At 70.1% G+C, this 54,972-nt stretch carries 59 protein-coding genes (1 of these 59 only partly in view); 22 read left to right on the forward strand and 37 right to left on the reverse strand.

The genetic code is table 11. The annotated features are described in order from the left end of the window. The first annotated feature begins 576 nt into the window (after nt 1-576). Nucleotides 577-1,521 carry a 2-dehydropantoate 2-reductase gene (gene panE, locus MKK67_RS03885; RefSeq protein WP_243962332.1) on the forward strand — a complete coding sequence of 315 codons (945 nt, stop codon included), beginning with the start codon at nt 577-579 and terminating at the stop codon, nt 1,519-1,521. Between the two features lie 202 nt (nt 1,522-1,723). Here panE and MKK67_RS03890 read toward each other — a convergent pair whose 3' ends face one another. Next, nucleotides 1,724-1,909 carry a hypothetical protein gene (locus tag MKK67_RS03890; RefSeq protein ID WP_243962337.1) on the reverse strand — a complete coding sequence of 62 codons (186 nt, stop codon included), beginning with the start codon at nt 1,907-1,909 and terminating at the stop codon, nt 1,724-1,726. A gap of 156 nt (nt 1,910-2,065) precedes the next feature. Here MKK67_RS03890 and MKK67_RS03895 point away from each other — a divergent pair, with 156 nt between their 5' ends. After that, entirely contained in the window at nt 2,066-3,424 is a 1,359-nt protein-coding gene (locus MKK67_RS03895) for an RsmB/NOP family class I SAM-dependent RNA methyltransferase (RefSeq protein ID WP_243962443.1), read from the forward strand. A 130-nt stretch (nt 3,425-3,554) separates the two neighbouring features. After that, nucleotides 3,555-4,559, forward strand: a complete 1,005-nt coding sequence (locus MKK67_RS03900; protein ID WP_243962338.1) for an alpha/beta hydrolase — start codon at nt 3,555-3,557, stop codon at nt 4,557-4,559. A gap of 8 nt (nt 4,560-4,567) precedes the next feature. On the opposite strand, the gene MKK67_RS03905 is transcribed toward MKK67_RS03900, so the two are convergent. The 4 genes from MKK67_RS03905 to MKK67_RS03920 all read right to left on the reverse strand — a co-directional run bounded on the left by MKK67_RS03905 (nt 4,568) and on the right by MKK67_RS03920 (nt 8,182). Continuing rightward, nucleotides 4,568-5,800, reverse strand: coding sequence for a peptide ABC transporter permease (locus MKK67_RS03905; RefSeq protein ID WP_243962340.1), 1,233 nt, complete (start codon nt 5,798-5,800; stop codon nt 4,568-4,570). 106 nt (nt 5,801-5,906) lie between these two features. Next, a complete protein-coding gene (locus MKK67_RS03910) occupies nt 5,907-6,431 on the reverse strand; it encodes a DUF2937 family protein (protein WP_243962342.1) in 525 nt (174 codons plus the stop codon). A gap of 66 nt (nt 6,432-6,497) precedes the next feature. Next, on the reverse strand, nt 6,498-7,511 hold the full coding sequence (locus MKK67_RS03915; protein WP_243962344.1) for a WD40 repeat domain-containing protein: 1,014 nt from the start codon (nt 7,509-7,511) through the stop codon (nt 6,498-6,500). Then, nucleotides 7,508-8,182 carry a YoaK family protein gene (locus MKK67_RS03920; RefSeq protein WP_243962350.1) on the reverse strand — a complete coding sequence of 225 codons (675 nt, stop codon included), beginning with the start codon at nt 8,180-8,182 and terminating at the stop codon, nt 7,508-7,510. Before MKK67_RS03920 ends, MKK67_RS03915 begins: the two co-directional genes overlap by 4 nt. A 207-nt stretch (nt 8,183-8,389) precedes the next feature. Between MKK67_RS03920 and MKK67_RS03925 the strand changes: the two genes are divergently transcribed. After that, a complete protein-coding gene (locus tag MKK67_RS03925; RefSeq protein WP_243962352.1) occupies nt 8,390-8,824 on the forward strand; it encodes a response regulator in 435 nt (144 codons plus the stop codon). Between the two features lie 25 nt (nt 8,825-8,849). Next, entirely contained in the window at nt 8,850-9,248 is a 399-nt protein-coding gene (locus MKK67_RS03930) for a photosystem reaction center subunit H (protein WP_243962354.1), read from the forward strand. A gap of 252 nt (nt 9,249-9,500) precedes the next feature. Here the strand turns inward: MKK67_RS03930 and MKK67_RS03935 are convergent, their stop codons facing one another. From MKK67_RS03935 to MKK67_RS04020, 18 genes are all read right to left on the reverse strand, one after another. After that, complete coding sequence (locus MKK67_RS03935) at nt 9,501-10,130, reverse strand: DUF2939 domain-containing protein (protein ID WP_243962444.1); 630 nt, start codon at nt 10,128-10,130, stop codon at nt 9,501-9,503. 24 nt (nt 10,131-10,154) lie between these two features. Next, nucleotides 10,155-10,697 carry an RNA pyrophosphohydrolase gene (locus tag MKK67_RS03940; RefSeq protein ID WP_243962356.1) on the reverse strand — a complete coding sequence of 181 codons (543 nt, stop codon included), beginning with the start codon at nt 10,695-10,697 and terminating at the stop codon, nt 10,155-10,157. A gap of 64 nt (nt 10,698-10,761) precedes the next feature. Continuing rightward, entirely contained in the window at nt 10,762-11,997 is a 1,236-nt protein-coding gene (locus tag MKK67_RS03945) for a divergent polysaccharide deacetylase family protein (RefSeq protein WP_243962358.1), read from the reverse strand. 175 nt (nt 11,998-12,172) lie between these two features. Then, a complete protein-coding gene (locus MKK67_RS03950; protein ID WP_243962360.1) occupies nt 12,173-13,507 on the reverse strand; it encodes a S41 family peptidase in 1,335 nt (444 codons plus the stop codon). Further along, nucleotides 13,507-14,871: a murein hydrolase activator EnvC family protein gene (locus MKK67_RS03955; protein WP_243962362.1), complete on the reverse strand. Its 1,365-nt coding sequence runs from the start codon at nt 14,869-14,871 to the stop codon at nt 13,507-13,509. The genes MKK67_RS03950 and MKK67_RS03955 overlap by 1 nt, the downstream gene beginning before the upstream one ends. 6 nt (nt 14,872-14,877) lie before the next feature. Then, nucleotides 14,878-15,372 carry a 23S rRNA (pseudouridine(1915)-N(3))-methyltransferase RlmH gene (gene rlmH, locus MKK67_RS03960; protein WP_243962363.1) on the reverse strand — a complete coding sequence of 165 codons (495 nt, stop codon included), beginning with the start codon at nt 15,370-15,372 and terminating at the stop codon, nt 14,878-14,880. 301 nt (nt 15,373-15,673) lie between these two features. Continuing rightward, entirely contained in the window at nt 15,674-16,024 is a 351-nt protein-coding gene (gene rsfS, locus MKK67_RS03965) for a ribosome silencing factor (RefSeq protein WP_243962369.1), read from the reverse strand. 168 nt (nt 16,025-16,192) lie between these two features. Then, nucleotides 16,193-16,795, reverse strand: coding sequence for a nicotinate-nucleotide adenylyltransferase (locus tag MKK67_RS03970; RefSeq protein ID WP_313898998.1), 603 nt, complete (start codon nt 16,793-16,795; stop codon nt 16,193-16,195). 19 nt (nt 16,796-16,814) lie between these two features. Next, nucleotides 16,815-18,113 (reverse strand): glutamate-5-semialdehyde dehydrogenase, encoded by a 1,299-nt coding sequence (locus MKK67_RS03975; RefSeq protein WP_243962371.1) that lies wholly within the window; start codon nt 18,111-18,113, stop codon nt 16,815-16,817. 161 nt (nt 18,114-18,274) lie between these two features. Then, entirely contained in the window at nt 18,275-19,390 is a 1,116-nt protein-coding gene (proB, locus tag MKK67_RS03980) for a glutamate 5-kinase (protein WP_243962373.1), read from the reverse strand. Between the two features lie 102 nt (nt 19,391-19,492). Further along, nucleotides 19,493-19,897 (reverse strand): type II toxin-antitoxin system VapC family toxin, encoded by a 405-nt coding sequence (locus tag MKK67_RS03985; protein ID WP_243962375.1) that lies wholly within the window; start codon nt 19,895-19,897, stop codon nt 19,493-19,495. Next, nucleotides 19,894-20,160: a type II toxin-antitoxin system VapB family antitoxin gene (locus tag MKK67_RS03990; protein WP_243962377.1), complete on the reverse strand. Its 267-nt coding sequence runs from the start codon at nt 20,158-20,160 to the stop codon at nt 19,894-19,896. The genes MKK67_RS03985 and MKK67_RS03990 overlap by 4 nt, the downstream gene beginning before the upstream one ends. A gap of 47 nt (nt 20,161-20,207) precedes the next feature. Next, on the reverse strand, nt 20,208-21,242 hold the full coding sequence (obgE, locus tag MKK67_RS03995) for a GTPase ObgE (protein ID WP_243962379.1): 1,035 nt from the start codon (nt 21,240-21,242) through the stop codon (nt 20,208-20,210). 121 nt (nt 21,243-21,363) lie between these two features. Then, entirely contained in the window at nt 21,364-21,969 is a 606-nt protein-coding gene (locus MKK67_RS04000; RefSeq protein WP_243962380.1) for a GNAT family N-acetyltransferase, read from the reverse strand. A 185-nt stretch (nt 21,970-22,154) separates the two neighbouring features. After that, the gene (gene rpmA / locus MKK67_RS04005) at nt 22,155-22,421 is read right to left on the reverse strand and encodes a 50S ribosomal protein L27 (RefSeq protein ID WP_007568208.1); all 267 of its coding nucleotides are present in this window, start codon (nt 22,419-22,421) and stop codon (nt 22,155-22,157) included. 64 nt (nt 22,422-22,485) lie between these two features. Continuing rightward, complete coding sequence (gene rplU, locus MKK67_RS04010) at nt 22,486-22,800, reverse strand: 50S ribosomal protein L21 (protein WP_007568206.1); 315 nt, start codon at nt 22,798-22,800, stop codon at nt 22,486-22,488. 177 nt (nt 22,801-22,977) lie between these two features. Continuing rightward, a complete protein-coding gene (locus MKK67_RS04015; RefSeq protein ID WP_243962381.1) occupies nt 22,978-23,346 on the reverse strand; it encodes a hypothetical protein in 369 nt (122 codons plus the stop codon). Nucleotides 23,347-23,525: 179 nt separating this feature from the next. Then, nucleotides 23,526-24,146 carry a YceI family protein gene (locus MKK67_RS04020; RefSeq protein ID WP_243962382.1) on the reverse strand — a complete coding sequence of 207 codons (621 nt, stop codon included), beginning with the start codon at nt 24,144-24,146 and terminating at the stop codon, nt 23,526-23,528. Nucleotides 24,147-24,300: 154 nt separating this feature from the next. Here MKK67_RS04020 and ruvA point away from each other — a divergent pair, with 154 nt between their 5' ends. The 7 genes from ruvA to MKK67_RS04055 all read left to right on the forward strand — a co-directional run bounded on the left by ruvA (nt 24,301) and on the right by MKK67_RS04055 (nt 29,324). Beyond that, complete coding sequence (ruvA, locus tag MKK67_RS04025) at nt 24,301-24,918, forward strand: Holliday junction branch migration protein RuvA (protein WP_243962383.1); 618 nt, start codon at nt 24,301-24,303, stop codon at nt 24,916-24,918. Nucleotides 24,919-25,145: 227 nt separating this feature from the next. After that, the gene (locus tag MKK67_RS04030; protein ID WP_243962446.1) at nt 25,146-25,418 is read left to right on the forward strand and encodes a bacterioferritin-associated ferredoxin; all 273 of its coding nucleotides are present in this window, start codon (nt 25,146-25,148) and stop codon (nt 25,416-25,418) included. Nucleotides 25,419-25,463: 45 nt separating this feature from the next. Next, nucleotides 25,464-25,961, forward strand: coding sequence for a bacterioferritin (gene bfr / locus MKK67_RS04035; RefSeq protein ID WP_243962384.1), 498 nt, complete (start codon nt 25,464-25,466; stop codon nt 25,959-25,961). Nucleotides 25,962-26,109: 148 nt separating this feature from the next. Beyond that, nucleotides 26,110-26,907, forward strand: a complete 798-nt coding sequence (dapB, locus tag MKK67_RS04040; RefSeq protein WP_243962385.1) for a 4-hydroxy-tetrahydrodipicolinate reductase — start codon at nt 26,110-26,112, stop codon at nt 26,905-26,907. Between the two features lie 41 nt (nt 26,908-26,948). Continuing rightward, complete coding sequence (locus MKK67_RS04045; RefSeq protein WP_243962386.1) at nt 26,949-27,587, forward strand: 2,3-bisphosphoglycerate-dependent phosphoglycerate mutase; 639 nt, start codon at nt 26,949-26,951, stop codon at nt 27,585-27,587. Next, on the forward strand, nt 27,588-28,232 hold the full coding sequence (locus tag MKK67_RS04050; RefSeq protein ID WP_243962387.1) for an alpha-ketoglutarate-dependent dioxygenase AlkB: 645 nt from the start codon (nt 27,588-27,590) through the stop codon (nt 28,230-28,232). Nucleotides 28,233-28,355: 123 nt separating this feature from the next. Continuing rightward, nucleotides 28,356-29,324 (forward strand): hypothetical protein, encoded by a 969-nt coding sequence (locus MKK67_RS04055; protein WP_243962388.1) that lies wholly within the window; start codon nt 28,356-28,358, stop codon nt 29,322-29,324. Nucleotides 29,325-29,817: 493 nt separating this feature from the next. Here MKK67_RS04055 and MKK67_RS04060 read toward each other — a convergent pair whose 3' ends face one another. Continuing rightward, nucleotides 29,818-30,240, reverse strand: a complete 423-nt coding sequence (locus MKK67_RS04060) for a hypothetical protein (protein ID WP_243962389.1) — start codon at nt 30,238-30,240, stop codon at nt 29,818-29,820. Nucleotides 30,241-30,376: 136 nt separating this feature from the next. After that, the gene (locus MKK67_RS04065; RefSeq protein ID WP_243962390.1) at nt 30,377-31,192 is read right to left on the reverse strand and encodes a hypothetical protein; all 816 of its coding nucleotides are present in this window, start codon (nt 31,190-31,192) and stop codon (nt 30,377-30,379) included. 316 nt (nt 31,193-31,508) lie between these two features. Between MKK67_RS04065 and MKK67_RS04070 the strand changes: the two genes are divergently transcribed. Both MKK67_RS04070 and MKK67_RS04075 read left to right on the forward strand, forming a co-directional pair. Then, the gene (locus MKK67_RS04070) at nt 31,509-32,549 is read left to right on the forward strand and encodes an aspartate-semialdehyde dehydrogenase (RefSeq protein WP_243962391.1); all 1,041 of its coding nucleotides are present in this window, start codon (nt 31,509-31,511) and stop codon (nt 32,547-32,549) included. Between the two features lie 652 nt (nt 32,550-33,201). Further along, nucleotides 33,202-35,028, forward strand: a complete 1,827-nt coding sequence (locus MKK67_RS04075; protein WP_243962392.1) for an alkaline phosphatase family protein — start codon at nt 33,202-33,204, stop codon at nt 35,026-35,028. 371 nt (nt 35,029-35,399) lie between these two features. On the opposite strand, the gene MKK67_RS04080 is transcribed toward MKK67_RS04075, so the two are convergent. The 3 genes from MKK67_RS04080 to MKK67_RS04090 all read right to left on the reverse strand — a co-directional run bounded on the left by MKK67_RS04080 (nt 35,400) and on the right by MKK67_RS04090 (nt 36,933). Further along, nucleotides 35,400-35,681 (reverse strand): DUF2312 domain-containing protein, encoded by a 282-nt coding sequence (locus tag MKK67_RS04080; RefSeq protein ID WP_243962447.1) that lies wholly within the window; start codon nt 35,679-35,681, stop codon nt 35,400-35,402. Between the two features lie 116 nt (nt 35,682-35,797). Continuing rightward, nucleotides 35,798-36,106, reverse strand: a complete 309-nt coding sequence (locus MKK67_RS04085; protein ID WP_243962393.1) for a DUF1244 domain-containing protein — start codon at nt 36,104-36,106, stop codon at nt 35,798-35,800. 62 nt (nt 36,107-36,168) lie between these two features. Further along, nucleotides 36,169-36,933, reverse strand: a complete 765-nt coding sequence (locus MKK67_RS04090; RefSeq protein WP_243962394.1) for an N-formylglutamate amidohydrolase — start codon at nt 36,931-36,933, stop codon at nt 36,169-36,171. Nucleotides 36,934-37,126: 193 nt separating this feature from the next. On the opposite strand from MKK67_RS04090, the gene MKK67_RS04095 reads away from it, so the two are divergent. The 3 genes from MKK67_RS04095 to pyk all read left to right on the forward strand — a co-directional run bounded on the left by MKK67_RS04095 (nt 37,127) and on the right by pyk (nt 40,463). Further along, on the forward strand, nt 37,127-38,446 hold the full coding sequence (locus MKK67_RS04095; RefSeq protein WP_243962395.1) for a glycerate kinase: 1,320 nt from the start codon (nt 37,127-37,129) through the stop codon (nt 38,444-38,446). A gap of 46 nt (nt 38,447-38,492) precedes the next feature. Continuing rightward, nucleotides 38,493-38,903 (forward strand): DUF1036 domain-containing protein, encoded by a 411-nt coding sequence (locus tag MKK67_RS04100; RefSeq protein WP_243962448.1) that lies wholly within the window; start codon nt 38,493-38,495, stop codon nt 38,901-38,903. 123 nt (nt 38,904-39,026) lie between these two features. Beyond that, a complete protein-coding gene (pyk, locus tag MKK67_RS04105) occupies nt 39,027-40,463 on the forward strand; it encodes a pyruvate kinase (protein WP_243949423.1) in 1,437 nt (478 codons plus the stop codon). A 3-nt stretch (nt 40,464-40,466) separates the two neighbouring features. Here the strand turns inward: pyk and MKK67_RS04110 are convergent, their stop codons facing one another. From MKK67_RS04110 to ubiG, 6 genes are all read right to left on the reverse strand, one after another. After that, nucleotides 40,467-41,477: an alpha/beta fold hydrolase gene (locus MKK67_RS04110; RefSeq protein ID WP_243962396.1), complete on the reverse strand. Its 1,011-nt coding sequence runs from the start codon at nt 41,475-41,477 to the stop codon at nt 40,467-40,469. Continuing rightward, nucleotides 41,474-42,076 carry a tetratricopeptide repeat protein gene (locus MKK67_RS04115; protein WP_243962397.1) on the reverse strand — a complete coding sequence of 201 codons (603 nt, stop codon included), beginning with the start codon at nt 42,074-42,076 and terminating at the stop codon, nt 41,474-41,476. Before MKK67_RS04115 ends, MKK67_RS04110 begins: the two co-directional genes overlap by 4 nt. Nucleotides 42,077-42,206: 130 nt before the next feature. Beyond that, on the reverse strand, nt 42,207-42,332 hold the full coding sequence (gene ykgO / locus MKK67_RS04120; RefSeq protein ID WP_003601867.1) for a type B 50S ribosomal protein L36: 126 nt from the start codon (nt 42,330-42,332) through the stop codon (nt 42,207-42,209). Nucleotides 42,333-42,498: 166 nt separating this feature from the next. After that, nucleotides 42,499-43,116 (reverse strand): PAS domain-containing protein, encoded by a 618-nt coding sequence (locus MKK67_RS04125; RefSeq protein WP_243962398.1) that lies wholly within the window; start codon nt 43,114-43,116, stop codon nt 42,499-42,501. Nucleotides 43,117-43,251: 135 nt separating this feature from the next. After that, entirely contained in the window at nt 43,252-43,827 is a 576-nt protein-coding gene (locus MKK67_RS04130; RefSeq protein WP_243962399.1) for a YbhB/YbcL family Raf kinase inhibitor-like protein, read from the reverse strand. A gap of 46 nt (nt 43,828-43,873) precedes the next feature. Beyond that, nucleotides 43,874-44,635, reverse strand: coding sequence for a bifunctional 2-polyprenyl-6-hydroxyphenol methylase/3-demethylubiquinol 3-O-methyltransferase UbiG (gene ubiG / locus MKK67_RS04135; RefSeq protein ID WP_243962400.1), 762 nt, complete (start codon nt 44,633-44,635; stop codon nt 43,874-43,876). 263 nt (nt 44,636-44,898) lie between these two features. On the opposite strand from ubiG, the gene MKK67_RS04140 reads away from it, so the two are divergent. From MKK67_RS04140 to MKK67_RS04160, 5 genes are all read left to right on the forward strand, one after another. After that, complete coding sequence (locus tag MKK67_RS04140; protein ID WP_243962401.1) at nt 44,899-46,134, forward strand: aspartate kinase; 1,236 nt, start codon at nt 44,899-44,901, stop codon at nt 46,132-46,134. 294 nt (nt 46,135-46,428) lie between these two features. Next, nucleotides 46,429-48,690: a phosphoenolpyruvate--protein phosphotransferase gene (gene ptsP / locus MKK67_RS04145; RefSeq protein ID WP_243962402.1), complete on the forward strand. Its 2,262-nt coding sequence runs from the start codon at nt 46,429-46,431 to the stop codon at nt 48,688-48,690. Between the two features lie 157 nt (nt 48,691-48,847). Continuing rightward, on the forward strand, nt 48,848-49,933 hold the full coding sequence (gene prfA, locus MKK67_RS04150) for a peptide chain release factor 1 (RefSeq protein WP_243962403.1): 1,086 nt from the start codon (nt 48,848-48,850) through the stop codon (nt 49,931-49,933). A gap of 11 nt (nt 49,934-49,944) precedes the next feature. Further along, nucleotides 49,945-50,847: a peptide chain release factor N(5)-glutamine methyltransferase gene (gene prmC, locus MKK67_RS04155; RefSeq protein ID WP_243962404.1), complete on the forward strand. Its 903-nt coding sequence runs from the start codon at nt 49,945-49,947 to the stop codon at nt 50,845-50,847. 420 nt (nt 50,848-51,267) lie between these two features. After that, entirely contained in the window at nt 51,268-52,428 is a 1,161-nt protein-coding gene (locus MKK67_RS04160) for a DUF4167 domain-containing protein (protein ID WP_243962405.1), read from the forward strand. Nucleotides 52,429-52,571: 143 nt separating this feature from the next. Here MKK67_RS04160 and MKK67_RS04165 read toward each other — a convergent pair whose 3' ends face one another. The 3 genes in view from MKK67_RS04165 to MKK67_RS04175 are tightly spaced (at most 11 nt apart) and all read right to left on the reverse strand, a layout consistent with a single transcriptional unit that may run on beyond the window. Continuing rightward, nucleotides 52,572-53,327, reverse strand: coding sequence for a hypothetical protein (locus MKK67_RS04165; RefSeq protein ID WP_243962406.1), 756 nt, complete (start codon nt 53,325-53,327; stop codon nt 52,572-52,574). Nucleotides 53,328-53,338: 11 nt separating this feature from the next. After that, nucleotides 53,339-54,064: an RlmE family RNA methyltransferase gene (locus MKK67_RS04170; protein ID WP_243962407.1), complete on the reverse strand. Its 726-nt coding sequence runs from the start codon at nt 54,062-54,064 to the stop codon at nt 53,339-53,341. Beyond that, nucleotides 54,061-54,972, reverse strand: partial view of a Ppx/GppA phosphatase family protein gene (locus MKK67_RS04175; RefSeq protein ID WP_243962408.1) — the 3' portion only. It continues 171 nt past the right edge of the window; 912 of the gene's 1,083 nt are visible here — the last part of the coding sequence; its start codon lies beyond the right edge, outside the window; it ends in the stop codon at nt 54,061-54,063. Before MKK67_RS04175 ends, MKK67_RS04170 begins: the two co-directional genes overlap by 4 nt.

A 54,972-nucleotide genomic window follows, 5' to 3' on the forward strand; every position in this document is an offset into this window, starting at 1 on the left:
AGGAGCGCGCGCAGTTCATCCGCATCACCAATGCCGGCCTGCGCGAGAGCCACGTCCACGACGTGACCATCACCCGCGAGAGCCCGAACTACCCGTCGCGGACCTGAGGCGGGGGTTTTTGCCGGCGTGACGCGCGCTCGGGCGGGTTGGCGGATTCACAGAACGCGGCCCGGACGGTTCTCGGCTGCAACAGAAGTCTCATCGCAGCAGACACGCGCCCTCCCTCCCCCCTCTGCGGGGGAGGGTGGCCCCTGCGTCAGCAGGGGTCGGGAGAGGGGAACCCGGCTTCCAGATTTGGCGGAGCAGGCGTGCGAGCCGGAGCTTCGATCTGCACCGGCGCACCCCTCTCCCGACCCCCTTCGGGGGCCACCCTCCCCCGCAGAGGGGGGAGGGAGACGCGCTTGGGTCCAGCCTTGGCCCTCATCCGGCAGCGATGCGTAAAGATCCTAGCCCAACCCACACCTTCAACGAGCGCCGTAAGGTTCCATCCCCGCCTTGACTCGGTCTTCCCGGCGACCTTCGATGGTCGAGCCCGCATGAACCGATGCGGCCGACGCCTCGTCCCGGAGACACCCAATGCGCACACTGATCGTCGGAGCCGGGGCGACCGGCGGGTATTACGGAGCGCGGCTCGCAGAATCGGGGGCCGATGTGACCTTCCTGGTCCGGCCGGCCCGGGCGGAGAAGCTCGCCGCGAACGGGCTCGTGCTTTACTCGCCGTTGGGCGACCTGCATCTGGCCGCCCCGCCCACCGTCACGGCCGACACGCTGGCGCAGGCCGGGACCTTCGATCTCGTTCTGCTGTCGTGCAAGGCCTACGACCTCGACAGCGCCATCGCCGACCTGGCGCCCGCGGTCGGGCCGCAGACCGCGATCCTGCCGGTGCTCAACGGCTTGTCCCATCTCGACGCGCTGGACGCCAGGTTCGGCGCGGAGCGGGTGCTCGGCGGCTGCTGCGCCATCGCGGCGACCCTCGCGCCGGACGGGGCGATCCGGCACATGAGCGAGCTGTGCAGCATCACCTACGGTGAGCGGGACGGGTCGCGCTCGGCCCGGATCGAGGCGATCGACGACCTGATGCGCGGCCTGAAGTTCCAGGCCCGGCTCAGCGACGTGATCCTGCTGGAGATGTGGGAGAAGTGGGTGTTCCTCGCGAGCCTCGCGGGCGCGACCACGCTGATGCGTGCCGCCGTCGGCGACATCGTATCGGCGCCCGGCGGCGCGGCCTTGATCGCCGCCCTCCACACCGAATGCACCGCGGTCGCGGCGGCGAGCGGGTTCGCGCCGCGCGGCGTCGTCGCCGAGCGGGCGCGGGCGCAGCTCACGGCCGAGGGCTCGACCTTCACCGCCTCGATGCTGCGCGACATCGAGAATGGCGGACGGATCGAGGCTGACCACGTGATCGGCGACCTGATCGCCCGTGCTGGCCAGCTCGCCCCGGAGGCAACGTTCCCGGTGCTGGAGCAGGTCTATGCCGGGCTCAAGGCCTACGAGGCTCGGCGGGCGCGGGAAGCGGCCTGAGGCGCGTCACGCACAGGTCCGGTTCTTAGCGACGACAATCCCAATAGATCCCCTCATCCTGAGGCGCGAGCGCAGCGAGCCTCGAAGGAGCCCTCCAGGGATCGCGTGGCTGGCTGGAGGCCTCCTTCGAGGGCGACGCTGCGCGCCGCCACCTCAGGATGAGGGCTTTGGGGGGATCAGCGTGTGTCCGGCGCCTCGATGCTCAATAACGACCGGGCGGCGGCGGGGGCGGGTTGCCGTATTCGAGCTGCGTCTTGGCATCCACCGGCCGGCGCGGCGGCGGGGTGAGATCGGGGGCGGCGGCCGGGGCGCTCGCGCAGGCGGCGAGGGTGGCGGCGACGAGGCCGGCAAGGATGCCGGAAAGCGTGACGCGGACGACAGAAGACATGAGCTGAGGCACTCCCGGCCATGCCCCCTTGGCGGAACGCACTGGTCCGCGACGGGAGGATGCCATACGACACGGGCCAGCCCCTGTCGCGGGACCGCCCACGATCCGGTCTGAACCGGGATCGTGCTGGAAGCTCGGCCGTACCGTGGCGGCATCGTGGGGCAAGCGTGGCCGTTTCGCGTCGGCCTCGACCCATTCAAAAGGATCCGGACCCTGACCCCCGCCGCCCGTTGCTCCGCCGCCATCGAAGTCCTGACCGATATCACGGAGCGCCGCCGCCCAGCCGCCGACGCGCTCAAGGATTGGGGCCTCGCCCACCGCTTCGCCGGCTCCGGCGACCGGGCCGGGATCGCCAGCCTGGTCTACGACGCCCTGCGTCGGCGGGCATCAGCCGCCTGGATCATGGGCTCCGAGGCGCCGCGCGCCGTGCTGATCGGCTCTCTGCGGCTGCAGCAGGGGCTCGCTGCAGCTTCCGTGGCGTCGCTGTTCTCGGGCGAGCGCTTCGCCCCCGAGCCGCTGAACGACGACGAGCGCGCGCGTCTCGAATCCGGGACGCTGGAGGAGGCCCCGCCCGAGGTGGCGGGCGATGCCCCGGCCTTCGTGCTGCCCGAGCTTCAGGCCGCTCTCGGCGACGACCTGATTCCCGAACTGAAGGCGCTCGCCCGGCGCGCGCCCCTCGACATCCGGGTCAACGCCCTGCGCGGCAGCCGCGACGACCTGATGCCGGCGCTGGAAGCCCACGGGGCCGCCCCGACACCCCATGCCCCCCTGGGCGTCCGGATCCCGATCGGCGCAGACGGCCGCGGCCCGGCGCTCCATGTCGAGGCCGAGTTCCTGGACGGCTGGTACGAGATCCAGGACGAGGGCTCGCAGCTCGCCGCCCTGCTGGCCGACCCGCAGCCGGGTGAGACCATCGTCGATCTCTGCGCCGGCGGCGGCGGCAAGGCCCTGGCACTGGCCTCCCAGACCAAGAACGGCGCCCGCCTGATCGCCACCGACGGCGATCCGCGCCGGCTCGCGCCGATCCACGAGCGCCTGCGCCGGTCTGGTGCCGAGGTCGAGGTGCGTACCCCGCGCAGCGGCAAGGCCCGGGCCGACGTGCTGGAGGATCTCGACGGCACGATCGACCGGGTGCTGGTCGATGCGCCCTGCACCGGCTCGGGGACCTGGCGGCGCAACCCGGACGCCAAGTGGCGCCTGCGCCCCGGCAGCCTCGCGCTCCGCATCGCCGAGCAGAGCCAGGTGCTCGACCGGGCGGCCAAGCTGGTCCGGCCGGGCGGGCGGATCGTCTACATCACCTGCTCGCTGCTGCCCGCGGAAAACGATGCTGCCGTGGCCGGCCTGCTGTCGCGCTGGCGCGGGCGCTTCGACGCCGTCCCGGCCGAGACCGTGCTGGCGGCCGGACCGCCGAGCCTGGCAGCCGCCGTGCGCCAGACCGCCCACGGCCTGCAGATGACCCCGCTGCGGACCGGGACCGACGGATTCTACGTCTCCGTGATCACCCGGCGCAGCTGAGACGGCGCCGCTCCGGAACCACGCCCCCGTCCCGCGACGTTGGGCGAGGGATGTGTCAGGAGATCGTCATGCCCGAACCCGTCCCCTGCGCCGTCCGGACCCGGTCCTGAGCGACGCCCGGGGTCGGTTCATGCACCTCGACCGTCGTCTCCTGCTCGCAGGCTTGAGCACCGTTCTCGGCCTGCGCGCGGCCAAGTCCCAAGACAAACCCCCGGAGCCGGCGCCGCATGAGGCGATCCGTGCCCTGCCGCGTTCCCTGCCCGGGGCCGATCTCCAGGTGATCGACCTGTGGCCCGGCGAGCCGCCGGGGGGCGGCACCGGGCCCGATTCGGACGGCTACCGCTACGTCGAGGGTGTTTCCGGCGACATCACCCGGGTGGCAAAACCCTGTCTGCTGGCGATGCGGCCGGCCAATCCCAACGGCGCGGCGATCATCGTGGCGGCCGGCGGCGGCTACCAGTTCATCGCGCTGGGCAACGAGGGCGTGCCGGTCGGGCGCGTCCTGAACGCGGCGGGCATCACGGTCTTCCTGCTGGTCTACCGCCTGCCTGCGGAGGGCTGGGGGGCGGGGCCGGATGCACCGCGCCAGGACGCGCAGCGGGCGCTGCGGCTGGTTCGGGCGCGGGGCGCGGAATACGGTATCGATCCGGCCCGGGTCGGCGTGCTCGGCTTCTCCGCGGGCGGTCACCTGATGGGCGAGACCGCGGTCGGCACCGCCAACGATCTCTACGCTCCGGTGGACGAGGCCGACGCACAGCCGGTACGGCCGATCCTGGCCGGGCTGATCTACCCGGTGATCACCATGCGCAAGCCGTTCGACCGGACCGCCACGCGGCGGATCCTGGTGGGCGACGAGGTCACCCCGTTCGAGATGAAGACCTACTCGGTGGACCTCCAGGTCGGGCCGGAGACGCCCCCGACCTTCCTGGTCCAGGCGCTCGACGATCCGGTGGCGGTAGCCGACCATCCGCTGCTGATGTTCTCGGCGCTCCGCAAGGCGCGGGTCCCGGCGGAGTTGCACCTGTTCGAGCGCGGCGGCCATGGATTCGGGCTGGGTGCCCCCGGAACGCCGGCCGCCGCCTGGCCGGGCCTGTTCCTGGCTTGGATCCGGCTGCACGGGTTCCTGCGGCCGTAGCCGCGCGATCAGTCCTCGCGCAGCCGGTGGAGCTTCGCGACCTTCGGGCGGCTGGTGCGGAACTGGCCGCGCTCCACCGCCACGAACACCACGATGGCGATGGCGATGATGCTCAGCCACCAGATCGCCGTAAGACCGACGCCGAGGCAGGCCACCGTGAAGGCGGCGGCGAAGCAGCCCATCGCCCCCGGGATCAGGGCCGGGATGTCCCGGCCGCCCCGGCGGATCGAGGCGTAGAGCGCGAAGGCGGCGGCCAGCGCGCCGACGATGCCGAGCTCGTACCAGAACTCGAACAGGGCCGTGGTCGGCGCGTTCAGCGGCAGCATTCCGACGAGGCGCCCGCGGAGCGCCGTCTCAAAGCCGTGGCCGGTGATGAGTCGCACCGGATCGGTGGTCACGACCTTCTGCCAGCTCTTCAAAGATAGCACGGCCGGCGACAGCGGCCCGAGCAGGGCGGCGCCGATCGGACGGGCCAGGAACGGCAGCAGCGGTGCTATCGCCAGGAGCGCCGCCGAGATCGTCGCGGTCAGCATCACGCCGAGCTTGGGCCGATAGCTCGTCACCGCGAAGGCTAGCGCGCCCACCGCCAGCGCGGCGATCTGCGTGGCGTCCGGCTGGACCGTCAACGCCAGGGCGACCAGCAGGGCGAGCCCCAAAGCCTCGCGGTCGCGCCGCCGGGACCGCAGCCAGGCGAGCGCCGGCCAGACCAGCAGGATCAGCAGGATCAGGCCGCGGTCGAGCGCCCCGTCATCGTCGATGCCGGGGGGCGCCAAGTGGGCGCCGAACAGCCCGAGCACGATCGCCACGATGGAACCGGCCACGACCCCGAGCGGCAGCAGGTAGAGGTTGGCCGAGCGCATCCGGTCGGGGAGGGCGAAGTAGCCGAGCAAAGCCAGCCCGATCGTCGCCGCGAGGTTGGCCAGCCGCTCCACGGCGGGCCCGAGGAACGGCGTCCAGGTCAGCGACAGCACCGACCACAGCACCACCAGCATGCCGGCCAGGAACGCCGGCGCGGTGAGCAGCCGGGACACGGCCGGGCGCACCGGGCGCTGGCGCCGGTCGATGGCGCTGGCGATGATCAGCAGCACGACGGCGATCGGTGCCAGGATCACGGTGGCCCGGCGGGCGACCTGCGCCAGCACCGGCAGGATCACGAACAGGCCGAAGAAGCCGACGCGCCGCAGCAAGGCGGCGGCATCGAGCGCCGGGTCGATCGTGGTGGGGTTCGACGCGCGCGGCATCTAGCGCCTTCTCCCGGACCGAGGCGGCCGGATCACGTTCGATACGCAAGCCCCGCGCAAGCCGCTGTAGACCCGGGGCAACACTGCGCGCCGATGCGCCGCGGGTTCAGGCGGCCCGCGTGGCCGCCCGGGGGCGTCTGCGGACCAGCCGCAGACCGACATCCGAGAGCACGCGCCAGCCGCCCCAGGCGGCCAGGAACCCGATCAGCCCCGCCGCCAGGCCATCGGCGTTGGTCGGCACCGCCGGGCTGAAATCCTGATAGGCCGCCTGCGCCACCGGCACGTCCGGGTCGCGCAGCATCGCGACGACGCGACCGAGCGGACTCGTGGCCGAGGCCAGGGCCTGTTGCTGGGAACTCAGCCGGGCGAGCCGGGCGATATCGGCCTGGGCGGCCTCGCCGCGCCGGGCCACGAGCTGGTCGGGGTTGGTGCGCAACCGGTCGACCGCGCCGTCGCGGGTGGTGCCGGTGGCCTGCGCGTCGGATTCGAGCACCGCCACCTGCCGGCGCAGCTCGTCGACCGCGCCGCCGAGGCGCTGCGCGTATTGCTGCGCGAATTCGGGAGCCTGGGCGGCGATCACGCCGCCGAGCAGGCCGAGGGCGAGGCCGAAAGTGCGGAACACGCGGAACACGTCAGACCCTCCGATTCGGATACAGGGCGCAACAGAAGAAGCATGGCTGCGGCCAAGGACCAAAAATCAGGCCGGCAGGGTCAGCAGGCCGGCCTGGCCGTCGGCGCAGCCGAACAGCATCCGGTTGCCGCGCGCGTCCCAGGCCAGCGCCGTGATGCCGCTGCCCTGCACGGCGCGCCGCACCAGCAGCTCGGAGGCGTCGGTGAAGCGGACCAGCAGGATGCAGCCATCCTCATAGCCGACCGCCAGGACCGGCGCCTTGGGGTGGAACGCCACCCGCGAGACCCGCGCCGGCCGGACGCCGCATTCCCGCGGCGCCTTGCCGGTGGGGCCTTCCTTGGAGTCGAACGGCCAGACGATCGCCGCCTCGGCGCCGCCGGTGGCGAGCCAATGCCCGTCCGACGACCACGACACCGACCGGACCTTGCCGGGATAGCCCGACATCCGCATGTGGCCGCGGTCCGGCTGGAGGCGCCAGCCGTGCAGGGCGTTCTCCTGCATGGTCGAGACCACGAACCGGCCGTCGGGTGACCATGTGACGTCGATATGCGAGCCCTTCCAGCTCACGACCTCGGCGGGGGTCTCCAGATTCGGAAACCACAGGCTGACGCCGTTGTAGTGGGCGACGCCGAGCCGGTAGCCCTTCGGGGCGAAGACCAGGCCGCGGGCGGTGGACGGGGCCGTGAAGCTCTTCTCCCGGCCCTTGGCGTCCCGGGCCACGACCGCGCGCCCCGCCGACCAGGCGACGGCGCCGTCCGGGTGCAGCGCCAGGGCGTCGATCCAGGCGCCGCCCTTGGCGACGCCGAGTTCCTGGGTCGCGCCCCCGGCCCGGATCTCGACGACGCGGCCGTCGTCACCGCCGGTGACGAGGCGGTCGGGGCTGCCGGCCGCCACCAGGATCCCGCTCTCGGGATGGGCGGCGATGCGCGTGAGATCGTCACCCTGCACCAGGGCGACGGTGCCGTCGCCGAGCGCCAGGGCCGGCGAATCCTTCAGGAACTGCGCCGCGACCACGTGGGCGCCCGCTTCCAGCGCGGCGACGTGGTCGGTGAGGGAGGGATGGCTGACGGACTCGCTCATGGTGACTCGACCTTCTTGATCCGCGGGCCGGCGCGCAGGACCAGCACCGCGGTGATGAGCGCGAGCACCCCCGAGATCGCCGCCGGCGCGACCAGGGCGTAGAGGGCGAACGCTTCGTAGGCCAGCGCCCCCAGGAGGGCGCCCAGCAGCAGGGACAACCAGACCAGCCCGTCGCCGATCCACCCGAACGGGTCACCGGTGCGGGTGAGCGCCCTGGCGATCTTCTGTCCCAGGCTGAACAAGGCCCCGGTGACGAAGGTGGTGCCGGCGCGGAACCCCTGCACCTGCGCCAGCACGGCGTTCTGCGCCCCCATGGCGACGGCCACGAAGAACGCGGCGAGCCCCAGCTCGGGCGAGGCCAGTCCCAAAGCCAGGCCGCCGAGGATCAGCAGCGATTCGTAGGCCAGCACCACCGGGGTGGTCCAGCGGGACGGCACCAGGATCGCCAGGCCGCTGCCCAGCACCGAGCCGGTGAGGAAAGCCGCGATCAGGATCGCCGGCAGCACCATGCGGGAGAACTGGGCTTCGGCGCCGAACACCGCGAGCTGGGTGGTGTTGCCGCTCATGAACGAGGTGTAGAGCCCGCCCAGCCGCACGAAGCCGAGCGCATCGACGTAGCCGGCGAGCCCCGTGAGAAGCAGGCCGGTGCCCAGCTGCCAGGACCGGTTCACGAATCCGCCCTCCGGCCGCATTCCGGTAACGCACCGTTAACCATTCCGGACGCTCCGTTCACCGGCAGCGGGGTGGGGTTAACGGCCCGTGCACCAAGTCGGAGCAATTCGATGCAATCACCGCGAACGCCGGAGCGCAGGGGCCCGTTGCTCCTTCGATCCGGCGCGGGGCTACCGCGCCCCCGCCGGGTGAGTGGGAGTTGCGTCATGATGCCGTTCGCCGCCGCCTTCGCCTGCCCGTCCATGCCCGCCCTGGACTCGGCCGCCCCGACCATCCTCGTGGTCGAGGACGAGCCGACCGTCTGCGAGCTGGCCGCCGAGGCGCTTCTCGAAGAGGGTTATCGGGTGCTCACCGCCGCGGATGCCTGGGAGGCCGAGGCGATCCTGGCGCGGGAGAGCGTGGACATGCTCTTCACCGATATCGACCTCGCCCGCAACACGAACGGCCTGGCGCTGGCGCGCCGCGCCCGGAGCGTCTGCCCGGACCTGCCCGTCATCTACACGTCCGGCGGCCGTGCTTGCCTGTCGCCCGCCGACGCCGTCTCCGAATCGGTGTTCGTCCCGAAGCCGTATCGGCCGAGCCAGCTCGTGGCCCTGACCAACGACATGCTGCGCGCCGTGCACCACCACCACCACGCCTGACCCCGGATCTCCAAGGAACCCCGCCATGCGGCGCCCGCTGATCGCCACCGGCCTCGTCCTCGCCCTCACCACCTCCGCCCTGGCGGCCCCGGCCACCTGCGACGTGAAGGGCGCCCAGATCGAGGAGGGGATCGCCGCCAAGACGGAACTGCGCAAGGACGCCAACGAACAGACGGTGCGCGACCTGCGCACGCTGCGCGACGCGGCGATCGTGCTGGAGACCTACAAGTTCCCCGGCGAGTGCGAGGTGCTGCTCGGCATCGCCAAATCGCTGCTCGCCAACCCCGACAAGACGATCGTGCAGGGCGGCAACACCGACGAGGACGAGGCGGAGAGCCTGGTCGAGGCGCGCGAGCCGAAGGCGAAGACGCCGGCAGACGAGAAGGCACCGGCCGGGAAGACGCCGGCGCCCAAGGCGAATTGAGGCGTGGGGGCAAGCTCGCGCAGCCAGGATCGACGTTTTTCCCGACATCCCACCTCATCCTGAGGTGCGCGCGCAGCAAGCCTCGAAGGAGCCCTCCAGCCAGGCGCGCGATCCCTGGAGGGCTCCTTCGAGGCCCAGCGATCTGCGATCGCCGGGCACCTCAGGATGAGGTCGCGGGTCGGAGTTCTTTAATTGGATGAATTCGTGGCGGCAGGTCGTCCTGCCGCGACCGTCACCCGCCCGAACGCAGCCCTACCGCTCCTCTCCCGCGCTCGCCCCGAGCTTCGCCCGCGCCAGCGCCCGCCCTAGCTTGGCGGCGATCCGTTCGCGCAGGATGTCGGCCATCTCGATATCGACCAGCCGCCAGCTCAGGCCCCTAAGACGCAGGCGGATTCGGGTGCGCTCGGACCGGGGAGCCTCGGGCGGGATCGGGATCACGACGGCCCGGAAGCCGCGCATTTCCAGCGCGGCGTAATAGGGCAGGAGCCGACCGACGCTGCGGATCGCCAGGCCCTCGGCCTTGAGGTCGGCGGGGCGCTCGATGTCGAGCTTGTCGGGCCAGCCGTTGTCGAGGAGGTCCATCACCGTCTCGGGCGTGACCAGGGTCTCGGCCAGCGCCAGAGCCAGTCCGTAGGCCACATCGTTGAGGCGCTGCCGGTCGCGGGGTTCGAGGTCCAGGTCGGTGTCGGAGGCGGAGCGCACCGCTCCGGTGATCTGGCGGACCAGGGACAACCGCAGCGTCCGGAAATTCACGTGGCTCTCGATATAGGCCACGTCGTGCCGGCGCACCGCCTGCGCCAGATCGTAGAGCGACCAGAGCGGGCTCACCGTAAAGGCGAGCCATGCCAGAGCGAGCGCGAGCGGGATCGCGAGCCAGCGCACCACCCTACGATCCCGTCCGAGCCATCACGGCCGCGAAGCCCAGGTTTCGAGCCCCGCGAAGGCTGCCACAACGCCTTCGTAGACCGGGCGTTTGAACGGCACGATCAAGTCCGGAAGCTCGGCGAAGCGCGCCCAGCGCCAGGCGTCGAACTCGGCCTTGTGGGCGCCGCCGCCGGGGCTCAGCACGTCGATCAGATCCTCGCTGCCGAGGAAGCCGTAGGCGAACCATTTCTGGGTCTGGCCGCGATAGCGTCCCTTCCAGGCCTGCTTCGCCACCGCCGGGGGCAGGTTGTAGGTCAGCCACTCCGGAATTTCGCCGAGCGGGCGGACCGCGTCCGGCGGCACGTTGGTCTCCTCGTAGAGTTCGCGCAGCGCCGCTACCGACGGATCCTCTCCGGGATCGATGCCGCCCTGCGGCATCTGCCACATATACGGTCCGGCGACGTGCTCCGGGCCGGCATCCTTGGTCCGGCGCCCGACGAAGACGCCCCCCGAGGGCGCGATCAGCGCGACGCCCACGCAGGGGCGGTAGGGCAGCGCGGCGCCCGAGTCGGAATCTGTGGTCATCGCGGGCGACCATAGGTCAGGGGCAAGTCGCGCGGCAACGGCGCCGGCCTCGGAAAGCGCGCGCTCAATTGGCCGTGCTAACCCGCTTCTCCACGGACCCGCGCAGGGCGACGCTCGCCGGGACCAGGCGGATGCCGCGGGTGTCGAGATCCTTGGCCCAGCGGGCGATCCGGTCGACGCTGAGCGCCGCGCCGCCGGCCGAGACCAGGGCGAAGCCGGTGGCGCGGGCCTTCGCCTCCGCTTGAGCCAGCGCGGAGTCGATGGCGTCGGCGCGGGGCACGGCGTCGAGGACGATCTCAGCCCGGGCGACCGGGGTGCGGGTCTTGTTGGTCAACGCCGGTTTCGGGCCGGTGCCGTCGTCAAGGTAGCCGAGGCCGCGGGCGCCGATCTCGCGCAGGACCGGCTCGAAGGCCGGGTCAGCCATCATCTTGGCGCCCATGAAGTTCGCCACGCCGACATAGCCCGGGAAGCGGGCGAGCGACCAGGCGAGGCGGTCGGCATTCTCCAGGCCCTTCAGGGCGGTGAGCAGGGTCTGCGGGCCGGGATCGCTGTCGGGATAATCGAAGGGCTCCATCGGCAGCTGGAGGAAGACCTCGTGGCCGGCGTCGCGGGCGCGGGCGGCCGAGCGCTCGGCCTCGGCGCCATAGGGCAGGAAGGCGAGGCTCACGGCCTGGGGAAGGCGCACGGTCGCGCCGGCGGTAGCGGCCTGGCCGACGCCGAGGCCGGTGACCAGGATCGCGATCCGGGGGCCGGTGCCGGGCTCCTCGGCCCGGGCGTAGACGTCGAGGGGGCGGACCCGGCCTTCGCCGAGCTTCGGCATCGTGCCGTGGCGGCCCTGCTCGCTGATGCGCGGGTCCGGCGCGGGGCTGAGCCGGGGCATGTTGGCCGGCGGCACGCGGATCACGACGGCCTCGCTCGGGCCCGAACCCGGCGGCCGCACCACCGTCACGCCGGAGGCGGTCTCGATCTCCTCGGCGCTGCGCTGCTGCGCCCCGCCCGCGTTGACCACCACCGTGCCCTGCGGTTCCGGGATGGCCGCCACCGGGGCGGGAGCGGGCCGCGACGGGGGCTCGCGCATCGTGATCGCGACTTCCACGCGCGGCTCGCCGCCCTGGGGGTCGCCCAGCGCCAGCACGAGCCCGCAGGCCGCCAGCAACCCGCCGGCGATCACGCCCGCGGCCACCTTCGGCTGGCGCAGCGGCGCGACGAGGCGCCCGAACCGGCCCAGGGGCTGCTCCGGCGCCTGCGCCTCCGGCACCCCGAGGGGGCGCGTGAGGATATCGTCGGTGGGTTCGGTCAAGCGGCACTCGATGCGGAGTCGCGTCCCACGCCCGATAGCAGCGGCGCGAATCCTGGCGATCATTGCCGGCCGGTATGGTTAATCTTCCGCTAACGTCTCGCACCGGCACAAAAAAGCCCCGCCCGGCAGCCTTGCCGGACGGGGTTCTTCGGGGACTTGGATCGTCGATAAAAAATTAGTTCGGCACGCTCGGCTTCTGCGGCGCCTGGGTGCCGTTGGCGGCGCCCTTCTGGATGCCGTGCAGGAAATCGATGGCCGAGAGAAGCTGCTTGTCCTTGGCCGGGTCCGGCGGGATGTAGGCGGAGGACCCGCCGCGCTCGTCGGTATCCTTCTGCTTCAGGTGGCCCTTCAGGCCGGCCTCGCCCTTGGTCTCGTCCTTGCCCTTCAGCTCGTCGGGCACGTCCTGCAGCACCTCGATATCCGGCTCGATGCCCTTCGCCTGGATCGAGCGGCCCGAGGGCGTGTAGTAGCGCGCCGTGGTCAGCCGCAGGGCGCCGGAGCCGCCGAGCGGGATGATCGACTGCACGGAGCCCTTGCCGAAGGAGCGGGTGCCCATGATGGTCGCGCGCTTGTGATCCTGCAGGGCGCCGGCCACGATCTCGGAAGCCGAGGCCGAGCCGCCGTTGACTAGCACCACCACCGGCTTGCCCTTGGTCAGGTCGCCGGCCTTGGCCGAGAACCGCTGGGTCTCGTCCGGGTTGCGGCCGCGGGTGGAGACGATCTCGCCCCGGTCGAGGAAGCCGTCGGAGACCATCACGGCCTGGTCGAGCAGGCCGCCCGGGTTGTTGCGCAGATCGACCACGTAGCCCTTCAGCTTGTCGGCGCCGATCTCGCCCGACAGCTTGTCGATGGCGGCGCGCATGCCGTCGAAGGTCTGCTCGTTGAACTGGGTCAGGCGGATATAGGCGACGTCGCCGCCCTCGACCTTCGAGCGCACCGGCTTGATCTTGATCACGTCGCGGGTGAGCGTGACGTCCAGCGGCTCCTTGGCCTCCTTGCGGGAGATCTTGAGCTTCACGGCCGAGTTCACCGGGCCGCGCATCTTGTCGACCGCCTGGTTCAGGGTCAGGCCCTGGACCTGGTCGTCGTCGATCTGCGTGATGATGTCGTTGGCGAGCAGACCCGCCTTGGCGGCCGGCGTGTCGTCGATCGGGGTGACGACCTTGATCAGGCCGTCCTCCATGGTGACCTCGATGCCCAGCCCGCCGAACTCGCCGCGGGTGGTGGTCTGCATGTCACGGAACGCCTTGGCGTCCATGTAGCTCGAATGCGGGTCGAGCGAGGTCAGCATGCCGTTGACGGCGGCCTCGATCATCTTCGACTCGTCCGGCTTCTCGACGTAGTCGGTGCGGACCTTCTCGAACACGTCGCCGAACAGGCTGAGCTGGCGATAGGTCTCGGCCGAGGCGGCCACCGCCCGCGGTCCCGACAGGAAGTCGGTCTGGGTCGCCACCATGGAGGTGCCGGCACCCAGGAAGGCGCCGAGCATGATCAGGGATGTCTTGCGCATCAGCCGCGAACCTTCTCGCCAAGTATCTTGTCACTGGGGCTCTTCGCCCACCACGGCTCCGGATCGACGGAGCCGCCATCCTTCTTGAACTCGACGTAGAGGGTCGGCTCGCCGTCGGACCCGGGCGGGCCCGCGCTACCCTCGCCCATGCTGCCCACGGGTTCCCCCGCGAGAACGAACTGGCCGACCTCTACGCTAATCTGATCCATCCCCGCCAGCAGAAGATAGTAGCCATCGCCGGCGTTGATGATCAAGAGACGCCCGTAGGACCGGAACGGCCCCGCGAACTGGACCCAACCATCGGCCGGGGAGGAGACCAGCGCCTTCGGCCGCGTCGTGAAGGAGACGCCGCGGGTGGTCCCGCCATTGCCGTCGGGCTGGTTGAAGCCCCGCGCCAGCCGTCCGCTGACCGGCCGCGGCACTTCGCCCCGCGCCTCCGCGAAATGCACTTTCGGGGCCAGACGGGCCGGATCGCGGAAGCCCGCCGCGGCGAAACGCTCCTGCGTCACCCGCGCCTCGCGCTCGGCGGCGGCCTTGGCCTCCTCGGCTGAGCGCTTCGACGCCGCGACTTCGGCCTCGGTGCGGTCGAGCAGATCCTTGAGGGATTTCGCCTGGGCGCCGAGCTCGGCCGCGCGCTTGCGCTCCGCCGTCAGGCCGCTCTCCACATCCGCCTGCCGAGCCCGCCGGGCCGTGACCAGGGCCTGGAGCCGCTGCTGCTCGCGCGCCCAACCGGCGAGGTCGTTGGACAGCCCCTCCTTGTCCTGGGCGATCAGGCCGCGCAGGCGGATCATCTCGGCGAGGTCGGCGGCCAGGGTGTCGACCTCGCCGCGCAGCTCGGGCACCACGGCGCCGAGCAGCATCGATGTGCGGATCACCGCCAGAACGTCCTCCGGGCTCACCAGCACGGCAGGCGGCGGCCGGCGGCCCATCCGCTGCAGCGCCGCCAGGATCTCGGCGACGATGCCGCGGCGGGCGTGCAGCGAGCGCCGGATCGCGGCCTCGCTCTCGGTCATCGCCTTCAGGCGCTCTTCCAGGCGGCTCAACCGATCCTCGGTGGCCTGCGCCTGCCGCCCGGCGTCGAGGAGCGCGCTGTCGAGCTTGGCCCGGTCCGAGCCGATCGCCGCGATCTCGCCCTCGAACTGCGCCCGCTGGCCGGCGCTGGCGGCGAGCGCGTCCTGGACCCGCTTCAGATTCTCGGCCCGCCGCTCGCGCTCCTCGGTGGCGCGCTGGATTTTTTCGGCCTCGGCATTGGGGGCCGGGTCCTCGGCGCGCGACGGCCCGGCCGCGCAGGCCAGCGCGATCAGCACGAGCGCGCGGAGGGTTGAACGCTGGAGGGCAACACGGGCGAGGCTACCGAACCGCACGACGCCTCAGCCCGGCTCGCCGCGGTGATACGGGTGGCCGGCCAGGATGGTCAGGCTGCGATAGATCTGTTCGAGGGCGAGCACGCGCACGAGTCCGTGGGGCAGGGTGGCGGCCCCGAAGGACAGGATCAGCTCCGCCTTCGTCCGAATTGAGGCGTCGAGGCCGTCCGGGCCGCCGATCGCCACCATCAGCGCCGGCCGACCGGCGTCGCGCCAGCCGGCGACCCGCTCGGCCAGAGCCTCGCTGGCGATGTCCGAGCGCCCGCGCTCGTCATAGGCCACCAGCACCCCACCGGGCGGCAGATGCGCGAGCAGAGCGGAGGCCTCCTCGGCGCAGCGGTCCGGCGCCCGGCGGGCTCGGGACTCCACGATCTCGACGCTGTCGCAAGCGGGAAAGCCGAGGCCACGGCCGAGCTGCGCCGCCCGGTCGCGGTATCGTGACGCGAGCTCACGCTCCGGGCCGGCCTTCAACCGGCCGATGGCTGCCAGGACGAGGCGCACGGGGGAGGGGTCTCTTGCTGTGCCGGGAATGGGCGCTTGTGCCTGTCCCACCCATCCCCCTCATCCTGAGGTGCCCGCGTCAGCGGGCCTCGAAGGAGCCCTCCAGGGACCGCTGTGGCTTCTGGAGCCCTCCTTCGAGGCTGCTGCGCAGCACCTCAGGATGAGGGGGATGGGTGGGACAGATGTTGCCTCACCGTCATTGCGAGCGCAGCGAAGCAACCCAGGGCAGCGCGCGATCGCCGAAGGTGGCGAGCTGGGTGGTTTCGCTGCGCTCGCAATGAGGGCGTGGGTCGGCGGACCGCTAATCCGCCGCCAGGCCGACCGGGCGGTCCGCGCCCCACATCTTCTCGAGATTGTAGAAGCCGCGCACTTCCGGGCGGAAGATGTGGACGAGCACGTCGCCGGCGTCGATCAACACCCAGTCGCAGGCCGGCATGCCCTCGACCCGGGCGTTGCCGTAGCCACGACTCTTCATCTCCTGGATGAACTTGTCGGCGATCGAACCGACATGGCGCTGCGATCGGCCGGACGCGATGATCATCGTGTCGGCGAGCGAGGTCTTGCCCGCGAGGTCGATCGCGATCGTCTCCTCGGCCTTCATCTCGTCGAGGCAGAACAGGGCGAGCGCCTTCAGGTCGTCCGAGCGCGCCATCCCAGGCTCTTCCGGGACGGGGGCATGGGTGCGGATGGTCTCCGTGCGAATGGTCTCGGGCAGCGTCCTGATTCCTCGTGTTGTCGCGCCGCCCTCTCGGGGCGCGCCGACCGGTATGAAATTGGCTGTATCGTGCGGCGATTGCAACTGCGTCGCGTGCGAAGGGGCTCAGGCACCCCGCTGTCCGTTGCGGATCTCGGTGGAGGACAGGGGCGATCGGGGGCCGTGGAGGAACACCCAGGCCGGCGGCGGACGGGTCGGCAGGGTATGGGCCGCGTCCTCCGGGACCCGGGCTCCCGCGAGCCGATGGGCGGCCCGGGCGCTGAGCGGCGTCATGGTGAAGCCCGGCCGGTCCATGATCGCGATCGGCACCAATTGGGCGATCTCGGCGAATCCCTTCCAGCGGTGGAAATTGCCCAGCGAATCCGCCCCCATGATCCAGACGAACTGCACCCCGGGGCAGCGGCGGGTCAGGTAGTGCAGGGTCTGGATCGTGAAGCGCACGCCCAACGCCGCCTCGATCCCGGTCACCGCGATGCGCGGGTGCCGGGCGATCTCCCGGGCCTGGGCGCAACGCGCCTCCACGGAAGGCAGGGCGATCCGGCTCTTGAGCGGGTTGCCGGGGCTCACCAGCCACCACACCCGGTCGAGCCCGAGCCGCCGCAGGGCGGTCACGGTGACGTGGCGGTGGCCGTGATGGGCGGGGTTGAAGGACCCGCCGTAGAGGCCGATCCGCATGCCGGGGGCGCTCGGCGGCAGGGTCAGCCGCACGCCGAGACTTCGCGTGGGATCACGGACGGATCTGGCCGCTGCCGTGGACGCGGTACTTGAACGTGGTCAGCTGCTCGACGCCCACCGGGCCGCGGGCATGCATGCGCCCGGTGGCGATGCCGATCTCGGCGCCGAAGCCGAACTCGCCGCCATCGGCGAACTGGGTCGAGGCGTTGTGAGTGACGATCGCCGAATCGACTTCCGCGAGGAAGCGGGTCGCCTCGGCGCGGTCCCCCGTGATGATCGCGTCGGTGTGGTGCGAGCCGTAGGTCTCGATATGCTCGATCGCCGCCTCGATCCCGTCGACCACGCGCACCGCGATGATCGCGTCGAGATATTCGGTGTGCCAGTCGTCCTCGGAGACCGGCGTCACCCGGGGATCGACCGCCTGGGTCTCGGCATCGCCGCGCACGGCGCAGCCGACATCGAGCAGGGTGCGGACCAGGGGCGCCAGATGGGTCGCCGCGCAGGCACGGTCGACCAGCAGGGTCTCGGCGGCGCCGCAGACGCTGGTCCGGCGCATCTTGCTGTTGAGCAGCACGGCGAGCGCCATGTCGAGATCGGCGGCAGCCGCCACGTAGACGTGGTTGACGCCGTCGAGATGGGCGAAGACCGGGACCCGCGCCTCGGCCTGGACACGCTCGACCAAGCCGCGCCCGCCCCGGGGCACGATCACGTCGATGCAGCCCTCGAGTCCGCCGAGCATCAGCCCGACCGCGGCGCGGTCCCGGGTCGGCACCAGCTGGATCGCGTCGGCGGGCAGGCCGGCCTCAGCCAGGCCCTCGCTCATCGCCTTGGCGATGGCCAGGGCGCTGCGGTGGCTGTCCGAGCCGGCGCGCAGGATCGCGGCGTTGCCGGCCTTGAGGCAGAGCGCGCCGGCATCGGCGGTGACGTTCGGACGGCTCTCGAAGATGACGCCGATGACGCCGAGCGGCACGGCGATGCGCTCGATCAGCAGGCCGTTCGGCCGCTCGATCGCGGCGAGCTGGCGCCCGACCGGATCGGCCAGCGCGCCGACCTTCTCGACGGAGTCGGCGATTCCCGCGAGGCGGCCGGCATCGAGAGCGAGCCGATCGATCAGCGCGGCGCTCTGGCCGGCCTGGCGGGCGGCGGCGACGTCCCGGGCGTTCTCCCGCAGGATCTCTTCCGCATTGGCCCGCAGGCGCTCGGCGATCAGGCGGAGCGCCCGGTCCTTGGTCTGGGCCGAGGCGAGCGCCATGCGCCGGCCGGCGACGCGCGCCCGCCGGCCGATCGCCGCCATCATTTCCGGCAGGGCATCGGCCTCGGCGAGATCGGATCTCAGGTTCAGGACGGGCACGGTGGCGTCCTCGGTGTTCGAGGGCCGCTGGAACCGGCCCGACAGGGGGTGAGGCCGTATTTGCACATCGGGCGACGGGCCTACAAGTGTGCTGTACCGCCGAACGTGACAGAGATCGTCCGATTCACGATTGGACAATAATCGATCAGAATCAGTCTAGTCTAAAACAATGCCAGATCATCCCGATGCACCATCCAGGCGCGGCCCGGATAGTTGAGCAGTTCGGGGATGCGGGCGCTCGGATGGCCGATGATCAGCGCGGCCTCGGCATTGTCATAGGCGACGAGGCCCCGGCCGAGCACGCGCCCGTCGGGATCGCGGATCATCACGGCGTCGCCCCGGGAGAAGCTGCCCTCGATCGCCCGGACGCCCACGGGCAGCAGGCTGGCGCCGCCGAGCAGGGCCTTGGCGGCGCCGGCATCGATGGTCAGCGTCCCGCGCGGCTCCAGGGAACCGGCGATCCAGGTCTTGCGCGCCGCGGTGGGCGTCGAGCCTGACAGGAACCAGGTGCAGCGTGCGCCCTCGCGCACCGCCTTCAGGGGGTTCTTGCCCCGCCCGTCGGCGATGACGAGATGCGTGCCCCCGGAGGCCGCGATCTTGGCCGCCTCGACCTTGGTGCGCATGCCGCCCCGGGACAGTTCCGAGGCCGGCCCGCCGGCCATCGCCTCGATCTCCGGGGTGATGCGCTCCACCACCGGCAGGTGGCGCGCCTCCGGGTCCGACTGGGGCGGTGCGGTATAGAGCCCGTCGATATCCGAGAACAGCACCAGCACGTCGGCATCGATCATGGTGGCGACCCGGGCGGCCAGCCGGTCGTTGTCGCCGTAGCGGATCTCGGAGGTCGCCACCGTGTCGTTCTCGTTGACCACCGGGACGGCGCGCATCTCCAGGAGCTTCAGCACGGTGGCCCGGGCGTTGAGGTAGCGGCGGCGCTCCTCGGTGTCTTGCGGGGTCACCAGGATCTGGCCCGCCACGATGCCGTGATGCCCGAGCGCCTCGGCCCAGTGCCGGGCCAGGGTGATCTGGCCGACCGAGGCCGCGCCCTGGCTCTCCTCCAGCCGCAGGATCCCGGGCGGCAGGCCCAGCACCGTCCGCCCCAGCGCGATGCTGCCCGAGGACACGACCAGCACGTCGACGCCCCGGCTATGCAACTCAGCGATGTCCTCGGCCAGGGCCGCCAACCAGGCATGGCGCAGGCGGCCGGCATTGCGATCGACCAGCAGGGCCGATCCGACCTTGATGACGACGCGGCGGAATTCTTCGAGGGCCGGGATCATACTTCTTCGCAGAGATGAGGCATCGGGTGCGGTTTGGACGAAGTCCGCGCGAATGAACAGCGGCGGTTCTGCGAAGGCCCCAGCCGGCCAGCGTGGACAATCTCAAGGCGACGGACTGTAAGCCGGCACGAGATCGGTGTGGATAAAGTCGTTGCCTTTGAAGAGAAGCGGCACCGCATGGACCTTGGCGACGGCGTAGGACAAGCAATCGCCGAAGTTCAGGTAGGCGATGTGCCCCTGGCCCTTCCCATAGCGGTTGAAAGCGTCGGCGGCGGCTCGAAAAGCGTCCAGGCCAAAATCCACGGTTCGTATGCTCGGCGTGGCAATGAGACGATCGAGGAATACATCGGCGAATGCTGGCATCAGCGAGCCGAGCACCATTCGTGTCTCTAGAAGCGTCGGAGTTCCAACGATCGCCCGATGCCGCACGATCAACGCGTCAAAGATCCGCCCCTCAGGCTCATCAAGCGCGATTGCAACGAGGGCGGAACTGTCCAGCGCAATCATGCCGGCAGGCCGTTCCAGTCGTAGAGCCATCCGTGATCGTTGAAGGCTCCGGGAACGATATGCTGGCGGGCCTCGGCCACCAGGGCGCGGATCGCGTCGAGTTCGACCTGTTGCCCGCGTTCGAGGCCGCTTCCCGGCGCTATACGGCGGTCGAGATCGTGCAGCGCTTTCGCGACCGCCTCATCCAGGGAAGTCCCGAGCCGTCCGGCGATGTCGCGGGCCAGCTCGAAATCCTCGTCGCGAATCGTCACCTGCTGCGTCATCGGGATCTCTCCGAGACCAGACTAACCGGTGGGAACCGCCCCGTCACTCACGGCTGCCAAGCCTCCGCCGGCCGGGCATTCGCCTCCTCAGCCATGCGCGCATCGATCTCGGTCCGGATCGCCCGCAGCGCTTCCGGGACACCCTTGCGGCTGGCCGAGGACAGGACCAAAGGCGCCCGGCCGGCGGCGCGCTTCAGCTTGGCGACCTGGCTCTTCAAGGTCTCGGCATCCAGCGCGTCGGCCTTCGAGAGCGCCACGATCTCGGGCTTGTCGGCGAGGCCGTTGCCGTAGGCCTCGATCTCGCCGCGGACCAGCTTGTAAGTCTTGCCGGCATGCTCGGTGGTGCCGTCGACGAGGTGCAGCAGCACCCGGCAGCGCTCGACATGGGCCAAAAACTTGTCGCCCAAGCCGATGCCCTCGTGGGCGCCCTCGATCAGGCCGGGAATGTCGGCGAGCACGAATTCGCGGTTGTCCGAGCGGACCACGCCCAGGCCCGGATGCAGGGTCGTGAAGGGGTAGTCGGCGATCTTCGGCTTGGCCGCCGTGACGCTCGCCAGGAAGGTCGACTTGCCGGCATTCGGCAGACCGACCAGGCCGGCATCGGCGATCAGCTTGAGGCGCAGCCAGATCCACATCTCCTGGCCTTCCAGGCCCGGATTGGCGTGCTTCGGGGCGCGGTTGGTCGAGGTGGTGAAGTAGGCGTTGCCGAAGCCGCCATTGCCGCCCTTGGCCAGCCGGATTCTCTGGCCGACCTCGGTGAGATCGGCGACCAGCGTCTCGCCGTCCTCGGCGAGGATCTGCGTGCCGGCCGGCACCTTCAGCACCACGTCGGCGCCGTTGGCTCCGTGGCAGTTCGAGCCCATGCCGTGCTCGCCCTTCTTGGCCTTGAAGTGCTGCTGGTAGCGATAGTCGATCAGGGTGTTGAGGCCCTCGACGCACTCGACCCAGACATCGCCGCCGCGGCCGCCATCGCCGCCGTTCGGGCCGCCGAACTCGATGAACTTCTCGCGCCGGAACGCGACGCAGCCGGGACCGCCGTCGCCGGAGCGGACATAGACTTTGGCTTCATCGAGGAATTTCACGGTGCATCTCGTCGCTGTTTGGCCTCGGCAACCGGGGAGTCGTCGAAGGATATAGGGAGTGCGCCGGACAGTTCGACGCGGTGCCCGGCCTCTCCGTCCGGAGAGGCCAGATCGCCTTGCTTCAGGACGCCGCCGCGAGGTCCGCCGTGGGGTCGAATGCGCCCGCATGGTCCGCCCAGTCGCCCCGGTCCAGGCCGAACAGATCGACCTCGCGGTCGCCGCCGCGGGCCGGGCAGGCGCGCGCTCCGCGCCCGGTCACCCGGAATCCAACCTTCTCCAGAACACGCCGGGAGGCCGGGTTCGCCGGCAGCGCCGAGGCTTCGAGCCGCCCCCCGCCCGCATAGGCGAAATAGGCATGGACCAGGGCCCGCGCCGCCTCGCCCATCAGCCCGTTGCCCCACCAGGGCTGGCCGAGCCAGTAACCGAGATGCGGCGCCCCGCCGCCACCCGAGATCCCGACGAGGCCGATCAGGTTTGCCGGAGCCTGACGCTCGGCGAGCGCCAGGGTCAGGCCGGTGCCGGCGCTGTTGGCCCCACGCGTCGTGAGCAGGAACGCATCGACGGTGTGCCGGTCGAGCGGGTGCGGGATCCGGGCGGTCATCTCGGCCACCGCCCGCTCGCCAGCGAGTCGGAGGATCGCGTCCTTGTCCTTCGCCGTCGGCCAGCGCAGCCACAGCCGGCGCGTCTCGATCCGGAAAACGTCGTCGCGGGTGAGATCGGGGAACATCGTGCCCTCGCAGGGCGGCGTTCCCGGCTCCGGGGCACCGCCTCAAGACGACGAAGGGGAGGATGGTGCCCCATCCTCCCCGGTGTTCCGTCCGATCCGTCCCGTCAGGGGCTCGGCATCGACGTCTCCGGTCCGGTGTGGGACACCGGGCGGGACGCCAGCTTCGCCGCTCGGGCGCCCGCCTGTTATTCCGCGGCCTGGGCCAGCGGGGTTACGGCCACGAAGGCGCGCCCGCGGCGCGTCTCGAAGCGGACATGGCCCGGTACCAGCGCGAACAGCGTGTGGTCCTTGCCCATGCCGACATTGCTGCCGGGATGCCATTTGGTGCCGCGCTGGCGCACGATGATGTTGCCCGGAATCACGGCTTCCGAGCCGAACTTCTTGACGCCGAGGCGCCGGCCTTCCGAGTCGCGGCCGTTGCGGGACGAGCCGCCTGCTTTCTTGTGTGCCATGGGATCTGCTCCGAATGCGTGTGGGTCGCGCGGATCGCGGGCCTCGCCTGGGGCCCGCGCTCGATCACGCGGAGATGCCGGTGATGCGCACCACGGTGTGGTGCTGGCGGTGACCGCGCTTGCGGCGCGAGTTCTGGCGGCGGCGCTTCTTGAAGGCGATCACCTTCTTGTCGCGGCCGTGGCTCACGATCTCGCCCGTGACGCTGATGCCCGACAGGGTCGGCGCACCGACCTGCGTCGCGCCCGCACCGTCGGCGAACAGGAGGACCTCACCGAAGGTCACGGTTTCACCGGCCTCGCCCGGCAGGGTGGCGATGGTGATGGTGTCGTTGGCGGCGACGCGGTACTGCTTGCCGCCCGTCTTGATGACTGCGAACATCGTTGCTCTCGTGTTCTCGAACGGCCTCCGGGGCGGCTGCCCCTGGACCGGCTTCTTGTTTGAAGTCATTGCACGGGCGGACCCGGACAACGCGAAACGCGCGGACCTCGTCGAGGAGGCCGCGCGCCATGCCGGGTCAGTAGGGGCGGGGTGGCGCCGTGTCAATCCTGAACAGGGTCAGCGGATCGGCGCGCCGGTGGCCAGAATGCCCTTGGCGACGCTGCCCTGGGGGCCGAACGCGGCCAGCGCCTGCGCGCACCACGCCTCCCGCCCGTCGGCGGCGAGCTGCTGCCGAACCTGCGTGGCCCGGGTCCGCAGCTTCTCCTGGAGGATCGCCTCCTGCGCCGCCGCGACCTTGGTGGCGAGCCGCAGGGTGGTCAGCTGCCCGGCCTTCACTTGGATGCCCGGGCAGGCCTGCTCGGCGATGATCGTGGTCGCCGCCGCCTCGGCATAATTGTCGAGCGGGGAGGGCGCGGGCGGCGCAGGCGCTTGCGCGGAGGCCGGACCCGCCAGCACCAGAACCGAGATCAGCCAAGCACCGCGCAACGTTCAGACCTCCATGGCAGCGATCGGCGCGCCGCCCGCGACCGGCTGGACCCTATCGGGCGACCAATCCGGAGCGGGGGCGCAGGGGCCGATGCTGCCTATACCGGTACAAGCGCTCGCGCCATCTCCGAGCCCGTTCGATCGCGCCGCTCAGCCGGGCCGGCTCGCTTGCGCGCGGCTCAGGGGGCCGCCTTGAACTCGCCCTCGATCCGAAGAGATACCTCGTCGCCCAACGCCGGCAGGTAGGCGTTCACGCCGAAATCCGAGCGCTTCACCACAGCGCGCCCGTCGAAGCCGACGGTGTAGCGCTGGTCCACCGGGTGGATGCCGGCCTGGTTGAAGGTGGCGTCGATCGCCAACGGCCGGGTGACGCCGCGCAGGGTCAGGTCACCGGTGATCCGCGCGGTGGTCGGGCTCGTCGGCTCCACGGCGGTGGCCGTGAAGCTGGCGCTCGGAAACTTGGTTGTGTCGAAGAAGTCCGGCGCGGCCAGATGCTCGTTTAGGCGCGCGCTGCCGGTGATGATGCCGGCGAGCGGCACGCTGACCTCCAGGCGGCTCTTCTCCGGTGCCTTCGGGTCGAGGTCGAGCTTGCCGGTCAGGCCGGTGAACTGGCCGTAATAGGTCGAGTAGCCGAGATGGCTCACCGACCACGTGACCTTGCCGTGATCCGGATCGAGGACGTAGGCGCCTGGCCGGACCTGCGTCGGATCCTTGCTCGGCGCCGCCGCAGCCGGATCGTCCGCCGCCCGGGCTGAGCCGAGGCACAGGAGGCCGATCAGGGCGAGTATGGGCGCGCGCATGGTCGTTTCCCCCGCTCGTCCGGCCGACTTCGATCCCCATCAAGCCTTGCCGTGACGGCGCCCCTGATTTCACGAAGTGCCGCCGGGCTCAAGCGCGTCTGGCGGAGGCGCCCGGGCTTCTATAGGCATCGCCCCGACAGCGGACGGGCACAGAATGATCGGCAAGCTCAGGGGCGTGGTGGATTCGTTCGGCGAGGATTTCGTGATCCTCGACGTTTCCGGCGTCGGCTACATCGCGCATTGCTCGGCGCGCACGCTCCAGCGCTTGCCCAAGGTCGGCGAGGCCGCGGAGCTGTCGATCGAGACCTATGTCCGCGAGGACATGATCCGGCTCTACGGCTTCCGCTCCGATGCCGAGCGGGAATGGTTCCGGCTGCTCCAGACCGTGCAGGGCGTGGGCTCGCGGGTGGCGCTGGCGATCCTGTCGGTGCTGGAGCCCGACGCCCTGGCGAGCGCCATCGCCACGGGCGACAAGGGCTCGATCAGCCGGGCGCCCGGCGTCGGGCCGCGGCTGGCGGCGCGGCTGACCGCCGAGCTGAAGGACAAGGCGCCCGCCTTCGCACCGGTGGACCCGGCCCTGATCGCGCTCACCGGGGCCGTCGAGGAGGGCGCCGCGCCGCGCCCGGTCGCCGACGCGATCTCGGCCCTGGTCAATCTCGGCTACCCGCAGGTGCAGGCCGCCGCCGCCATCGCGGCGGCCCTGAAGGGAGCGGAAGAGGGCGCCGAGGCCAAGGTGCTGATTCGGTTGGGACTGCGCGAACTCGCGCGCTGAGGCCGGACAGGCCGACCTGCCGGACGGAATGATCGGACGTGAACGATCCGATCGAGTCCCTGTGATTTGCGCCGTCTTGACCCGGAGCCGGAGCGATGCCATCTCCCCGATGACCAGTAAGGCCTTGAAAAGTCTTCTACTTTTCAGTCGTTCCAATCTGGTGGGTCCGAAATGCCCTGCTCGACACGGTCGGGTTGGGCCCGAGGAAGACGGGTTCTGCAGCGCGCATGATCGTCTGTTCTTGCAACGTCCTCTCCGATGGCGCAGTGCGCAGCTGCCTATCGCCCGGCCCGGGCTGTCCTCGGACCCCGGCGCAGGTCTACGCCTGCCTCGGATGCAGCCCGAAATGCGGGCGCTGCGCCCGCACGATCCGGGAGATCATGCGCAACGCGCTGGGAGACGCCGCGGGCGATCAAGGCAGCCATGAATGCTCGACGGCTTGCGCCAGCGCTTGCAGTTTGGTTTTATTCCAAACTGCGGAGGACGGGATTTCGGCGTGACGCCACGACCCCCCCGCCAGAATAGCTGTTGGGAGTACGGGGGCCATGAAGGGCGACACCAAGGTCATCGAGTACCTGAATCGCGGCCTGAAGAGCGAGCTGACTGCGGTCAGTCAGTACTGGCTGCATTTCCGGATGCTCAATGACTGGGGCTATATCGATCTCGCCAAGTTCTGGCGCAAGGAATCGATCGAGGAGATGAACCACGCGGACCGGTTCATCGACCGGATCCTGTTCCTCGACGGCTTCCCGAACCTGCAGGAGCTGGAGCCGCTGCGAATCGGCCAGACCGTGCAGGAGATCATCGAGTGCGACCTCGCCGCCGAGAACGGCGCGCGCAGCCTCTATCTCGAAGCCGCGCAGTACTGCGAGTCGATCAACGAGCGCGTGTCGAAGAATCTGTTCGAGCAGCTCGCCGAGGACGAGGAAGGCCATATCGACTTCCTCGAGACCCAGCTCGAGCTGATCAAGCAGATCGGCCTGCCGCTCTACGCGCAGAAGCATATCGGCGGCCTCGAGGCGATCGCCCCCGAGAAGGACTGAGCTTATAGCGGGCTTCCGCGTCGGGCTCCTAGTGAGACGATGCGGAAGCCCGCGATCGGAACTATCCCTAACCGACGGTCCGGCCCATTGATGGCGCCCCTGACTTCGGCCAGGCTCGCCGGGGACGGAACGACACAGGAAAACGTGAATGCGGCTCGTAGTGGTCGGCGCGGACGGGCGCATGGGGCGGATGCTGGTGCGGGCGGTGGCCCAGGCCGAGGGCTGCACCCTGGCGGCGGCGATCGAGCGCGAGGGCTCGCCGACCCTCGGGCAGGATGCCGGTGTACTGGCCGGGCTTCCCCCCCTCGACGTGCCGGTGACCGACGACCCGCTGAAGGCCTTCGCCACCGCCGACGGCGTGCTGGACTTCACCGCCCCCACCGCCACCGTGCAATTCGCCGAGCTGGCCGCCCAGGCCCGCATCGTCCACGTGGTCGGGACCACCGGCCTGTCGGAGGACGATCTCGCCAAGCTCAAGGCGGCTTCCTATCACGCGCGCATCGTGCGTTCCGGCAACATGTCGCTCGGCATCAACCTGATGGCCGAGTTGGTGCGCCGGGTCGCCAAGGCGCTGGGCGACGAGTTCGACATCGAGATCGCCGAAATGCACCACCGCTTGAAGGTGGATGCGCCCTCGGGCACCGCCCTGCTCCTCGGCGAGTCCGCCGCGGAGGGACGCGGCGTCGACCTCAAGGACGTGCGGGTCTCGACCCGGGACGGGCATACCGGCGCGCGCCGGCCGGGCGATATCGGCTTCGCCACCCTCCGGGGCGGCTCCGTGGTCGGGGACCACAGCGTGATCTTCGCCGGAGCCGGCGAGACCCTGACCATCAGCCACCACGCCGCCGATCGCGGGCTGTTCGCCGCCGGCGCCGTCAAGGCCGCGCTCTGGGCGCACCCAAAGCCGCCGGGGCTCTATTCGATGGCGGACGTGCTCGGGCTCTAGACTCTCACCTCTAGAATCTCACAAGGGGACCTGATCTGCCGATGGAGCGCCTGCTCGTCCTCGCTCGCCATGGCCAGAGCGAGTGGAACCTCAAGAACCTGTTCACCGGCTGGCGCGACCCCGGGCTCACCGAGCGCGGCGTCGACGAGGCGCGGGCGGCCGGTCGCGCCCTGAAGCGGGCGGGCTACGGGTTCGACATCGCCTTCACCTCCGAGCTGGTCCGGGCGCAGCGCACCTGCGCGCTGATGCTGGAGGAGATGGGTCTCTCGGATCTCCAAGTCGTGCGGTCGCAGGCGCTGAACGAGCGCGATTACGGCGACCTCGCCGGCCTCAACAAGGACGATGCCCGCGCCCGATGGGGCGAGGAGCAGGTCCATCTCTGGCGGCGCTCCTACGATGTGCGGCCGCCCGGCGGCGAGAGCCTCAAGGACACCGCCGCCCGGGTCCTGCCCTACTATATCGAGACGATCCTGCCCCGGGTGATGGCCGGGCAGCGGGTCTTGGTGGCGGCCCACGGCAATTCGCTGCGCTCCCTGGTGATGGTGCTCGACCATCTCGGTCCCGACACGATCGCCGGCCTGGAGATCAAGACCGGCGTGCCGCTGGTCTACCGGCTCGCCGCCGACACCACGGTCGCCTCCAAGGCGATCCTGGCCCGCGACGACGAAGCGGGCCGCTGATTGGCGACCGAACTCGCACCAGGGCTGATCCACCATCCGGGCTTTCTGGATCCGGCGGCCCGCGCCCGGCTCGCCGCCGAGGTGGCCGCCGTGCTCGCGTCCGCGCCGCCCGTCACGCCCTGCATGCCGCGCACCGGAAAACCGTTCTCGGTGCGGATGTCGAATGCCGGGCCGCTCGGCTGGGTGTCCGACCGGAGCGGCTACCGCTACCAGCCAACCCACCCCGAGACCGGCGCTCCATGGCCCGCGATCCCGCGGACCGCCCTGGCCGTCTGGGACGCGCTGGCTGCGTTTCCGGCACCGCCGGAAGCCTGCCTGATCAACCTCTACGCCCCGGACGCCCGGATGAGCCTGCACCAGGATCGCGACGAGGCCGATTTCTCCGCCCCGGTCGTCTCCCTGTCGCTGGGCGCGGCGGCCCTGTTCCGCTACGGCGGCCTGCAGCGCTCCGATCCGACCCGCTCGGTCCGGCTCCATCCCGGCGATGCCCTGGTGATCGGCGGCGCCTCGCGCCTGATCCATCACGGGGTCGACCGCCTCTACCCGGAGAACGACCTGCTCACCGAGAACCCGCTGCCGGGCTTCCTGCCAGCCGGCGGCCGCTGCAACCTGACGCTGCGCCGGGTCAGCGCCGCCCATGCGTGAGCGCTGGCCGGCGGGCCTCCCGATCTCCTGATCCCGCAAGCGCTTGACACCGGCAGCCGGCCGTCGGACCCATCGCACAAGGCGAGGCCGCATGGGCCATGGCCCAAGGAGAACCGGTTTCCGATGCTGGTGCGTAACCTGACGCTGCGTCTCGGGCGGGTTCTGTCCCTGGCCGTCCTGATGGCCGGGCTCGGCTCCGCGGCGCATGCCGCTGAGCCGGTCTATCCGCCGGGCTCCCGCTTCGGATTCGAGCCGCCCGCCGACATGGCGCTGTCGCGGCGCTTCTCGGGCTTTGAGCGCAAGGAGGGCGGTGCCACCGTGTCGGTGGTCGAGCTGCCGCCGAACGCCTTCGCCGAGATGGTCAGCGGCTTCACCGACGCCAACCTGCTGAGCCAGGGTTTTTCCGTGGAGAAGCGCGAGGAGGTCAAGGTCGGCGACAACGAGGGCATGCTCTACACCGGCGAGCAGCCCGCCGATCCCAACGCCTCCGCGCACGCGATCCGCAAGTGGATTCTCGTCGTCGGCACGCCCACCGTCACCGGCCTGATCATCGCCCAGGCACTCCCGGATGCCGAGACCGAGGAGACGATGCGCAAGCTGGTGACCGGCGTCACCCTGCGCCCGGCCCTGACCCTCGACCAGCAGGTCGAGGCGCTGCCGTTCCGGATCGGCAACATGGCGGGCTTCCGCCCGGTGCGGGTGCTGGCCGGCAACTCCGTCCTGCTCACGGCCGGGCCGAAGGACCAGATGCAGAACCTAGAGCAGCCGATCCTGGTCCTGGCCCAGGCGGTCCAGCAACCGCCCACCGCGGAGCAGCGGGACGGCTTCGCCCGGGCGGCCCTGGCCTCGAACCAGACCATGAAGGATTTCATCATCGAGCGGGCGCAGAGCTACCGCTCGAACGGCGTCGATTGGCACGAGATCGTGGCCCGGGCCGTCGACATGCCGACCAACGTCCCCGTGGTTGTCTCGCAAACGATCCGGTTCAATCCGGACGGGTATCTGCGCGCCCTCGGGGTTGTGCGCGAGGATCAGCGCACGGGCGTGCTTGCCAAGTTCCGTGAAGTCGTCGACAGCGTGCAGGTGAAGTAGAGCATCGCCTGGGCCGTCATCGCGAAGGAGACGCAGCGATCAGATACGCGGCGGTCTTACCACCCTCTCCCCCTTATCCCTCCGGCCTATACGGGTTTCGACCATAGCCGTGATCATGCCGTGGGCGCAGAAGGCGCGGGTCCCCTCTCCCGTGCGGGAGAGGGACAGGGTGAGGGATGCGCCTTGTCCGGAAAGACCTGGTCCCTCACCCCAACCCTCTCCCGAACGGGAGAGGGGGCGCGTCGAGACCTGAAAATGCGATTGCGCCTCAAACCTGTGTAAGCCCGTAGCTCCTTATCCCGAGGTGCCCGGCGATCAGAGATCGCTGGGCCTCGAAGGAGAGCTCCAGGGATCGCGAGGCCGGCTGGAGGGCTCCTTCGAGGCTCGCTTCGCTCACACCTCAGGATGAGGTGGTGCGAGGGGAAGTCCCCAAAAAAGCGAAAAGCGCGGACCCCAGGGCCCGCGCTTCTCAACCTCGAAAAGGACGCTCCGCTTAGTATGGGCGGCCGTAGAGCGGCGAAGTCGGGTCGATCCGGTCGACGAAAGACAGGTCGACATTGCGGATCGCCGAGGAGCGCGCGCCGATGAACGGACCGTTGGTGATCGGGTCGGGCAGCTGGCCGCTGTCGAAGCGATCGTTGCGACCGTAGACCGGGGTCAGCTGGTTCGAGGCGGCAATCAGGTAGGGGTTCAGGGCCGGGTTCCGCGAACCGCCGGCGCCCGGAACGTTGGAGGTCAGCGGGACGTTGCCGGCGTCGAGCCAGCTGCGCGGACGGACGCGGATCGGAAGCGGACGGCTGACGCTGTAGACGCGACCCGGGCCGAAACCATCCTGGGCCTGGGCGGGCACGGACGCCAGGGCGCCGAAGCCGGTGGCGGCGATGACGCCGAGAAGAGCGATCTTAAGCGAGCGCATGGCCAACCTTGTCTGTGAGTGCCATCAGTATGGCGACCGAAGCTTAACAGTTCGCCGCCTTTGATAGAACGACGCTTGAGTGAGGCTGTGGTTCCGCGAAAATGGCCGAGCTTCGGCGATTTGCCGTATTCTGGCCTCATTTTTTCGTGTGCGCCCGCCGACGACCGATCGAGCCGGTCGGTTCGGTGGCATCCGCGACCGTGGTTACTGAACATCCACGGTCCGTCCGGGGCGCCAGGAAGGCCGCCGTCGCGTCGGGATCGGCCGGGTCGTCGAGGCTCAGGGCGTCGATCATGCAGCCCAGGGCCCGCGCCTCGGGGGGATGACCGAGCGGCGCGCAGAGCCAGCCGTCGAGCCGGAACGCGGTTTCGCGGCTGACGAAGCCGGTGCAGGTCCGCCGCGTGGCGCCGCCGAGGGTGACCTCCAGGGTCTCCACGGCGCCGAACTTGGTGGCGATCCGACCGCCTGGGCCGGTCCGAATCACGGCCAGCGCCGGTCCGTCGGTGGCAGCCCGGCGGGCCAGCAGGATGAACAGGCCGGGCGCCGGGCCCGCCGCGTTCCCGCGCGCCAGCGTTACCCGAAGCGCCGGGGCCTCGACCGCCTCGAAGGCGCCGCGCGCCAGCGCGTCTTCACGCAAACCGGTGGCCGGGTCGATCCGAGCAGCCGCGACCCGGACCGGATCGAGACCGGGCTCGGCAAGCCCGAACCGGACGGGGGTCGCCGCTAAAGGGGCCTTGAGTGCCGGCGTGGCGGGCACGAACGGGGTCGCGACCTGTTCCGCGACGGCCTGCTGCGGCACGCCCGGCGGCTTCCGCGCGTAGAGACAGAGCGCGGCGATCATCGCCGAGGCGACGACCAGGCGCAGGCCGAGACCGGCGAGCGACAGCGTGCGCCGCCCCTCCGGTTCGCCGGACGCTTTTCTCGCCTCACCACTCGGATGGTCGCTCTGCATGATGTCCCGTGCGGACGGCCGCTGGTGTCGGCCGCGCTCGATCATCACCGCGCTGGGTTGATCACCACCCCCCAACCGGGCGTCATGCCCGGCATTCCCGCGACAGGGTGAATCGATCCTTGCCGCGGCTGCGCCGGCCTTGACAGCCTCGCCCCTTCGGCGCCTTGCTCGCAGAGGCCGTCGCCCCCACCTCGTGCGGGTTCGCGGCCGCGTCCGTTTGGCGGGCGCCCCTTCGGCGCGAACGATCCTTCGGCCGAGTTTGCTGGCATGAGCGCGGCACCCGGAACGGTCGGGGCTTTCCGCGCGGAGACGAGAGATGGGTTACAAGGTCGCCATCGTAGGCGCCACGGGCAACGTGGGCCGTGAGATGCTGGATATCCTGGCCGAGCGGGCCTTCCCCGCCGACGAGGTCGTGGCGCTGGCCTCGCGCCGCAGCCAGGGTCAGGAAGTTTCCTTCGGCGACAAAACGCTCAAGGTCAAAGCCCTCGACACCTACGACTTCTCCGACACCGACATCTGCCTGATGTCGGCGGGCGGCGAGACCTCCAAGGAGTGGTCGCCCCGGATCGGTCAGCAGGGCTGCGTGGTGATCGATAACTCGTCGGCGTTCCGCTACGACGCGGACGTGCCGCTGATCGTGCCCGAGGTGAATGCCGACGCGATCGTGGGCTTCACCAAGCGCAACATCATCGCCAACCCGAACTGCTCGACCGCCCAGCTGGTCGTCGCGCTGAAGCCCCTGCACGAAGCGGCTACGATCAAGCGCGTCGTGGTCTCGACCTACCAGTCGGTTTCCGGCGCCGGCAAGGAGGCGATGGACGAGCTGTTCAACCAGACCCGCGCCGTGTTCACCGCCGGCGACATCAAGGAAGGCGGCAAGTTCACCAAGCGCATCGCCTTCAACGTCATCCCCCACATCGACGTGTTCATGGAGGATGGCTACACGAAGGAAGAGTGGAAGATGGTCGCCGAGACCAAGAAGATGCTCGACCCGAAGATCAAGCTGACCGCCACGGCGGTCCGCGTGCCGGTCTTCATCGGGCATGCGGAGGCGGTGAACGTCGAGTTCGAGCGTCCGCTCTCGGCCGAGCGGGCCACCGAGATCCTGCGTTCAGCGCCGGGTATTCTGGTGATCGATAAGCGCGAGAACGGCGGCTACATGACCCCGCACGAGGCGGCCGGCGAGGACGCGACCTACATCTCGCGCATCCGCGAGGACGCGACCATCGAGAACGGCCTGAACTTCTGGTGCGTGTCGGACAACCTGCGCAAAGGCGCCGCCCTGAACACGGTGCAGATCGCCGAGGTGCTGGTGAACCGCAAGCTGCTCAACCGGACCAAGCCCAAGGCGGCGTAACAGAGCGGCATAAGGATACGAGGCGGCCACGATCGGAAGATCGCGGCCGTTTTCGTTTCAGAGCCTGTTTGACCGCACGATCGCAGTCGAAGGACGGTTCTGATCGACGGAGATCCTGATCTCTCCCCTCATCCTGAGGTGCTGCGCAGCAGCCTCGAAGGAGCCCTCCAGGGATCGCGCGGCTGGCTGGAGGGCTCCTTCGAGGCTTCCGCTACGCTCCGTCGCCTCAGGATGAGGCCGAGGATGGGAAAAGCCGGTCAAACAGGCTCTCATACGATCGCCGATGGGAGCGTGCACAGCAGCCTTCACCGTCATCGCGAGCGCAGCGAAGCGACCCAGGGACACGCTACGGTCGGAGATCGCGCGCCGCACTGGGTTGCTTCGCTGCGCTCGCAATGACGGTGCAGGTTAAAAGACATACGCGAATGTCCCCGGTTATCGGATCGTCTGTGAATAGGCTTGAGACGGCCTGTCTTATGTCTTCGCCCGTCTACGCCGCAGTTCTTCAGGCGCTGATCGTCCGTTCCAGCAGTCGCGCGCATACCTATTCGACGCGAAGCCGCGCGGCCGGCGGCGGCGCAGGGCTCGTTCCTGTCACAGCGCTGTAATCTTCCCCGGCCACGCCGCTCCCCGGATCGGTCGGAGATTCCTTATGCGTCGCGTCATCGTTGCCTGCCTCGTCGGATTGTGCGCCTCCAGCGCCGCTCGCGCCGAGACGCGGCCCCACAACGTCGTCCTGTTCGTCGCCGACGGCCTGAGGGCCGGGATGGTGAACGCGCAGAACGCGCCGACCATGGACCGGCTGATGAAGACCGGCGTGCGCTTCACCAACACGCACTCGATGTTCCCGACCTTCACCATGCCGAACGCCACCGCGATGGCGACCGGCCACATGCTCGGCGATACCGGCCAGTTCGGGAACACGATCTACACGGCCTTCCCGGTGCCCGGCGCCGGCGACAGCCTGACTCCGTTCCTCGAGAGCGACCCGGTGCTCGGCGACGTCGACGAGCATTTCGCCGGCAACTACCTCAACGAGGAGACGATTCTGAAGGCCGCCCGGGCCAAGGGTTTTTCCACCGCCAGCATCGGCAAGCTCGGGCCCTCCCTGGTCTTCGACCACACCGAGCGCTCCGGCCAGTACAACATCCACATCGACGACAGCACCGGCCGGGCCGGCGGCATCCCGCTCGGCGACGCGTTCCGCGCCCGCCTGAAGGAAGTCAGCCTGCCGGACCAGGCGCCGACCCGCGGCGCTAACGGCCAGGCTGGCACCGCCGAGACGCCCGGCACGGTCGCGGCCAATGTCGAGCAGCAGGCTTATTTCGCCTCCGTCGCGACCAAGGCGGTGCTGCCGCTGTTCAAGGCCCGGCAGAAGCCGTTCGTGCTGGTGTTCTGGTCGCGCGATCCCGACGGGACACAGCACAATCACGGTGACAGTCTCGGGCGGCTGGTGCCCGGCATCAACGGGCCGACGAGCCTCGCCGCCATCCGCAACGCCGACGACAACCTCGCTGCCTTGCTGACCGCCCTGCGCGAGCAGGGCCTGGCCGACACCACCGACGTCGTCCTCACCTCGGATCACGGCTTCTCGACGATCTCGAAGGAGAGCGCCACGAGCTACGCCGCCTCGGACTCCTACAAGGGCGTGCCGGCCCGGCAGCTGCCGCCGGGCTTCCTCGCTATCGATCTCGCGCACGATCTCGGCCTGACCCTGTTCGACCCGGACGCGAAGGGCGCGAAGGTCGAGGCCGGGACCTTCCCGAGCCGGGCCAACGGCCTGATCGGATCCGATCCGGTGAAGCCCGACGTGGTGGTGGCGGCCAATGGCGGCTCGGACCTCGTCTACGTGCCGAACAGCGACAAGGCGCTGGCCCGGAAGGTGGTCGAGGCTTTGTCCCGGCAGGACTACGTCAGCGGCCTGTTCGTCAGCGACGCGCTCGGCGCGATCCCCGGGACCCTGCCGCTCTCGTCCATCGCCCTCGACGGATCGGCGCTGACCCCGATGCCGGCGATCGTGGTGAACTTCCGCAGCTTCTCCACGGGCTGCGCCGATCCCACCACCTGCGGCGTCGAGGTGTCGGACACCACTCTCCAGCAGGGCCAGGGCATGCACGGCAGTTTCGCCCGCTCCGACACCCGCAACGTCATGGGCGGGGTCGGCCCGGACTTCCGCGGCGGCCTGGAGAGCGACATCCCGGCGAGCAACGCCGATCTCGGCAAGACCATCGCCCGGATCCTGGATCTCGACATCCCCAACAAGGGCAAGCTGGTCGGCCGGGTCCTGACGGAGGCGATGGTCAACGGCGCCCGGCCCGCGGCCGAGAAGCACGTCCGCCGCTCGGAGCCGGATGCCGCCGGCATCGTGACGGTGCTGAACTATCAGACGGTCGGCGAGACCCGGTATTTCGATGCCGCCGGATATCCGGGCCGGACCTTGGGCTTGGTCGAGGAGATACACGCCGCCGGGGGGCATTGAGCGGTCGTTCGACCGGCCTTTCCCATCCGCGCCCTCATCCTGAGCGGCCTTTCCCACCCGCGCCCACATCCTGAGGTGGCGTAGCGAAGCGAAGCCCTCGAAGGAGCCCTCCAGCCAGCCGCGCGATCCCTGGAGGGCTCCTTCGAGGCTGCTGCGCAGCACCTCAGGATGAGGGGGAGAACTGGGATGTCCCGTCGATCAGAGCCTGTTCGACTGGGATCATGCCGTCGAACGGGCTTTGGGGCTAAGGGCAGCGCAACCCAGGTATTGAGACCCGAACGAGAAAAGGCCGCACCTGTTTGGGTGCGGCCCTTCTCATCTCAGATTTCGCTCCGTCCGCCGAACTTGGTGTCAGTCCGGCGGCGTGTGCCCTACGCCATGCCGAGGGCCTGCATGTAGAGCTCGAGGATCGCCTCCTGCTCCTGGCGCTCGCTGTGATCCTGCTTGCGGATCCGGATGATCGTGCGCACGGCCTTCGCGTCGAAGCCCCGGCCCTTCAGTTCGGCGAACACCTCCTTGATGTCGCCCATGATGCCGGCCTTCTCCTCTTCGAGGCGCTCCAGGCGCTCGATGAACTGCTTCAGCTCGTCGGCGGCCACGCCCTCGGCCGACGAGACGTCGCCGCCGGGCCGCTGGGCTGCTGCACTGGGCATCGAATGGGCGTTCATGGGGCTCTCCGGGATGCGCGGCGCGGTTGCGCCCTGGACCGGTGGTTAACGGGCCGAACTTACCGGAAGCTTAGCCGATTCTCGCGGCCCCTCTCGCCCGGTCAGTGATCCTTGGCCTGAGACGCGGCGAATCCTGCCTGCTGCTCCGGGCTCGCCTCGGCCTGATGCAGAGCTTTCCACTCGGCATACGGCATCCCGTAGACCGCCTCGCGGCTCTCGTCCTTGGTGAGCGGCACGCCGGTCTCGTCGGCGGCATCCTTGAGCCAGTTCGACAGGCAGTTCCGGCAGAAGCCCGCCAGATTCATCAGGTCGATGTTCTGCACGTCGGTGCGGTTGCGCAGATGCGACACGAGCCGGCGGAACACCGCGGCTTCGAGTTCGGTCTGGGTCTGCGGGTCGATCTCGGGCATCGTGGGAAACGCTTTCCGGTTGAGGATCGGTCGCACGGATCTCGGGATCGGCCGCGTCCCGATCAAGCCGCGATCAGCGGGCGCAGGATGCGGGCGAAGCGCTCGGCCCATTCCTCCTGGCCGGCCGCGCCAGCGATGAGGTCCTGGCGGATCTCAACCAGGGCATTGGGCAGGCTGCGGGCGGTGGCGTGGCGGTCGATCGTGTCGCCCGGCAGGCCGCCGCCGTAGGGCTGGTTGTCGCCGACCGTGAGCCCGGCCGGATCGGCCTCCAGGGATTCGATTAGCGGGCGTGCCAAGCGCGCGTCCCGATCGTACAGGATGCCGACCTGCCAGGGCCGGGCGATGCCGCGCCAGTAGGGCGTGAAGCTGTGCATGGTCAGGATCGCCGGCGGGCGCCCGGCGGCCTGGGCAGCCGCGACCGCTTCGTCGATCGCGGCGTCGAACGGCGCGTAGAAGCGCGCGATCCGGGCCTGCTTGCCGGCCTCGTCGATCCGGGCATTGCCCGGCACCACGGCGCCGTCGGAGAGGCGCATCACCAGGGTCGGATCGGACCGGCCGCGGTTCGGGTCGATGATCAGGCGAGAAAAGTTCGTCAGGATCGCCGGCACATTCAGCCGGGCCGCGAGCCCGCGGGTCACCGCCGCCGCGCCGATATCGTAGGCGATGTGCCGGCCGAACTCGGATTCCGGCACGCCGAGCGCGATATCCGGAGGCACGAAATTCGAGGCGTGGTCGCAGGCGATCACGAGGCCGCAGGCGGGATCGCCCGGGATGATTTCGCACGGGTGCGGGGCCGGGGCGCGCGCTTCTGTCTCCGGACGGGTCACGGGGCTCCGAGGGTTGGATGTGCGTGAGGCCGCCGATCGCGCTTGCCGTAAGGCGGCGGCTCGGGCAGATCACCTGACAAGGCACGATGCCTATCAAAGAACGTGCGCTCACGGCAAGAAACGGGCCCGCCGCCCACCAACGAATGGGCGGGGATCGCACGCGCAAATCACAGTGAGGAGCCCGTCCGACGCCATGCCCGAGACCGTCCCGCCGATCGCCGACCCCGCCGTCCTGCAACAGCGCGCGCTCCTCGAGACCCTGCTGTATGCCGGCATCCGCGCCGCCCATCCGGACCTGTGCCTGCCGGCGCACCTGCCGGCGCCGAGCCCGGGCCGCCTGATCATCCTGGCGGCCGGCAAGGCGGCGGGCAGCATGAGCGCGGTGGCGAGCCGGTTCTACCGGCAGCAGCATGGGCTCGGCGACGACAGGATCGTCGGCCTCGCGGTGGCACGCCACGGCTACGGCCAGGACGCGCCGGGCATCCACATGGTCGAGGCCGGCCATCCGGTCCCCGACGAGGCCGGCATCGCCGCCACCCAGGAGGCGCTGCGGCTCGCCACCGAGGCCGGCCCGGACGACGAGGTGCTGGTGCTGCTCTCGGGCGGCGGCTCGGCCAACTGGATCGCCCCGGCCGGGGAGCTGACGCTCGCCGAGAAGCAGGCGATCACGCGGGCGATGCTGCGCTCCGGCGCGCCGATCGGCGAGATCAACACGGTCCGCAAGCACATCTCGCGGATCAAGGGCGGCCGGCTCGCGGTCGCGGCGCGCAACGCCCGGCGGATCCTGACGCTCGCGATCTCCGACGTGCCCTTCGACGATCCGGCGGTGATCGCCTCGGGCCCGACCGTGCCCGATCCCTCGACCCTGGCCGATGCCCGCGCGATCTGCGAGCGCCGGGGCATCCCGCTGCCGGAGACGGCGATCCGTCTGCTGAACGACCCGAACAACGAGACACCGAAGGCCGGCGACCCCGCCTTCGCCCGGGCCGAGTACCGCATCATCGCCCGGCCGATCGACGCCCTGGAAGCCGCCGCCGCCGCAGCGCGCGAGGCAGGCTACGAGCCGATCATGCTCGGCGCCGACCTCGAAGGCGAGGCAAGGGAAATCGCCGCCGTGCATGCGAGCGAGGCCAAGCGCTACAAGGCCGCGGGCCAGCGCGTGGCGCTGATCTCGGGGGGCGAGCTCACCGTCACCATCCGGGGCGAGGGCCATGGCGGCCCGAACCAGGAATACGCCCTCGCGCTCGCCGTAGCGCTCGACGGCGAGCCCGGCATCTACGGGATCAGCGCCGACACCGACGGCACAGACGGCGGACGCGGCCTCGCCACGGACCCGGCCGGCGGCCTGGTCGACCCGACCACCCTGGAACGCGCCCGCGCCGCCGGCCTCGACCCGGCCGCGATGCTGGCGCAGAACGACTCGACCGCATTCTTCGCGGCCCTTGGCGACCTCGTGAACCCCGGCCCGACCCGCACCAATGTCAACGATTGCCGCATCATCCTCGTCGGGTAGAATTTTTGGGAGGCTGTTCGCGCCGCCGCTCGCACTGTCGGTGGTCCTGGGTGTCGGCGTCGCTCTGCTCGGCGCCGGCCCAGCCAAGGCCGATCTGCGCCTGTGCAACCAGACCGCCAGCAAGGTTGGCATCTCGCTGGGCTACCGGGACCCGCAGGGCTGGGTGACGGAGGGCTGGTGGGATCTGGCGCCGAAGGCCTGCGAGACCCTGCTCAAGGGCGCGCTGGCGGCACGGTTCTACTACGTGTTCGCGGTCGACTACACGCGCGGTGGCGAGTGGAGCGGACGCTCGCTGATGTGCACCCGCGATTCCGAGTTCACGATCCGCGGCGTCGAGGATTGCCTCGCCCGCGGCTACGATCGGAACGGCTTCTTCGAGGTCGATACCGGCGAGCAGAAGAGCTGGACGATCCAGCTCACCGATCCCAACCGGGCGGACGCGCCGGCCAAGCCGTAAGGGCGCCGCCGCGCCCTTGACGCTGCCCCGGGCGGGATGCCTACACCGCCACCCAACGAACCGAACCGACGCCGCCGCGGGCAGACCGCGCGCGGACGCGGCGGAATACCCGGAGGATCACGCTTGAAACGCTCGCGCCGCACAAAGATCGTCGCCACCCTCGGGCCGGCCTCGGATTCGCCGGAGATGATCGAACGCCTGTTCCGGGCGGGCGTGGACGTGTTCCGGCTCAACATGAGCCATCTGCCCCGCGAAAAACTGCCCGAGAAGGTCGAGGTGATCCGGGCGATCGAGCGCGAGGCCAAGCACCCGATCGGCATCCTGGTCGATCTGCAGGGGCCAAAACTCCGGCTCGGCACCTTCGCGGAGGGCGCCGTGATGATCGAGACCGGCGCGACCTTCGTGCTCGACGGCGACCCCACGCCCGGCGATGCCGGCCGATGCCACCTGCCGCATCCGGAGATTTTGGAAGCCCTGGAGGCCGGCCACGCGATCCTGCTCGACGACGGCAAGCTGCGGCTGACCGTTCTCGAGACCTCGGAGAACCGCGCCGTCACCCGCGTCGAGGTCGGCGGAAAGATCTCGAACCGCAAGGGCGTGTCGCTGCCCCACACAGTGATCCCGGTGCCGGCGATGACCGAGAAGGATCGGGCGGATCTCGATGCCGGCCTCAATGCCGGTGCCGACTGGATCGCTGTCTCTTTCGTCCAGCGGCCCGAGGACGTGGCCGAGGTCAAGAAGGTCTGCGCCGGCCGCGCCCTGGTGATGGCCAAGATCGAGAAGCCGCAGGCCCTGACCCGCCTCGACGAGATCATCGAGATCTCGGACGGCCTGATGGTCGCCCGCGGCGATCTCGGCGTGGAGATGCCGCTGGAGCAGGTGCCCGGCGTGCAGAAGCGGATCACCCGCAGCGCCCGCCGCTTCGGCAAGCCCGTGGTGGTGGCGACCCAGATGCTCGAATCGATGATCACGGCGCCGGTCCCGACCCGCGCCGAGGTCTCGGACGTGGCCACCGCCGTCTACGAGGGCGCGGACGCGGTGATGCTTTCGGCCGAGAGCGCGTCGGGCGCCTTCCCGGTCGGCGCCGTGGAAACGATGAACCGCATCGCCGAGCAGGTGGAGCGCGACGCGGTCTACTGGTCGATCATCCGGGCGCAGAGCGCGACCCCAGACGAGACCGCCGCCGACGCCATCGCGGCGGCAGCCCACCAGATGGTCGACGCCCTGAACCTCGACGCGATCATGGCCTGGACCAATTCCGGCTCGACGGCCCTGCGCTTGTCGCGCGAGCGCCCGAACGCCACGGTGATCGCCCTGACGCCAAGGCGCGAGACCGCTCGGCGCCTGGCGCTCGCCTGGGGCACGCACCCGATCGTGACCAAGGATGCCAGCGACGTGGACGACATGTCGTTCCGCGCCGCCAAATTCGCGGTCCGCGAAAAGTTCGCCGCGGTGGGCGACCGGGTGATCGTGGTGGCCGGCCTGCCCTTCGGGACGCCCGGGGCGACGAATCTCGTGCGGCTCACCTTCATCACCAGGGAACACGCCGAGAAGGCGTGAGGTCTAATCTTTGAGGAGCGGCGCCGCCTCACGCCGCTCGCCTGCGAACCGGGCGATCTCCTCGGTCAGGCGCTCGGACGCCACGAAGTGGAGCATGTGTCCGATCCCCGGCAGCAGCACGAGCCGGGCACCGGGGATCGCCTTCGCCAGCGGGATCGCCTGGGTCTCGCTGCGGACGATCGGATCGGCCTCTCCGGAGATCACCAGGGTCGGGACGCGGAGGTCGCCGTAGCGCGGGCTCTGCACGGCCAAGGCGACCGGCAGGCCGACGAGATCCTGCACGTTGGCGAGCAGGGTTCCGGGCCGCAGCACCAGGGCGGCGCGGACCGCCTCGGCGTATCCGGGTGTCGACTGTTGTGGCAGGAAGACCCGCTTGGCCGTCTCAGGGAGATAATATTGGGCCAGAGGCGGCCCGACGGTGCGGCTCAGCAGCCATGTCACCGGCGGTTTCAGCGCCAGCCGCCAGTACCAGGGCAGCACCAGCATCCGCGCCGGCATCGGCATGGCGACGGGGGCCGCAAGGACCAGGCCGGAGACTCGCTCGGGATGATCGAGGGCGAGCGCCAGGCCCAGAGCGCCAGCCCAGGAATGGCCGAACACCACCGCCGGCCCGACGCCCATTTTTTCGAGCGCCTCCGCGATGATCCGGGCCTGGACCGCCGGTGCGGCGGCCTCGCTGCCGTCGATGCGGTCGCTCCAGCCGAAGCCCGGCCGGTCGAAGGCGATCACCCGAAAGCCCTTCTCGGCAAGCCTGCGGCCGATGCCCTCCATCGGGTCGGAGGCGTTGGCCGAGGCCCCGTGCAGCAGGATCAGCGGGGGGCCGTCGGCCGGCCCGGCCTGGATGGTCGCCAGCCGTCCGCCGGGGACCTCGATGAAGGGCCCGGCCGGCGGATTCTCGGCGCCGACCCGCAGGGCGATGACGAGGCTCGCCACCGCGCCGAGCGCGAGGATCAGACCCAGGATCGCGAAGGGGAGGGCGAGGGTCGTAAGGAGGAGGGCGGCCACCCGGTTCACAGGTCGCGGCCGTCAACCTCCGGGGCGAGGCGGTCGACCGCCTCGCCGATCTTCTCCATCGTCGGATAGAGCGCTTTGGCCCGGCGGAAGGCCGCTAGCGCCCGGGCCTTGTCGTCGAGGGATTCGTAGATCCGCCCCATGGCGGCCCAGGCCTCGAAATGGCGCGGCTCCAGCACCAGGGCGCGGCGCAGGTCGGCGATGGCGTCGTCCTTGTCGGTCAGGAGCCAGAACACCGTGGCGCGCCGGTTCCAGCCTTCGGGCCAGTTCGGCTCCAGGGCGGTGACCCGGTCCATCAGCTCGGCGGCCAGGGGGAAGTCGTGGGCCGCGATGGCCTGACGGGCGCGGTCGGTGAGCAGGTCCGCGGTCGGGCTGCCGGAGGTGTCGAGGCGGCGCTCGATGAGCTTGGCGATGCCTTTCGCCTCGGCCGGATCCTCGCTGGCGCGCAGGCGTGCGAACAGGTCGTCGAGGCTCACGGGCTTCGGCGCTGGCTTCGCCTCGGGTGCCGTGCGGCCGGACCGTCCGGCATCCGGGGCCGCAGAGGCGCCAGATACGAGGACCGGCAGGCAGACCAGGGCGGCGAGGAGGCGGGTCGGCATCATGGCGCCAGAGTGTGCGCGGGTGCCTTGCTCGTCAACGTGCCGCGGTGCCGCGCACGCGAAAGCAGCCGCAACCCGGACGGGCGCGGCTGTTTTCGTATTGATACACCCGGCCGAGGCCGCGCGACAGGCTTCAGCCCTGGCGGGCCTTGAAGCGCTTCTGGGTCTTGTTGATCACGTAGACCCGGCCCTTGCGGCGCACGAGCTGGTTGTCGCGGTGACGGCCGCGCAGGGACTTGAGGGAATTACGGATCTTCATCGGTTTCTCGAGCCCGGGTGGGGCCGTCCATTCACGGGGGATCGGGAACGTGGTCACGAAGCGGGACGCGACGATCGCGTCCAGCGATCACGGCACACGCATCGCGGGATGGCGCCGCCATATCAGGATTCGCCACCGCAAGGCAAGGCGTCGCAGGCGCAGCGTCTCAATGCACGCTGTCGAGCTGCGGCACCGCGGCGGTTCCCACCAGTTGCCGACCGATCTCGTGCAGCAGCCCGTCCATCAGGGGCTTCAAGCGCTCGAAATCGGAGCCCGTCAGTCCTTCGGCCGCCGTGAACAGCGCCAGGGCCAGTTCGGCCACGCGGTCGATCCCGCTGCGCTGGCCATCGATCGCGCAGAAGGCGGCCTCGTCGATATAGCCGTCCCGGCTGCTCTCGGTCACGTCGATGACGATGCCGCGCGCCTCGCTCACCAGCCCGTCCGGGCCCATGACGAAGCGGCCGCGCGCCAGGACCCAGCGCACGTCGTCGGGCGCCAGGACCGTGCGGTACTGGGCGACGTAGAGGCCGCCGTAACGCTGGAGGTTCTTCACGATCGACTCGATACGCGGACGATCCTGCGGATGGATCCGATCGAAGAACAGCGCGTAGGTGGTGCCGCGCCCGGTCGCCGCCCGGGGAATGCCCAGCATCGTCGCCGCTACGGAGTCGCAGCGCACGACATCGTCCGCGAACCGCCATTCCCAGGTCCCGACATTCGTGGCGGCGAGGGCGCGCGCGACGATTTCGCTGTTCTGCCGCCTCGGGCGCGCATCCAAGCCCACAGAGTCCGCTCCAAAAAAGGTGAAGTGCTTGTCCGCGAAGGCGGTATCTGGTCGACTCAGTAGCCCGGCGCGGCAGCCCGTACAACGCAAACGGCCCAGGGCCGCGATCCCATCCCCGTTCATCGATGAGCGGGTTCAGGGGCGGGCATAGCCTCCCACCAGCCGGCCCTTGCCGATCACCCGCCCACGCATCGCATCGAGGAGAGCCCCCCGGCCGGGATGCGCGGGAAGATCGAGGCTGCTTCCCATGGCGTAGAGCTGGAAATGGTAATCGTGGCGTCCGTGGCCGCTCGGCGGATCGGGCGGGAGCCATTCCGGACGCAGGAAACTGTTCTTGCCAAGGCTCGACTCGGCGGCCTCCGGCCGGTCGGGGCTCGGTAGTGCGCCCTCGTCCAGTCCGGCGGTGGCGGGCGAGAGGGCCCACACGATAAGGTGAACGAGCGGTTGCGGCGTCGGGCTGCCGGCGTCTTCGACCAGCAAGACCAGCGCGGCGGTGCCGGTCGGCAAACCGCTCCAGGCGAGCGGCGGCGAGAGCCCAGGCCCGTCGGCGGTGAAGCGGGCGGGGATCTCGCCATGATCCGCGAAGGCAGGGCTCGTCAGCGTCAGCGTCTCCGGGACATCCCCGAAGGCCGCGTCGTAGGCGGTCTTCTCGACCCCGGCCTTGAGCCCGGACAGGGCCTCGCCAACCGCGTGGGGGATCTTTTCCAGCATCGTTCAAGCCTCCGCTGCGGTCTCAACCGCGAACGGCGGCTCCGGTTCAGCCCCGGCGCTCGGCCGCGACCATGTAGTTCACGGCCTTGTCCCGGCTGGTGCGCCACCCATCGGTCAGCGGATTGTAGGCGACGCCGACCGTGTCGGTGACGTCGAGGCCGCCGGCCCGGATCGCGCGGGCGAACTCTTCCGGCGTCACGAACTTTGCCCAATCGTGGGTGCCCCGCGGCAGCCAGCCGAGCACGTACTCGGCGCCGACGATGGCCAGCGCGAAGGAGCGCAGCGTCCGGTTGAGGGTCGCCCCGAACAGCATGCCGCCGGGCTTCACCGCCGCGCCGGCGGTGCGCACGAAGGCCGTCCTATCCGAGACATGCTCGACCACCTCCATGATCAGCACGGCGTCGAAGCTCTGGCCGGCGGCGACCACCGCCTCGATGGTCTCGCCGCGGTAATCCACCGGCACGCCGGCCGCTTCAGCATGAGCGCGGGCGACCGCGATGTTCTGCTCCGCGGGATCGAGGCCGGTGACCTTGGCGCCGAGCCGGGCCAGCGGCTCCGACAGCACCCCGCCGCCGCAGCCGACATCGCAGATCGTCAGCCCGTCCAGCGGAAACGGCGTCTGCGGATCCCTACCGAAGCGCCGGCACAGCGCGTCGCGGATATAGGCGAGCCGCACCGGGTTGAACCGGTGCAGCACCCGCATCGGCCCGGCCTCGTCCCACCAGGTGGCGGCGAGCGCGTCGAACCGCGCGACCTCGCCGCGATCGACGAAGCCGTCCGTGCCGGGATTCGTGGCTGCCCTGTCCATGCGCGTTCCGTCCAGACGATCTACCGGTCCTGTCCGCCCATAGCCGGAAACCACGGCGCTCGCTGAGCGATCGGGGTTTATGGGCCGGCGGGACAGGTCCTGCGCCGCCATAGCATGCCTGTCCTAGGGCCGTCGCCGCGGCGCCGGAGCCATGCCCGGGCGGTTGTTGACACCCTGCCGAGCCGCTTGTACCCGCCGGGCACTGTCCGGGACCCGCCAGGGCGGTCCCTCTCCCAGACGTCGGGAATCCGCAAAGAACCAACATGCCCCGTCTGGTGATGAAATTCGGCGGCACCTCCGTCGCCAATGTCGAGCGCATCCGCAACGTGGCCCGCCACGTCGCCCGCGAGGTCGCGGCCGGCTACGAGGTCGCCGTGATCGTGTCGGCCATGTCCGGCAAGACCAACGAGCTGGTCGACTGGGTCAAGGACGCCAACCCGCTCTACGACCCGCGCGAGTACGACGCCGTCGTCGCTTCGGGCGAGCTGGTCACCGCCGGCCTCCTGGCGGTCGCCCTGCAGAAGGACGGCATCAAGGCCCGCTCGTGGCAGGGCTGGCAGATCCCCGTGGTGACCTCGGACGCGCATGGGTCCGCCCGCATCGCCGAGATCGACCCGAAGAACCTCGAAGCGGGCTTCGCCAAGGGCGAGGTCGCGGTGATCGCCGGCTTCCAGGGCATCCATGCCGAAACCGGCCGGGTGACCACCCTCGGGCGCGGCGGCTCGGACACCTCGGCGGTGGCCGTGGCGGCCGCGATCCAGGCCGAGCGCTGCGACATCTACACGGACGTGGACGGGGTCTACACCACCGATCCGCGGATCGTGCCGAAGGCCAGGCGCATGGAGCGCGTGACCTTCGAGGAAATGCTGGAGATGGCGTCGCTCGGCGCCAAGGTGCTGCAGGTCCGCTCGGTGGAACTCGCCATGGTCCACCGGGTGCCGACCACGGTCCGGTCCTCCTTCGATCCGCCGGACGCCGCGCGCCCGGGCACCCTCATCTGCGACGAGGACGACATCGTGGAACAGCAGATCATCACCGGGATCGCGTTTTCCCGGGACGAGGCGCAGATCACCCTGCGCAAGGTCAAGGACAGCCCCGGCGTGGCCGCCGCCATCTTCGGACCGCTGGCCGACGCGAACATCAACGTCGACATGATCATCCAGACCGTGTCGGGCGACCAGTCCACCACCGACATGACCTTCACGGTGCCGGCCGCCGAGTACGAGCGCACCCGGGCGATCCTCGACCAGGCCAGCCCGCAGATCGGCTACGCGCAGATCGAGGGCGCCACCGACGTGGTCAAGGTCTCGGCGATCGGCGTCGGCATGCGCAGCCACGCGGGCGTCGCTGCCAAAGCCTTCCGGGCTCTGGCCGAGAAGGGCATCAACATCCGCGCAATCACCACTTCGGAGATCAAGTTCTCCGTGCTGATCGATGCGGCCTATACGGAGCTTGCCGTGCGCACGCTCCACTCGCTATACGGCCTGGATCAGGCCTGATCCTGAAAGGGCCTAGTTTAGAGCGCTTGCCGCCTGCACGGATGCCGGTTCGGCGGTCGGGCGCGCCCTGAAATAGGGACTTGGATAAGGGCTCGAAATCGTGTCCGATCGGGCGGGGTTTCGGGAGCGGATCGGGTGTCTTGAGCTAGAACAGTCACGGGCCTTTCCGCCGATCCCAGAGGTGCTCTGGAGGAATGCGGCTCGGTCCATCGGGCGCCGGCCGTTGCGATGGTGGCGCCAAGGTTGCAGGGTGGTCGACGCCAAGGCCACTCGCCACGTTGGAACGACGAATCGATGCCCGCTGCGCCCGGAGGCCCGCGCCTGCTGCTGCGCCGCCTCCGCGAAGCGATGGCGGAGCCGGTCAGTCCCCAGGCGCGCCTCGACCGCATCGTCGTCCTGATCGCCGCCAACGTGGTGGCCGAGGTCTGCTCGGTCTACGTCCTGCGCGACGACAACACCCTCGAATTGTTCGCCACGGAAGGCCTGAACCGCGAGGCGGTCCACCTGACGCGGATGCATGCCGACGAGGGCCTCGTCGGCCTGATCGCGCGGACCGCCGAGCCGCTCTCCCTGTCGGACGCCCAGAACCATCCGGCCTTCTCCTACCGGCCCGAGACGGGGGAAGAGGCCTATCACGCTTTCTTGGGCGTGCCGCTGCTGCGGGCCGGCAACACGCTCGGCGTGCTCACCGTGCAGAACCAGACCTACCGGGTCTATTCCGAGGAGGAGATCGAGGCGCTCCAGACCACCGCGATGGTGCTCTCGGAGATGATCGCCTCGGGCGAGCTGGAAGGGCTGGCGCCCGATGCCGGCACCGCCGCCCGCCGGCCGGTGGTCACCCGCGGCATCGCGCTGGCCGACGGGATCGGGCTGGGCCACGTGGTGCTCCACGAGCCCCGCGTCGTCGTGAAGACGCTGATCGCCGAGAATGTCGAGCGCGAGGTCGCCCGGCTCGACGCGGCGATCGAGGAGGTCCGCTCGGCCATCGACGCGCTGGTGGAGCGCGGCGACCGGATCGGCACCGCCGAATCGCGTGAGGTGCTGGAGACCGTCCGGATGTTCGCCCACGACAAGGGCTGGCTCCGGCGGATGCGCGAGGCCGTGGCCTCCGGCCTCACCGCCGAGGCGGCGGTCGAGCGGGTGCAATCGGACAACCGCGCCCGGATGATGCGCCAGTCGGATCCGTACCTGCGCGAGCGCCTGCACGATCTCGACGACCTCGCCAACCGGCTGCTGCGCACGTTGACCGGGCCGGAGGCGGGCGGCACCGTCGTGCTGCCCGAGAACGCCATCCTGGTGGCGCGGACCATGGGGCCGGCGGCGCTCCTCGACTACGATTCCTCGACCCTGCGCGGCATCGTCCTGGAGGAGGGCGGTCCGACCAGCCACGTCGCCATCGTCGCCCGGGCCCTCGGCATCCCGGCGGTGGGCGAGGTCGAGAACGCCTCGGCCCTGTGCGACGCGGGCGATGCCATCATCGTCGACGGTGTGGCCGGCGAGATCCATGTCCGACCGGGCCCCGAGGTCGAGGCCGCCTATGCCGAGATGGTGCGCCTGCGCGCCCGCCGGCAGGAGCAGTACCGGGCGCTCCGCGACGTGCCGGCCCAGACCCGGGACGGGGTGCGGGTCGGCCTGCAGCTCAATGCCGGGTTGCTGGTCGATTTCAGCCACCTACACGAGACCGGCGCCGAGGGCGTCGGCCTGTTCCGCACCGAATTGCAGTTCATGGTCGCCCAGCGCATGCCCTCGGCGGCAGAGCAGCAGGAGCTCTATCGCAAGGTGTTCGCGGCCTCGGCCGGCAAGCCCGTGACGGTGCGGACCCTCGATATCGGCGGTGACAAGATCCTGCCCTACATGGCCAAGCTCGAGGAGGAGAACCCGGCGCTCGGCTGGCGGGCGATCCGCATCGGTCTCGACCGGCCGGCTCTGCTGCGGATGCAGCTGCGCGCGCTGCTGAAGGCCGCCGACGGCGACCCGCTCAAGATCATGTTTCCGATGGTCGCCACCGTGGACGAGTTCGTCCGCGCCCGGGGCATCGTCGAGCGCGAGAAGGCCTATCTGCGCCGTCACGGCTACCAGCTGCCGACCGAATGCCGGCTCGGCGCGATGGTCGAGGTGCCCTCGCTGCTGTTCCAGATCGACGAGATCGCCAAGGAAGCCGACTTCCTCTCGGTTGGCTCGAACGACCTGATGCAGTTCCTGTTCGCGGTCGACCGGGAGAACCGCCGCGTCGCCGACCGGTTCGATCCGCTCTGCGTCGCGGCCCTGCGGGCGTTCCGTCTGATTGCCGAGCGGGCCAATGCGGCCGGCTGCCCGGTGACGGTCTGCGGTGAGATCGGCGGCCGCCCGCTCGACGCGATGGCGCTGATCGGGCTGGGCTACCGCAGCCTGTCGATGTCGCCAGCCGCCATCGGCCCGGTCAAGGCGATGGTGCTGAGCCTCGATGCCGGCGCCATCACCGAGCTGATCGACACCGAGATGGCCCGGATGCACGACGGCGATTCCCTGCGCCCGGCCCTCACCGCCTTCGCACACGCCAACGGCGTACCTATCTAACCCGCGATGCGACCCTTGCCGAAGGTTCGGCCGGGGTTGTACGGCACAGCCACGACGCTTTCGGTTGATGCGCTGCGGCCTCCCGCGCTCCAACCCCTGAGACGAGACTCCGCCCAGCCCGGAACGTCGTGCGCAAAAACCTGCAGAAACACGGGCGATGATCCCCTTTCCCACCGAGCGCCTCGACGCCATCCTGGCGCGTCACGAATTCGTTACCGCACAGCTCGCCACTGGCGAGGGTGAATCCGAGACCGTGATCCAGCTCTCCCGGGAGCTGTCCGACCTCGACCCCGTGGTGGATGCGATCCGCGTCTACCGGGCGGCGCTGGCGAACCTCGCGGATCTCGAGGCGATGATCGACGAGCCGGGCACCGACTCGGAGATGCGCGCGCTCGCGGCCGACGAGAAGCCGGAGGCCCAGGAGCGGCTCGAAGAGGCCCACCGGGCGCTCCAGCTCATGCTGCTGCCCAAGGATGCCGCCGACGAGAAGAGCGCGATCCTGGAAGTCCGCGCCGGCACCGGCGGCGACGAGGCGGCCCTGTTCGCAGGCGACCTGTTCCGGATGTACGCGAAATACGCCGAGTCGAAGGGCTGGCGGGTCGAGGTGATCTCCGAGAGCGAGGGCACGGTCGGCGGCTTCCGCGAGGTCGTGGCCGAGGTGAAGGGCAAGGGCGTGTTCGCCCGCCTCAAGTTCGAGAGCGGCGCCCATCGGGTGCAGCGGGTGCCCAACACCGAGACGCAGGGGCGCATCCACACCTCGGCGGCAACCGTGGCGGTGCTGCCGGAGGCCGAGGAGGTCGACATCGTCGTCAACGACGCCGACCTGAAGATCGATACGATGCGCGCCCAGGGCGCCGGCGGCCAGCACGTCAACAAGACCGAGTCGGCGATCCGCATCACCCACCTGCCGACCGGCATCGTGGTCTTCGTCCAGGAGGAGCGGTCGCAGCACAAGAACCGCGCCCGCGCCATGTCGCTGCTGCGCGCCCGGCTCTACGACGCCGAGCGGACCGCCAAGGATTCCGCCCGGGCCGCCGACCGGCGGGCGCAGGTCGGGTCCGGCGACCGCAGCGAGCGGATCCGCACCTACAACTTCCCGCAGGGCCGGGTGACCGATCACCGCATCAACCTGACCCTCTACAAGCTGGAAGAGGTGATGGCCGGCACGGCGCTGGACGAGGTCGTCGACGCCCTGATCACCGAGCACCAGGCCGAACTCCTGGCGTCCGAGGGCATGGCCTGAGCGGCGCCGTGATGGCGGAAACCAGCCAGGGCCTGTCGCGCCGGGAGGCCCTGCGCCGGAGCACCGCCCTGCTGGGCGCGGGCGGCATCGCTGAGGCAGCAGGCGACGCGCGCTTCCTGATGCTGGGCCTCCTCGACCTGGAGACCCGCGACCTCCTGCTCGACGGCGAAAAGATCCTTGGGGCGGACGAGGCGAAAAACCTCGACGCCGCCCTGGCGCGGCGGCTGTCGGGAGAGCCGGTGGCCCGCATTCTCGGCGCCTGGGAGTTTTGGGGTTTGCCGTTCCGGCTGGCGCCGGAGACGCTGGTCCCGCGCCCCGACACGGAAATCCTGGTGGAAGCGGCGCTCACCACCGTGCCCGACCGGGGCGCACCCCTGCGCTGCCTCGACCTCGGCACCGGCTCCGGCTGCATCCTGGTAGCGATCCTGAGCGAGCTTCCCCACGCCTACGGGATCGGGCTAGACCGCTCACTGGGCGCCCTGCGCATGGCGCGGCACAACGCGGTAGCGAACGCGGTCAATGGCAGGGCGGCCTTCGTGGCGGGGGATTGGTGCGATGCCGTCCGGGGCGGCTTCGACCTCGTGGTCTCGAACCCGCCCTACATCGCGGATGGACTGATCCAGCACCTCGACCGGGACGTGCATGCGCATGACCCACGCGCGGCCCTCGCAGGCGGCCCGGACGGGCTCGCTGCCTACCGGCGGATCCTGGAAGGCGTACGCACGAATGCGCTGCTCGCGCCGGGCGGGACGCTCCTGTTCGAGATCGGCTACGATCAGGCGGAGCCCGTCCGCAACCTCGCGCGTGCCGCCGGCTTCGCGGATCGCGGCCTGACCCGGGACCTCGCCGGACACGACCGGGTGCTCGGATTCAGTCTTTCGCCCGACCTTTCTTCCGGCCACACGGATGCCTAACTTGGGACCGACGATCGATGCGTCGAGAAAATGCTTGTTGCATCTCGTTGGGAACGCTAGAGTCCGCTTGAAGATCGCGAACGGTTCGTTAAGACGGACTCCTATAAGGTCGGCGATGATCTCTGGTCGCCGGTTGGTTCGCTGATCCCCCGTACCGTTGGACTTGAACGCGCGTGTGAATGCGCGGCGGTTCGACAGCACTCGAACCTGACAATCGACTGGTTTCTGGCGTCTGGCCCGGACGCGCGGTGCGAGGGATGGTCAGGCAGACGCGCGGACCGCGGAGCGGTCGAACGCGCGGCTTCACCGGGTGCATTTGGCCGGAGCGCGTCTGAAGATCGACGCCGGACGCCCCGAAGAACTGTCGTTTGCGTGAACGAGGGTCACTGAAGACCAATGAGACCAAATCAGAATCGACGGATGCGCGGCCGTAACCGGCCGAAAGGTCCGAACCCGCTGACGCGCTCGTACGAATCCAACGGCCCCGACGTTAAAATCCGCGGCACCGCGCAGCATATCGCCGACAAGTATGCCCAACTCGCCCGCGACGCGCAGGCGGCCGGCGACCCCGTTGCGGCGGAAAACTATTTCCAGCACGGCGAACACTACTTCCGGATCGTCTCCGGCGCCCAGGAGCAGACCCGCCCGGCCAATACCGGCGGCTATGCCAGTCGTTCCTATGAGGACGACATGGACGAGGGGGACGACGAGGGTCAGGGCAACGGCTCGGGCCAGAACGGCCACGCCTATAATGGCTACGACGACGGCGATCCCGGCCAGCAGCCCCAGCCCTACGAGATGCGCCAGGACCTGAACCAGCAGGACGGCCGTCAGCAGCAGGGCCGCGACAGGTTCCAGAACCAGAACCGGGACCAGCGCCGCTTCGACAACAATGGCCGCCAGGATTATCGGCGCCAGGACCAGCCCCGGCAGGATTACCAGCGCCAGGATGCCCCGCGTCAGGACTACCAGCGTCCCGACTACCGGCAGGATCGCCAGGAAAATCGGCAGGACAACCGCCAAGAGAACCGCCAAGAGAACCGGCAGGACGGTCGTCAGGATTACAACCGCCAGGATTACCGGCAGGATCGCCAGGAGAATCGTCAGGATACCCGTGGCGATCAGAACCGCTACGAGTCCGGGCGCTCCGAGACATCGCGGCCTGAGGGGCGGCAGCCGGAGAACCGGCCGGACGCGCGCCAAGAACCACGCCAAGATACCCGGCAGGACAGCCGCTCGGACGAGCGTCAGCCGCGTCGCAGCGAGCCGCGGGGCGAGGCTGTCGCCCGCACCGAGACGCCGCGGCAGGCCGAGCCCGCGCCCCGTCGCGAGCGCCGCCGTGAACCGGTCGCAGCCCCGGTCACCGCCGAGGATCCGGCGAGCCTGCCGGCTTTCCTGATGACGCCGCCCCGCCCTGTGGCCGCGACGACGCCGGTCGAGCAGCCGGTGGCGCCGGCCCCCGAGGTCGCCGCCGAGGACGTGCCCGTGAAGCCGCGCCGCCGTCGCCGGCCGCGCTTCGAAGGGATCGCCCCGGAGGAGGGCGAGGCCCGCGCACCGACCGAGGATGCACCGACCGAGTAAGGCGGTTCTTCGGTATCGTGAAACGACAAAAGCCGTCCCGGAAAACCGGGGCGGCTTTTTCTTGGGGTTGAACGCACCGCTCGCCGTCATTGCTTCGCTGCGCTCGCAATGACGGTGTGGGCCGGCAACCCGAAAAAATGACATCAGACCCGGGCGGCCCGCCAGTCCGGATAGGCGTGGACCCGGTGGATCAGCCGATGGCGCCGGCCGATCTCGCCGAAGGGCGCGATCTCCCAGTCCCAGGCCTGGGTCGGCGCCGGCAGCGACACGCCGAACATCAGGTCGAGGCTGTTCGTCACCCTCCCGGTCCGGTCCTCCTCGCGCTGCACCGTATCGGTGATCAGGCAAACCCGCTCGGTCCCGGCCGCGAGGCGGTCCAGGGCTGCCAGATGAGTCTCGATGAGCTGTGTGCCGAGCTCAGGCGGCGCCTCGCGACCCCGCGCCTCGTAAGCCTCGATCGGCACGATCGGAAGTTGCGACAGGAGGTTGGCCGACACGATCAGGTCGGCAGCCGTGCAGATCTCCGAGAGGCCGGGATCGGTCAGCCCGGCGCTGATCTCGGCGGTCACGAGGGCGACGTTGCGGTGTCGCCGTGCAGCGAGCCGCGCCGGCCACGGATGGACGGCGTCGACCAGGATCACCCGGTTGAACAGATCTGCGAGCGCATCGAGCGGCACGTCGTCGAGGAGCCCGGAGCCGAGCACCACAGCCGAACTCCGCCGCACTGTCGCCTCGGCGGCGCCGATGATCACGCCGCGCGCCCGGGTGAGGTGGGGCGCCCAGGCCGCCCGGCAGCGGCGCGACCGGGCGTGGAGCAGGCCGCTCTGGCGGACATAGCCGAGCCGGCGCAGGCGCAACGGCGCGGGATTGACCAGCGACAGCACCCACTCGACCAGCATTGGGGGAGAGCTTAGGCCTCGTCCGCGGCCGCGGCTCGGGCCGACGCGCTGCGATAGCCGGTGGCCAGCACGTAGAGTTCGCTCGAATCGGACCGGCTTGCCGCCGGCTTCACGTGGCGCACCGCCGTGAAGTCACGCTTCAGATCGGCCAGCAGAGCGTTCTCGGTGCCGCCCTGCAGCACCTTGGCCAGGTAGGCGCCGCCCGGCCCTAAGATCTCGCGGGCGAACTCGGCGGCGGTCTCGGCGAGCCCGATGATCCGCAAATGGTCGGTCTTCTTGTGGCCGGTGGCATTCGCGGCCATGTCGGACAGGACGATGTCGGCCGGCCCGCCCAGCAGCGCAATGAGCTGGGCCGGCGCCTCGGGATCCAAGAAGTCGAGGGTGATGAACTCGACCCCCGGCATCGGCTCGATCTCGAGGAGGTCGATGCCGACGACGCGCCCCGTGGCCCCGACGATCCGCGCCGCGACCTGCGACCAGCCGCCGGGCGCCGCCCCGAGATCGACCACCCGCTGACCGGGCTTCAGCAGCTTGTAGCGCTCGTCGATCTCGATCAGCTTGTAGGCCGCGCGCGAACGATAGCCCTCGCGCTTGGCCCGGGCGACGTAGGGATCGTTGAGCTGCCGCTCCAGCCAGCGCTTCTGCGACAGCGTCCGGCCGCGGCCTGTCTTCACCCGCTGCTTCAGGTCGCCGCGCACGCCCCCGGTGGAGCCTGCGCCGCCGCGCCGGTCGCTCATCGAACCGCTTTCCGGTTCCAGACGCCGTCTTCTCGCATCATGTTCATCAACAACCCTTCGCGCAGGCCCCTGTCGGCGATGCGCAGGCGCTCGGACGGGAAGGCCCGCCGGATCGCCTCCAGGATCGCACAGCCCGCCAGTACCAGATCCGCCCGGTCGCGTCCGATGCAGGGATTGTCGGCCCGCTGCTCCAGCCGGGTGTCGAGCAGATCGTCGATGGCGGTCGAGACCTCGTGGTCGCTCATCCACAGGCCGTCGACCCGCCGCCGCTCATAGCGCGCCAAGCGCAGATGCATGGCGGCGATCGTCGTCACCGTGCCGGAGGTGCCGAGCAGGTGGAAATGCGGGGCGGTGGCGGCGGCCGCCGCACGGATCGCGAAGGCGGATAGTTTTTCCGCCACCTCCTCGACCATGCCCTCGAACATCCGCCGGGTGACCTCGGCGCCGCCGTGGCGCTCGGCCAGGGTCACGACGCCCACCGGCAGGGAATCCCAGGCGCGGATTCGCAGGGTCGGGTCCGTGGACGGGTTGGCGGCTTCGCCGTCGAGCCAGGCGATCTCGGTGGAACCGCCGCCGATGTCGAAGATCACCACGGATTCAGCGTCCGGGTCGGCCAGCGCCGCGCAGCCGGTCACAGCGAGATACGCCTCGGTCTGTCGGTCGACGATCTCAAGGTCGAGGCCGACGCCGCGCCGGACACGCTCGACGAAGGCGGCTCCGTTGACCGCGAGGCGGCAGGCCTCCGTGGCGATCACCTTGGCCCGTCGGACCCCCCGGGCCTGCATCTTGGTCCGGCAGATGCGCAGGGCCTCGACGGTCCGCTCGATCGCGGCGTCGTTGAGACGGTCTGAGGTGCCCAGGCCCTCGCCCAGGCGGACGATACGGGAGAAGGCGTCGATCACCCGGAA

Source organism: Methylobacterium sp. J-072 (assembly GCF_022829425.1).
Taxonomy (GTDB): domain Bacteria; phylum Pseudomonadota; class Alphaproteobacteria; order Rhizobiales; family Beijerinckiaceae; genus Methylobacterium.

Excerpts from the sequence above, each read along its gene's own strand:
- panE (WP_243962332.1), top strand. The coding sequence starts at position 577 with ATGCGCACACTGATCGTCGGAGCCGGGGCGACCGGCGGGTATTACGGA.
- MKK67_RS03890 (WP_243962337.1), bottom strand. The coding sequence starts at position 1,909 with ATGTCTTCTGTCGTCCGCGTCACGCTTTCCGGCATCCTTGCCGGCCTC.
- MKK67_RS03900 (WP_243962338.1), top strand. The coding sequence starts at position 3,555 with ATGCACCTCGACCGTCGTCTCCTGCTCGCAGGCTTGAGCACCGTTCTC.
- MKK67_RS03905 (WP_243962340.1), bottom strand. The coding sequence starts at position 5,800 with ATGCCGCGCGCGTCGAACCCCACCACGATCGACCCGGCGCTCGATGCC.
- MKK67_RS03915 (WP_243962344.1), bottom strand. The coding sequence starts at position 7,511 with ATGAGCGAGTCCGTCAGCCATCCCTCCCTCACCGACCACGTCGCCGCG.
- MKK67_RS03925 (WP_243962352.1), top strand. The coding sequence starts at position 8,390 with ATGATGCCGTTCGCCGCCGCCTTCGCCTGCCCGTCCATGCCCGCCCTG.
- MKK67_RS03930 (WP_243962354.1), top strand. The coding sequence starts at position 8,850 with ATGCGGCGCCCGCTGATCGCCACCGGCCTCGTCCTCGCCCTCACCACC.
- MKK67_RS03940 (WP_243962356.1), bottom strand. The coding sequence starts at position 10,697 with ATGACCACAGATTCCGACTCGGGCGCCGCGCTGCCCTACCGCCCCTGC.
- MKK67_RS03950 (WP_243962360.1), bottom strand. The coding sequence starts at position 13,507 with ATGCGCAAGACATCCCTGATCATGCTCGGCGCCTTCCTGGGTGCCGGC.
- rsfS (WP_243962369.1), bottom strand. The coding sequence starts at position 16,024 with ATGGCGCGCTCGGACGACCTGAAGGCGCTCGCCCTGTTCTGCCTCGAC.
- proB (WP_243962373.1), bottom strand. The coding sequence starts at position 19,390 with ATGATCCCGGCCCTCGAAGAATTCCGCCGCGTCGTCATCAAGGTCGGA.
- MKK67_RS03985 (WP_243962375.1), bottom strand. The coding sequence starts at position 19,897 with ATGATTGCGCTGGACAGTTCCGCCCTCGTTGCAATCGCGCTTGATGAG.
- MKK67_RS03990 (WP_243962377.1), bottom strand. The coding sequence starts at position 20,160 with ATGACGCAGCAGGTGACGATTCGCGACGAGGATTTCGAGCTGGCCCGC.
- MKK67_RS04000 (WP_243962380.1), bottom strand. The coding sequence starts at position 21,969 with ATGTTCCCCGATCTCACCCGCGACGACGTTTTCCGGATCGAGACGCGC.
- rpmA (WP_007568208.1), bottom strand. The coding sequence starts at position 22,421 with ATGGCACACAAGAAAGCAGGCGGCTCGTCCCGCAACGGCCGCGACTCG.
- rplU (WP_007568206.1), bottom strand. The coding sequence starts at position 22,800 with ATGTTCGCAGTCATCAAGACGGGCGGCAAGCAGTACCGCGTCGCCGCC.
- MKK67_RS04020 (WP_243962382.1), bottom strand. The coding sequence starts at position 24,146 with ATGCGCGCGCCCATACTCGCCCTGATCGGCCTCCTGTGCCTCGGCTCA.
- ruvA (WP_243962383.1), top strand. The coding sequence starts at position 24,301 with ATGATCGGCAAGCTCAGGGGCGTGGTGGATTCGTTCGGCGAGGATTTC.
- MKK67_RS04030 (WP_243962446.1), top strand. The coding sequence starts at position 25,146 with ATGATCGTCTGTTCTTGCAACGTCCTCTCCGATGGCGCAGTGCGCAGC.
- bfr (WP_243962384.1), top strand. The coding sequence starts at position 25,464 with ATGAAGGGCGACACCAAGGTCATCGAGTACCTGAATCGCGGCCTGAAG.
- dapB (WP_243962385.1), top strand. The coding sequence starts at position 26,110 with ATGCGGCTCGTAGTGGTCGGCGCGGACGGGCGCATGGGGCGGATGCTG.
- MKK67_RS04045 (WP_243962386.1), top strand. The coding sequence starts at position 26,949 with ATGGAGCGCCTGCTCGTCCTCGCTCGCCATGGCCAGAGCGAGTGGAAC.
- MKK67_RS04055 (WP_243962388.1), top strand. The coding sequence starts at position 28,356 with ATGCTGGTGCGTAACCTGACGCTGCGTCTCGGGCGGGTTCTGTCCCTG.
- MKK67_RS04060 (WP_243962389.1), bottom strand. The coding sequence starts at position 30,240 with ATGCGCTCGCTTAAGATCGCTCTTCTCGGCGTCATCGCCGCCACCGGC.
- MKK67_RS04065 (WP_243962390.1), bottom strand. The coding sequence starts at position 31,192 with ATGCAGAGCGACCATCCGAGTGGTGAGGCGAGAAAAGCGTCCGGCGAA.
- MKK67_RS04070 (WP_243962391.1), top strand. The coding sequence starts at position 31,509 with ATGGGTTACAAGGTCGCCATCGTAGGCGCCACGGGCAACGTGGGCCGT.
- MKK67_RS04075 (WP_243962392.1), top strand. The coding sequence starts at position 33,202 with ATGCGTCGCGTCATCGTTGCCTGCCTCGTCGGATTGTGCGCCTCCAGC.
- MKK67_RS04080 (WP_243962447.1), bottom strand. The coding sequence starts at position 35,681 with ATGCCCAGTGCAGCAGCCCAGCGGCCCGGCGGCGACGTCTCGTCGGCC.
- MKK67_RS04085 (WP_243962393.1), bottom strand. The coding sequence starts at position 36,106 with ATGCCCGAGATCGACCCGCAGACCCAGACCGAACTCGAAGCCGCGGTG.
- MKK67_RS04095 (WP_243962395.1), top strand. The coding sequence starts at position 37,127 with ATGCCCGAGACCGTCCCGCCGATCGCCGACCCCGCCGTCCTGCAACAG.
- MKK67_RS04115 (WP_243962397.1), bottom strand. The coding sequence starts at position 42,076 with ATGATGCCGACCCGCCTCCTCGCCGCCCTGGTCTGCCTGCCGGTCCTC.
- ykgO (WP_003601867.1), bottom strand. The coding sequence starts at position 42,332 with ATGAAGATCCGTAATTCCCTCAAGTCCCTGCGCGGCCGTCACCGCGAC.
- MKK67_RS04130 (WP_243962399.1), bottom strand. The coding sequence starts at position 43,827 with ATGCTGGAAAAGATCCCCCACGCGGTTGGCGAGGCCCTGTCCGGGCTC.
- ubiG (WP_243962400.1), bottom strand. The coding sequence starts at position 44,635 with ATGGACAGGGCAGCCACGAATCCCGGCACGGACGGCTTCGTCGATCGC.
- MKK67_RS04140 (WP_243962401.1), top strand. The coding sequence starts at position 44,899 with ATGCCCCGTCTGGTGATGAAATTCGGCGGCACCTCCGTCGCCAATGTC.
- ptsP (WP_243962402.1), top strand. The coding sequence starts at position 46,429 with ATGCCCGCTGCGCCCGGAGGCCCGCGCCTGCTGCTGCGCCGCCTCCGC.
- prfA (WP_243962403.1), top strand. The coding sequence starts at position 48,848 with ATGATCCCCTTTCCCACCGAGCGCCTCGACGCCATCCTGGCGCGTCAC.
- prmC (WP_243962404.1), top strand. The coding sequence starts at position 49,945 with ATGGCGGAAACCAGCCAGGGCCTGTCGCGCCGGGAGGCCCTGCGCCGG.
- MKK67_RS04160 (WP_243962405.1), top strand. The coding sequence starts at position 51,268 with ATGCGCGGCCGTAACCGGCCGAAAGGTCCGAACCCGCTGACGCGCTCG.
- MKK67_RS04165 (WP_243962406.1), bottom strand. The coding sequence starts at position 53,327 with ATGCTGGTCGAGTGGGTGCTGTCGCTGGTCAATCCCGCGCCGTTGCGC.
- MKK67_RS04170 (WP_243962407.1), bottom strand. The coding sequence starts at position 54,064 with ATGAGCGACCGGCGCGGCGGCGCAGGCTCCACCGGGGGCGTGCGCGGC.